The sequence below is a fragment of the Cupriavidus sp. DB3 genome, from assembly GCF_020418465.1.
GTDB lineage: Bacteria > Pseudomonadota > Gammaproteobacteria > Burkholderiales > Burkholderiaceae > Cupriavidus > Cupriavidus cauae.
On record NZ_JAIZPL010000009.1, the window covers coordinates 55755 to 110124 of the forward strand.

The window sequence follows — 54370 nt, forward strand, 5'->3', positions numbered from 1 at the left end:
CCCGGATCACCTTGCCCCAATGCTCGCGGTCGGCGGCGACGTAGCGGTCGATCTCCGCCTGGCTCATCGGCTGCAGCACCTGCAGGCCCAAGCCGTTGAAGGTCGAGCGGAACTGCGGGTCGCGCAGCGTCTGGTCCGCCGCGGCGCGCAGCTTCTCGACGGCCTCGGGCGGCGTCTGCGCCGGCACCGCCAGCCCGAACCAGGTCGCCGCCTGGAAGTTCGGATGGCTCTCGGCGACCGTCGGCACATTGGGCAGCACGTCGAGCCGGTTGCGGCTGGTCACCGCCAGCGCCTTCAGCTTGCCGGCCTTGATATGCGGCAGCGAGGTGCTGACTACATCCACCATCAGCTGCACGTCGTTGGCGAGCAGCGCCGCCAGCGCCGGCGCACTGCCGTTGTACGGCACATGGGTCAGCTCGATACCCAGCTCGGTCTTGAGCATCTCGGTGGCCAGCTGCAGCGCATTGCCCAGGCCTACCGAGCTGTAGTTCAGCTTGCCGCCCTGGCTCTTCGCATAGGCGGCGAACTCGCGGATGTTGTTCGCCGGCACCTGCGTATTGGTGACCACCACCAGCGGCACCTCGGCGCCGATGCTGAAGATTTTGAAGTCCTTCGGCGGGTCGTAGGTGATCTTCTTGTACAGCATCGGGTTCAGCACCATGCTGCCGTTGGTCGCGAAGCCGACCGTATAGCCGTCGGCCGGCGCGCGGGCGACCAGGTTGGTGCCGATCATGGTGGCCGCGCCGGGCTTGTTGTCGACTACCACCGGCTGCTTCAGTACCTTGCTCATGCCCTCGGCCAGCGCGCGGCCGAACTGGTCGGTCGATCCGCCCGGCGTGTATGGCACGATCAGCTTGATCGGGCGGTCCGGATAGGCCGCGCCTGCGGTTGTCACCGCACCGAATGTCGCCGCCAGCATCGCCGCCAGACCCAGCGCAGACCTCAGCGCAAACCTCAGCGCCGACCTCAGCGTCGATTGCCGCGCAGACCTCGGCGCCAACGTCAGCGCCAACCTCGGCGCCAATCTCGCCCCCACCGCGGCGATGCCCCGCCGGGCCCGCCTTCCCGCTTTCCAGCCTTGCATGGTGTCTCCTTCCTTATGTGCTGCTTCGTGGTGTGCTGCGTTCCGGTGGGCGATGCCCGCCGCGTTCAGACGCGCCGCGTCCGCCCCTGCCAGTATTGGTCTCGCAGACGCCGTTTGGCGAGCTTGCCGGTCTCGTCGCGCGGCAGTTGCTCGGCGATCACGATGGTGCGCGGCACCTTGAAGCCCGAGAGCCGCTCGCGCAGCCAGGCGATGATCTCGGCCTCGTCCAGGCGCTCGCCCGGCATCGGCTGCACCATCGCCAGCAGCCGCTCGCCGTATTCGTCATCAGGCACGCCGAACACCACGCAGTCGGCCACGCCCGGATAGCGCACCAGCTGGTGCTCGATCTCGGCCGGATAGATGTTGACGCCGCCCGAGATCACCATGTCGGACGCGCGGTCGCACAGGAACAGATAGCCGTCGGCGTCGAGGTATCCCATGTCGCCCAGCGTCACCAGGCCGCCGACATCGATCGCGCGCCGCGCCGCGTCGTTGTTGCGATAGGTGAAGTCGGGGTAGGCGGGCTGGCGTACGTAGATCAGGCCCACTTCGCCGGTCTCGCACGGCGTGCCGTCCTCGCGCAGGATGCGCACGCTGGCCTGGTCGACCGGCCGGCCCGCGGTGCCGGGCCTGGCCAGCGCATCGGCGGGCGTGGCGACGGTGATCATGCCCGCCTCGCTGGACGCATAGGTTTCGTGGATCACCGGGCCGAGCCAGTCCAGCATCGCGCGCTTGACCTCGGGCGCGCACGGCGAGCCGGTCGAGGCGACGAAGCGCAGCGACGACAGGTCGTAGCGCCGGCGTACCTCATCCGGCAGCTTCAGCAGCCGCACATACATGATCGGCACCAGGTAGACGACATCGATGCGATGCCGCTCGATCAGTGCCAGCACCTCCTCGGCATCGAAGCGCGGCGTCAGCACCAGGCGCTCGGCGATCTGCAGTGCGTTCTGGATGAACACGCCGGGCGCGCTGTGATACAGCGGCGCCGACATCAGCGCGCGGCAGCCCGGCACGATGCCGATCGACTGCGCCACGACCGAGCGCATTGCGGCCTGCTGCGCATCGAGCCGGTCGAGCGGCACGGCCTCGCGCAGCACGCCCTTGGGCCGTCCGGTGGTGCCGGAGGTGTAGGCCATGTGACCGCGCGGCGCGACCCGTGGGCCGTCATAGGCCGGCTGGGCCGCGAGCCAGGGCTCGTATGCCAGAACTTCGAGCGCCGGCGGCGCGGCGTCTTCGCCGACGGCCAGCACCGGCATGCCCGCCGGCACCGCGGCCTGCACCGCCGGCAGCAGGTCGGCATGGGCGATCAGCACCTTGGCGCCGCTGTCCTCGAGCAGGTAGCGCACCTCGTCCGCGGTGAAGTGCCAGTTGATCGGGCAGTAGTAGCAGCCGGCGGTACGGCAGGCGTGGACGATGTCGGCGAACGGCGCGTCGTTGCGCAGCAGCACCGCGATCACGTCGCCCTCCGCCACGCCGAGCGCGCGCAGCCCGCCGGCCAGCCGGCTGCCGCGCGACAGCAGTTCGTCGCCGCTGCGATGTAGATCCTGGAACCAGAGGTCCGCCGCCATTCGAGTGCTCCTGTGCGCAAGGCGCGCGTGCGGGCACGGGCGCCGTCATATTGAGCGGTCACTGTAACGGCGGGCACCGCCATCGACAATTGCCTGGCCGCGCAGCACAATGTTGAGCCCAGCGCGACAATCCCCCAGGCAATCCCCGATGGACGCACCATGGACCTGAACCTGATCCAGGCCTTCGTCGATATCGTCGACGCGGGCAATCTGGCCGAAGCCGGCCGCCGGCGCGGCGTCACGCGCTCGCAGGTCAGCCGGCAGCTGCGCGAGCTGGAGGTCCAGGCGGGCGCGCAATTGATGCGCCGGACCACGCGCCGGCTGGAGCTGACCGAGCCCGGCCACGCGCTGTACCGCCACGGGCTGGCGATCCTGCGCGAGGTCGCGTCGGCGCAGGCTGAAATCGACAGCCTTGGAAAGACGCTGCGCGGCCATGTACGGCTCAGCGTGCCGACCGGCCTGGGCGATACCTTCGTCGCGCCGCTGCTGCTGGCCTTCGCCGAGCGGCATCCGGGCATCACGCTGCGCGTCTTCTTCAACAATCGCGTCAACGACCTGATCGCCGCCGAGATCGACGTGGCGCTGAAGGTCACCTCGCAGCCGCCGCTGGACCATGTGGCGCGCGACGTCTGCGCGATCGAATGGGGCCTCTATGCGGCGCCGTCCTATCTGGAACGGATCGGACCGATCCGGGTGCCGGCGGACCTCGCCGCGACCGACTTCCTGTGCCCGCCCTACTTCGCCCGCCCCTTCGAGCTGCATCTGATGCGCGGCGACGAACGCGATGCGGTGCAACTGCTGCCGCGCCTGCAGTCCGAGCACTTCCCCTTCCTGATCCGCGCGGTGCAGGCCGGACACGGCGTCTGCCTGCTGCCGGTCTATGCCGGCTGGCAGGACGCGCACGCGGGCCGGCTGGTGCAGGTGCTGCCCGACTGGCGGCCGGAAGGGCTCGGCGACCGGCTCTATCTGATCACCACGCCGAACCCGCATCCGCCGATGGCGACGCGGGCGCTGATCGACTTCCTGCGCGAGCAGATTCCCGCGCTGCCGGTGTTCCGGGACGCGCCCGACGGTTCAGTCTGAACCGCGTCCGGCCCGGCGCCGGACGGCGGCGAGCCAGTCCGCCCATCCGATCCTCACGCACTTTCAATTTGCAAGCTAGAATGCTTGCAAATTGAAAGTAGAAGTCATTGGCAAGACCAATCGGAAACAGACGGAGGAGACGTGGGCCACACCGACTTTGCCAGCATGCCCTGCCCGATCGCCCGCTCGATGGCGGTGCTGGGCGAGCGCTGGGCGATCCTGCTGATGCGCGAGGCCTTTTATGGCAGCACGCGCTTCGACGAATTCCAGCGCAACCTCGGCATCGCGCCCAATATCCTCAGCGCGCGGCTGAAGACGCTGGTCGAGCACGGCATGTTCAAGCGCGTGCCGGCCGAGGGCGGCGCGCGCCACCATTACCTGTTGACCGACAAGGGCCGCGATTTCTTCCCGGCCTTCGTCGCGCTGAAGGCCTGGGCCGATCGCTGGATGACCGACCGCGGCCCGATGACGGTGCTGCTGGACCGCCGCACCGGCGACGAGATCGCCGCACCGGCGCTGACCCGCGCCGACGGCAGCCCCGTGACGCTGGACGACCTGCGCGTCACCGCCGGCCCGGCCGCCGGCAACCACCTGCGCCGCCGCTTCGCGCCCGAAACCGATACCGTCGAAGCCACGGAGGCAGGCGATGACCGAACTGTATGACGCCGTCCGCGTTGCGGGCCCTGCCGGGGCGTTTCCGGCCCGCGCCCCGACGCTGACCCCGACTTCCGCTGCTGCTTCCGCTCCTGCTTCCGCTCGCGCTTCCTGCGAGCCCACTTCCGCTCCTGCCTCCGCTTCCGAGCCCACTTCCGCTCGCGCTTCCCGCGAGCCCACTTCCGCTCCCACCGCCGGACCCGCGGCGCGGGGCGCCGCAATGGCGGCTGCGCCTGGCGCGGCCGCGCCGCGCGCGGTGCTGCGGGCCATCGTCAAGCTGGCCGCGCCGACCAGCCTGATCGCGCTGCTGCAGGCCGTCGCGCAATTGATCGAGACGTGGCTGGCCGCGCGCCAGGGCACCGCGGCGCTGGCGGGCTGGGCCGTGGTGCTGCCATTCGCGCTGCTGCTGCAGCAGATGTCGACCGGCGCGATGGGCGGCGGCGTGGTGTCGGCGATCGCCCGCGCGCTCGGCGCCGGCAAGCGCGAGGACGCCTCCGCGCTGGTGCTGCACGCGCTGATCATCGCGGCCTCGGCCGGGCTGGCGTTCGCTATCGCGCTGGCGGGCTTTCCGCATGCGGTGCTCGGCGCGGTGGCCGGGGAAACGGCCGCCGAAGCCGCCGCCGGCTATGCGATCTGGCTGTTCGGCGCCGGCGCGGTACCGGCCTGGCTGTCCAACACGATGGCGTCGGTGCTGCGCGGCGGCGGCCGCCATGCACTGGCGGCGCGCGTGCTGTCCCTGATGTGGATCGCCTTCCCGCTGCTGGCGTGGGCGCTGGCCGAGCCGGCCGGCATGGGCCTGGCCGGCATCGGCGCCGCCTTCGCGCTGGTGTCGTGGGCCGCGGCGCTCGGCATGGCGGTGGTGGTGATGCGCGGCGGCGCGGGCTTCGTACCGGTGCTGCGCGTGCGGCCGAACGCGGCGCTGTTCCAGCGCATCCTGTCGGTCGGGCTGGTCGCCTGCGGGCTGGCCGCGCTGGCCAATCTGGCGACGATCCTGGTGACCGCGCAGCTGCGCCCCTACGGCACCGCGGCGGTGGCGGCCTATGGCATCTCTGCGCGGCTTGAATTCCTGATGATCCCGCTGGCCTTCGGCGTGGGCTCGGCGCTGACCGCGCTGGTCGGCCGTGCGGTCGGCGCCGGCGACTGGGACGGGGCGCGGCGCACCGCCTGGATCGGCGCGCTGCTGGCGCTGGCGCTGGCCGGCACCATCGGCATCGCGGTGGGGCTCGCGCCGGCTCGCTTTGCCAGCTGGTTCACCAGCGACGCGGAAGTGGCGGCGATCGCCGCGCGCGCGCTGTCGTGGATCGCGCCGGCCTTCGGCGGCTTCGGCCTCGGCATGGCGCTGTATTTCGCGTCGATGGGCGCAGGCCGGATGCGCTGGCCCATTGCCGCCGGCATCGCCCGGATTGGCCTCGCCGCCGGCGGCGGCTGGCTGCTGGCGCATGTCGGCGGCATGGGGCTGGACGGTCATTTCCTCGGCGTGGCGCTCGGCATCACGGCCTACGGCGCGGTGACGGCGATGGGCGTGCGGCGCGAGGTGTGGTCGGGACGGTAGCCAGGCGATGGGCCGGGATGGGGTTGAGACGAGGCGGCGCTGAGGTAGAGCCAGGGCGGTAGTGCGGCGGCGGTGAGGCGGCGCTAATGCGGGGGCAAGGCGGCGCTTGGCACCGCCAATGCGGCGAGGCTGGAACGCGGCCGCCATCGCGGCTCGGCGCCCCGCGCATGCGCGCACGCCGTATCCCCGGTATCGTGCGGCTTATCGTGCCGACGCGGCACGCCTGTCCGGAGCACCATGACCCCTCGCCGATCGATCCTGACGGCCGCGCTGATCGTCGCCCTGCTGCATGTCTATATCGGCGTGCGCCTGCTGCCCGCGCTGCCGTGGCCGCTGGCGGCAAAAGCGCTGGCCGCGCTGTGGCTGGCCATCTCCGCCGTGTCGATGCCGACCGCGCTGCTGGCGCGCCGCTTCGAGCCGCCGTGGGGCGATCGCCTTTCCTGGCTCGGCATGCTGGCGATGGGGCTGTTCTCGACGCTGCTGATCCTGACGGTGCTGCGCGAACTGGTGCTGCTGGCCTGCGCGCTGGCCGGCTGGTACCCGCCCGCGCTGGCGGTCTGGAGCGCCGTCGGCACCGTCGCGCTGGCGCTGCTGGTCTCGCTGCTCGGCTACTGGAACGCGCGGCGGGTCGCGCGCGTGGTCGACGTCGAGGTGCCGATCGCCGGACTGCCCGCCGCGCTCGACGGCTTCACCATCGCGCAGCTCAGCGACATCCACGTCGGTCCGACCATCAAGCGGCCGTACCTGCAGCGCATCGTCGAACGCGTCAATACGCTGGGCGCCGATGCGATCGCGATCACCGGCGACCTGGTCGACGGCAAGGTGCCGGAGTTGAGGGACCACACGGCGCCGCTGGGCTCGCTGCGCGCCCCGCATGGGGTCTATGTCGTCACCGGCAACCACGAGTACTACGCCGGCGCGCACGCGTGGATCGACGAGCTGCGGCGGCTGGGGCTGCGCGTCCTGCTGAACGAACACGTGGCGATCGAACGCGACGGCGCCAGGCTGGTGCTGGCCGGCGTCACCGACTTCAGCGCCGGGCATTTCGATCCCGCGCATCGCAGCGATCCCAAGGCGGCGCTGGCGGGCGCGCCAGCCGATGCGGCGGTGCGCGTGCTGCTGGCCCATCAGCCGCGCAGCGCGATCGCGGCGGCCGAGGCCGGCTTCGACCTGCAGTTGTCGGGGCATACGCACGGCGGGCAGTTCCTGCCGTGGAACCTGTTCGTGCCGATGCAGCAGCCCTATGTCGCCGGGCTGCACCGCCACCGGAACATGTGGGTCTATGTCAGCCGCGGCACCGGCTACTGGGGACCGCCCAAGCGCTTCGGCGCGCCGTCGGAGATCACGCGGATACGGCTGCGGCGGCCAACGGCGTAGCGGGGAAACGAGCGCGGCCTAGGCACGGCTTGAGCACGGCGTGAAGCGGCATGACCAATGTCTGGGCAAGGCCAGGGCGAGCGCTGAGCTCGCGGTCGCAGCGCGGCCAGAGCATGGCCAGAGCAAGCCCCGAGCGCCGGCCGACCCCATCCGACGCCGGTCTATAATCGCCGCACCCCGCCGCGCCTGCGGTCCTGCGTGCCGCGCGGCGGCAGAGCCTTGCCGCGGCATGCGGCCGCCGCGGCCCTCCTTCGAACGCAGTCCCCGTGCGAGCCAGCAGCATCCATGGTCTCCGGTCCGGTCCCATGAACACTGCCAGTTTCACCCACCACACGATCGCCATCCAGCAGGTCCAGCAGACGCTGCTGGGCGCGCGCCATCGCGGCGCCGACATCGCCGCGCTGCTGCGCAGGGCCGGCATCGCGCCGGCGCTGCTCGATTCGCCGGTGGCGCGCGTCACGCAGAGCCAGTACGCGGCGCTGGCGTTCGCGATGCGGCGCGCGATGCGCGACGAGATGTGGGGCCTGTGCAGCCGGCCGCTTCCGCTGGGCAGCTTTGCGCAGTGCTGCCAGATGCTGGTCCGCACGCGCACGCTGGGCGAGGCGATGCAGGCGGGGCTGCGCTACTACCGGCTGCTGATCGACGACTTCGTGCCGCGGCTGCGCCGCCATGGCGAGATCGCGATGCTGTCGCTGTCGCCGCGCGTCCCCTACGATGCGCGCCTGGCCTACGCGGCCCGTGCCTTCGCGTTTCTCGGCTACGGCCTGGCCTGCTGGCTGGCGGCGCGCCGCGTGCCGCTGATCGGCGTCGACTACCCCGATTCGGAGCTGGGCCCCAGCCCCGACGCCGCGCTGCTGTTCCAGGCGCCGGCGTCCTACGGCCACGACTACACCGGCTGGCGCTTCGAGTCGCGCTGGCTCGATCTGCCGGTGGTGCAGAACGAGGCCAGCCTGCGCGAATTCCTGCGGCACGCGCCGGCCAGCCTGCTGATCAAGTACCGCGACCAGACCAGCATCACCGAACGCATCCGCCGCATCCTGCGCCGCAACCTGACCGGCGAGCTGCCCACGCTCGAGGACGTCGGCGAGCAGTTGGCGATGACGCCGCAGACGTTGCGCCGCCGGCTGCGCGAGGAAGGCCAGGGCTTTCGCGGCATCAAGGACGACCTGCGCCGCGACGCCGCGATCGAATACCTCGCGCGCCCCGAGCTGACGCTGCCCGAGATCGCCAGCCTGCTGGGCTTCTCCGAGGCCAGCACCTTCCACCGCGCCTTCAAGCACTGGACCGGGGTCGCGCCCGGCCAATATCGCCAGGCGCATCTGCGCGAGCACTGAGCCGCCTTCGCGCATCGGCGCTTCCTCTGCGGGTTTCCCCGTAGCCGCAAGGACCTGCGCGCCGCGCTGCGTTCGCACGCGCTCCGGCTTGATCGTTCATGCCAATGCGATTCAGCGCTTCGGCCATGTATCGGTGCGCGCTGCCTTCCTAGACTGTGGTCACCGTGGCGGCAGGACCGTCGACCAGCGGACACAGAACAGGAGACAGACATGGCAGACACATCGAAGTCGCGCCGGCGCGCACTGTGGGCCCTGGCCGGCGGCGCGCTGGGCGCCTGGTCACCGTGGCCGGCCGTGGCGCTGGCCAAGTCCGACAGCTATCCCTCCCGCACGCTGACGATGATCATGCCGTTCCCGCCGGGCGGCGCCACCGACGTGCAGATGCGTGCGCTGGCGCACGCGCTGTCCAGGGAAATGGGGCAGCAGGTGGTGGTGGTCAACCAGCCCGGCGTCGCCGGCACCATGGGCCCGGCCGCGATGGCGCGCAGTGCGGCGCCCGACGGCTATACGTTCTCGGTGGCCCCGGCCACGCTGTTCCGCCTGCCGCATCTGCAGAAGGTCAATTTCGATCCACTCAGCGACTTCACCTATGTGATCTGCCTGACCGGCTACACCAACGGCCTGGTGGTACGCGCGGACGCGCCGTGGAAGACGCTGCAGGACCTGTTCGCCGACGCCAAGGCGCGGCCCGGCCAGATCAGCTACGGCTCCACCGGCATCGGCAGCGGCGGCCACGTGGCGATGGAACGGCTCGCGCTTGCGGCCGGGGTCAAGTTCAACTTCATTCCCTTCAAGGGCATGGCCGAGGAAACCACCGCGCTGCTCGGCGGCCATCTCGACGTGATCTCGGACCCCGGTTGGGGCGCGCTGGTCGATGGCGGCAAGGCCCGGCTGCTCGCGACGCTGGGCAACACGCGGCTGCCGCGCCGCCCCAATGTACCGACGCTGAAGGAGTTGGGCTACGACATCACGGTCAATTCGCCGGTGGGCATCGTCGCGCCCAAGGGCATGGAACCGGCCGTGCTCAAGACCCTGCACGACGCGCTGCGCAAGGCGATGCGCGACCCCGACTACCAGCGCATGCTGGCGGACTACGACCAGGTCGACATGTACATGAGCAGCGCCGAGTATCGGCAGTACGCGATCGACCAGTTCGCGCGCGAGAAGGTGTTCCTGAGCCAGATCGGCGTCAAGCTGCAATAACAGGCAATGCGCTGCAGCCAGGCACGCGGCAAACGCAGGCGGCGCTGATCGTTTCGGCCAGGCGCTTTGGTTGCGCGGGCCATTGGCGCATCGCGGCGGGAGCGGCACAGTGGGACCACGCAGCAGGCAAACAACGAGGACCAGACCATGACACGCAAAGTCCATGTCGCCGGTGTCGGCATGATTCCCTTCAGCAAGCCGGGCAAGAGCGAGCCCTATATGGTCATGGGCGAGCAGGCTGCGCGCCTGGCGCTCGACGATGCCGGCGTGCCGTACGACGCGGTGCAGCAGGCCTACGTCAGCTACGTCTACGGCGATTCGACCGCGGGTCAGGCGGCGATCTACCGCGTCGGCCTGACCGGCATCCCGGTCTTCAACCTGAACAACAACTGCTCGAGCGGATCGAGCGCGCTGTTCCTGGCGCGCCAGGCGGTGCAGAGCGGCGCGGTCGAATGTGCGATTGCGCTCGGCTTCGAGCAGATGGTGCCCGGCGCGCTCAAGGGCGCCTATGACGACCGCCCCTCGCCGATGGCGCGCTTCGCCGAGACCATGGGCGAGCTGCAGGGCATTGATGCGAACGCCCCGCGGGCCGCGCAGTTCTTCGGCGGCGCGGGACGCGACTACATCAGGCAGCACGGCATCCGCCCCGACACCTTCGCCCGCATCTCGGTCAAGGCGCGCCAGCACGCCGCGCGCAATCCGCTGGCGGTCTTCCGCGACACCGTGACGCTCGACGAGGTGATGGCCGCGCCGATGGTGTTCGAGCCGCTGACGCGGTTGCAATGCTGCCCGCCAACGTGCGGCGCCGCGGCGGCGATCCTGTGTTCCGAAGACTTTGCCCGCCGCCACGGGCTCGACATGCGCGTCACCATCGCCGCGCAGGCGATGACCACCGATACGCCGAGCACCTTCGCCCAGCGCGACATGCGCCAGCTGGTCGGCTACGACATGAGCCGTGCCGCCGCCGCGCAGGTCTACGAGATGGCCGGCATCGGCCCTGAAGACATCGACGTGGTCGAACTGCATGACTGCTTCACCGCGAACGAGCTGATCACCTACGAGGCGCTCGGCCTGACCCCCGAGGGCACCGCGGAGAAATTCATTCTCGAGGGCAACAACACCTACGGCGGCCGCGTGGTGACCAACCCGTCCGGCGGCCTGCTGTCGAAGGGCCATCCGCTCGGTGCCACCGGCCTCGCGCAGTGCGCGGAACTGACCTGGCAGCTGCGCGGCCAGGCCGACCAGCGCCAGGTCGACGGCGCGCGGCTCGCGCTGCAGCACAACCTCGGACTTGGCGGCGCCTGCGTGGTGACGCTCTATCAGGCGGCCTGAACCATGATCGATCGCCAATACATCGGGCACCGGATGGCACCCTTCACCGTGCCGGTGGAGGCGGGCCGGCTGCGCCTGTTCGCCAAGGCCACCGGCCAGCACGATCCCGTCTACACCGACGAGGCCGCCGCCCACGATGCCGGCCACCCGGGGCTGCCGGTGCCGCCCACCTTCCTGTTCTGCCTGGAGATGGACGCGCCCAACCCGGCCGCGATCCGCGAACTGCTGGGCCTGGACTATCGCCGGCTGCTGCACGGCGAACAGCGCTTTACCTATCACGCGATGACCTATGCGGGCGACCGGCTGACCTTCGAGCAATGCATCGAGGACATCTACGACAAGAAGGGCGGCGCGCTCGAATTCGTCGTCCGCCGCACGCGCGTCAGCAACCAGCACGGGACGCATGTCGCCGACCTGCGCACGGTCACGGTGATGCGCCATGGATAAGGGAGCCCGACCGATGCCAACGCTGCGCTACGACGCCCTGCAGGTGGGCGATGCCCTGCCCGCCTTCGAGACCGAACCGGTGTCGCGGCTGACGCTGGCGCTCTATTGCGGCGCCTCGGGCGACCACAACCCGATCCACGTCGACACCGATTTTGCGCACGCCGCGGGCCAGCCCGACGTGTTCGCGCACGGCATGCTGTCGATGGCCTATCTCGGCAGGCTGCTGACCAACTGGGTTCCACAGCAGGCGCTGCGCGACTTCGGCGTGCGCTTCGTCGCCATCACGCAGGTGGGCGACCGGCTGACCTGCCGCGGCACCGTGGTCGAGAAGATGGAGGCGCACGGCGAGAAGCGCGTGCGGATCGAACTGAGCACCGTGGACCAGAACGGCGAGGTCAAGGTGGCCGGCGACGCGGTGGTGGCGCTGCCCTGACGACAGTCGGCCGGGGCGGAATAGCACGGATAACACAGATACAGCCAGGAGCAGACGCATGAACAAGCTGCAGGACAAGGTGGCACTGGTATCGGGCTCGGGACGGGGCATCGGCCGCGAGATCGCGCTGAAGCTCGCGTCGGAAGGCGCTCGCGTGGTGGTCAACGACCTGGACGAGGCTCCCGCGCTGGACGTGGTGGAGACGATCCGCGCGAGCGGCGGCAAGGCGGCGGCCTGCGTCGGCAGCGTGACCGAGGCGGGCTTTGCGGACCGCTTCGTCAATACCGCGCTCGAGCAGTTCGGCGGCCTCGACATCATCGTCAACAACGCCGGCTATACCTGGGACAACGTGATCCAGAAGATGAGCGACGAGCAGTGGGAGGACATCCTGGCGGTGCACCTGACCGCGCCCTTCCGCATCCTGCGCGCCGCGTCGGGCTTCATTCGCGAGGCCGCCAGGCAGGAGACCGAGCGCGGCACGCCGGTGTTCCGCAAGGTCGTCAATATCTCGTCGACGTCCGGTGTCTACGGCAACGCGGGGCAGGCCAACTACGCCGCCGCCAAGGCCGGCATCAACGGCCTGACGCGCGCGATGGCCAAGGAATGGGGCCGCTACAAGGTCAACGTCAACAGCATCGCGTTCGGCCTGATCAAGACGCGGCTGACCGAGGCCGATGCGCAGGCCGACGCCAGCATCGACATCGCGGGGCGCAAGATCAAGGTCGGCGTCAATCCGCAGATCCTGAAGAACGCCGAGGCGCTGATTCCGCTGGGACGCGGCGGCACGCCCGAGGAAGCGGCCGGCGCGGTCTACCTGTTCTGCATCCCCGAGTCCAACTACGTCAGCGGCCAGGTGCTGGTCTGCGGCGGCGGGCGCCCGTAATTCGCACCGGAACCGCGCCATGACGATCCAGCATGCATCCCGTCCGTGGATGAACAGCGAACTGGAGCTGCTGCGCGATACCGCGCGGCGCTTCTTCGAGAGCGAATGCGTGCCGCGCCAGCCCGCGTGGGTCGAGCAGAAGCATTGCGACCGCGAGATCTGGCGCCGCGCGGGCGAGCTCGGCCTGCTGTGTTCGGGCATTCCCGAGGCCTACGGCGGAGGCGGCGGCAGCTTCCTGCACGAAGCGGTGATCTGCGAGGAGCAGCAGCGCGCGCTGGTCACCAGCTTCAGCATCAACGTGCACAGCGGCATCGTCGCGCACTATCTGCTCGCCTACGGCAGCGAGGCGCAGAAGCAGCGCTGGCTGCCGGCAATGGCGCGCGGCGAGATGGTTGCGGCGATCGGCATGACCGAGCCGGGTGCGGGCACCGACCTGCAGCGGATCAAGACCACCGCAATCCTCGGCAGCGATGGCCGGCACTATCTGGTCAACGGCGCCAAGACCTTCATCACCAACGGCTGGCACGCGGACCTGATCTGCCTGGCGGTCAAGACCGATCCCGAGGCGCGCGCCAGCGGCGTGTCGCTGCTGATGATCGAAACGCGCGACCTGCCGGGCTTCCAGCGCGGGCGCCTGCTCGACAAGATCGGGCAGCGCGGGCAGGACACCGTCGAGTTGTTCTTCGACGGCGTGATGGTGCCGGCCGAGAACCTGCTCGGCAACGAGGAAGGCCGCGGCTTCCGGCAGCTGATGCAGCAGCTGCCGCGCGAGCGGCTGCTGATCGCGATCGGCGCCGCGGCCACGATGCAGCGGGCCGTCGACGACACCCTCGCCTATGTGACGCAGCGCCACGTGTTCGGCGAGCCGCTGATGGCGATGCAGAACACGCGCTTCAAGCTCGCCGAGTGCCAGACCCATGCCACCATCGCGCGCAGCTTCGTCGACGACTGCATCGGCCGGCTGCAGCGCGGCGAGCTCGACGTGCCGACCGCCGCGATGGCCAAGTGGTGGAGCACGCAGACGCTGTGCCAGGTCATCGACGAATGCCTGCAGCTGCATGGCGGCTACGGCTATATGAACGAATACCCGATCGCGCGGATGTACACCGATGCGCGCGTGGGCCGCATCTATGGCGGCGCCAACGAAGTGATGAAGGAAATCGTGGCGCGGGCGATGGACGACTGAGGCATCGGCGTATCGGCGCATCTGCGCATCGGCGTATCGGCGCATCGGCGCATCGGCGTATCGGCGTATCGGCGTACGGGGGTATCGGGGCGAACGGCGCGTCGCCGCGGAGCGGCCGCCTGACCAACCACAGGAGACCAGCAGGCAATGACATCCGAAGCAGTGCCATCCAGCCCATCGGAGCAGGCCGCGTGGTTCGGCAGTTGGCCGCGCGGGCTGCCGCATCGCATCCGCGTGCCGCGCGTCACGCTGTGCCACAACCTGTCGGTGCAGGCCGACCGCTATCCCGACAAGCCCGCGATCGTCTTCTACGGCCGTGACCTGAGCTATGCCGAACTGCGCCGCCAGACCGAGGCGCTGGCCGGCCATCTGCATCGCCAAGCCGGTGTGCGGCCGGGCGAGCGCGTGCTGCTGATGAGCCAGAACTGCCCGCAGTTCGTCGTCGCCTTCCACGCGATCGTGCGCTGCGGCGCGGTGGTGGTGCCGGTCAATGCGATGTGCACCGCCAACGAGCTGGATCACTATCTGCGCGACAGCGGCGCGCAGGTCGCGCTGGTCGCGCAGGAACTGCTGCCGGCGCTGCGGCCCGCGCTGGCGGGCGATCGGCTGCGGCATGTGGTGGTGCACAACTATGCCGACGCGATCGACGCCGATACCGATCTCGACGTGCCCGACTGGGTGCGCGCCCCGCGCGCGGCGCTGGACGATGCGCGCCTGACGTACTGGGCCGATGCGCTGGCGGCCGCGCTGCCCGCGCCGGATGTGCAGGCCAGCCCGGACGACCTCTGCGTGCTGCCCTACACCTCCGGCACCACCGGCCAACCAAAGGGCTGCATGCATACGCACCGCACGCTGCTGGCGTCGACCTTCTCCGCGGTGCTCTGGCGCGGCCTGCATGCGGAAGCGGTGGTGATGGGCGTGGCGCCGCTGTTCCATCTGCTCGGCATGCAGAACGCGATGCTGATGCCGATCGCGATCGGCGCGACGGTGGTGATGCTGCCGCGCTGGGACGCCGCCACCGCGGCCCGCCTGATCGAACGCCATCGCGTGACGACCTGGGGCGCGCCGCCGGCGATGCTGATCGACTTCTTCGCGCACCCGGAAGCGAGCGCGCGCGACCTGTCCAGCCTGACGCTGCTGAACGGCGGCGGCGCCGCGATGCCGGAGGCGGTGGCCGCGATGCTGAAGTCGCGCTTCGACCTTGGCTATATCGAGGGCTATGGCATGACGGAGACCGCCTCGTTCCTGCATTGCAATCCGCTGCACCGGCCCAAGCGGCAGTGCCTCGGCATTCCGGCCTTCGGCGTCGACTCGCGCATCGTCGACCCGGCCACGCTGGCGCCGCTGCCACCCGGCGAGGTCGGCGAACTGGTGACCAGCGGCGACCAGCTGATGCTCGGCTACTGGAACGACGAGGCCGCGAACCGCGAGTCGTTCTTCGAGCGCGACGGCAAGCGCTTCTTCCGCACCGGCGACCTGGCAAGCGTCGACGAGGAAGGCTACTTCTTCATGCGCGACCGGCTCAAACGGATGATCAACGTCAGCGGCTACAAGGTCTGGCCCGCCGAGGTCGAGACCATGCTGTACCAGCATCCCGCGATCCACGAAGCCTGCATCGTCGCGGTGCCCGACAGGCGGCAGGGCGAATCGGTGAAGGCGGTCGTCGTCCTCAAGCCCGGCACGACGCTGGAGCCGGCCGAGCTGATCGCGTGGTGCCGGGAGCGGATGGCGGCGTACAAGGCGCCGCGGGCCGTGGAGTTCCGCAGTGCGCTGCCGAAGTCCGGTACGGGCAAGGTGCTCTGGCGGGAGATTCAGGCGGAGCAGTGCCGTGCGGTGGAGACAGGAGCCGAGGCCGTGGATGCGCCGGCTCTGGGCGAAGCCAACGCCGGCCGCCTCGACAAGCCGCTTCAGCAAGCCTGATCCGTTTTCCGCTTCGGAGACCCACGCGATGTACCTGCCCCAGGGACTGCACCGCGCGATACAGCGCCATCCCGCCAAGATTGCGCTTTGCCACGTGGCCGACGGCCACACGCGTACCACCGATTTCGCTGAACTGGGTGCGCGGGTGGCGCGTGCCGCCGCGGCGCTGAAGCGTCACGGCGTGGGACCCGGCGACCGCGTCGCGCTGCTCGCGCAGAACGGCGACGGCCTGATCGCGATGCTGCTGGCCTGCTGGTGGCGCGGCGCGGTGGCGTGTCCGCTCAATACGCGCTGGAGCGTGCCCGAGCTGCGCCATGCGATCGGCGACTGCGGCGCGCGGCTGCTGCTGCCCGATCGCCAGCTGACCGCGATGGCGGAGGAACTCGACGACCTCGCCACGGTGGTGCCGATCGACACCTTCCTGGCCGATGCCGACGCCGCGGCGGCGGCCGGCGCGGAATCGCTCGACGATACGCGCACCGGCGGCGATGCGCTGGCCGCGATCCTCTACACCGGCGGCACCACCGGTCGCGCCAAGGGGGTGATGCTGTCGCACGCCAACTTCTGGGCCGCGTCGATCTCGCGCGCCGCGGAACTGAACAATGCGCCGGACAGCGTATCGCTGCTGGTTGCCCCGCTGTTCCATGTCGCCGGTTTGGGCCGGCTGATCGGGCAGCTGATCGCCGGGGGCAGCTGCGTGACGCTGCCGCAGTTTCGCGCCGACATCGTGCTGTCCGCCATCGAGACACATCGGATCTCCGACATCATCGTGGTGCCGACCATGCTGCAGTCGCTGCTCGATCATCCCGGCTTCGACGCGGCGCGGCTGCAGAGCTTGAACCGCATTGCCTTCGGCGCCGCGCCGATGCCGCCGGACCTGCTGGCGCGCGCACTGCAGGCGTGGCCCGACGCGGAGTTCTTCCAGGCCTATGGCATGACGGAGACCGCCGCCGCGGTCTGCATCAATCCGCCAGCCAATCATCGTCCGGGCATGGGCGCCGAACGCCACCGGCATTCAGTGGGACGCGCCGGGCTCGGCGCCGAGATCCGCGTGGTCGATCCGCAAGGCGAGGAAGTGCCGCGCGGCACCGTCGGCGAGATCGTCGTGCGCGGGCCGATGGTGATGCGCGGCTACTGGAACCAGCCGGATGCGACCGCGCAGGCGCTGCGCGATGGCTGGCTGCATACGGGCGACGGCGGCTGGATGGACGAGGATGGCCATCTGTTCATCGCCGACCGGCTCAAGGACATGATCATTTCCGGCGGCGAGAACGTGTACTCGGGCGAAGTCGAGACCGCGCTGCGCAGCCATCCGCGCGTGGCGCAGGCCGCGGTCATCGGCGTGCCGGACGCGCGCTGGGGCGAGCGCGTGCATGCGGTGGTGGTCGTGGAGGGAGGCGAGCCACAGGACGACGCCGCGCTGTCGGCCGAGCTGACGCAGTGGTGCCGCGAACGGCTGGCGGGCTACAAGTGCCCGCGCAGTTTCGCCTATGTCGATGGGCTGCCGCTGTCGGCGGCCGGCAAGGTGCTGAAGAACGAATTGCGGCAGCGATACCGCGGCGCGGTGGCGGTTGGCGGGCGCTGATCGTCGGCGCCGCGAACTCATCAGCGAGAGGAATTCCGATGGAACGAATCGACTTCGAGATGCGGGACGGCGTCGCCACGCTGACGCTGAAGGATCCGAAGACGCGCAATGCGCTCGGGCCCGCGATGCGCGAGGAAATCGCCGAAGCAGTGCGCGTGGTCGCGACCGACCGCGGCATCCGCGCGCTGGTGCTGACCGGCGCCGACGGGCACTTCTGCTCGGGCGGCGACCTGCGCAATATCGCGAGCGCCGGTCTGGACAACCAGGGCTGGCGCGAGCGGCTCGGCGACCTGCATCGATGGCTGCGCGACCTGATCGGCCTAGACAAGCCCGTCATTGCGGCGGTCGATGGCGCGGCCTTCGGCGCGGGCTTCGGCCTGGCGCTGACGGCGGACTTTTTGATCGCCACGCCGCGGGCGCGCTTCTGCGTGTCCTTCCTGAAGGTCGGCCTGGTGCCCGATTGCGGGATCTTCCACACGCTGCCGCGCGTGGTCGGCGTGCAGCGCGCCAGGGAACTGACGCTGTCGGCGCGCGAGGTCGGGGCCGAGGAAGCGCTGCGGCTGGGAATCGCGATGGAGATTCATCCGCCGGAAGCGCTGGCGCAGCGCGCCCATGCGATCGCGCGCAGCTTTGTCGGGGCCTCGCCGATGGCGGTCAGCCTGGTCAAGCGGGCGGTGGCCGCGGATGGAGATCTTGCGACCGCACTGGAGCTGGAGGCCAATGCACAGGCGCTGGCGATGGGCACCGGGCACCATCGCGATGCGGTCGAGGCGTTTCTGGAGAAGCGGCCGGCGCCGTTTCAGTGGCCGGCCTAATGGGGAAGTTCTGGGGAAGTTTCGGGGTAGTTTCGCCGGTTTTCTCCCCTCTCCCGCGAGGCGGGAGAGGGGCCGGGGGAGAGGGAAAGCGCTTCGCCTTCAGCGGGCGATCGGCTTGTAGCGGATGCGCTTGGGCTTGGCGGCTTCCTCGCCCAGGCGGCGCTTCTTGTCGGCCTCGTACTCCTGATAGTTGCCGGCGAAGAACTCGACGTGCGAGTCGCCTTCGAAGGCCAGGATATGCGTCGCGATCCGGTCCAGGAACCAGCGATCGTGCGAGATGACCATCACGCAGCCGGCAAACTCCAGCAGCGCGTCTTCCAGCGCGCGCAGCGTTTCGACGTCGAGGTCGTTGGACGGTTCGTCGAGCAGCAGCACATTGCCGCCGGCGATCAGCGTCTTGGCCAAATGCAGGCGCCCGCGTTCGCCACCCGACAGCGTGCCGACGTGCTTCTGCTGGTCCGAGCCCTTGAAGTTGAAGCGGCCGATATAGGCGCGCGAGGGCGTCTCGTAGCGGCCCACGGTCAGCACATCCGCGCCGCCGGAGATTTCCTCGAACACCGTCTTGCTGCCGTCGAGCGCGTCGCGGCTCTGGTCGACATAGGCGAGCTTGACGGTCGGCCCGATCTTGATCGTGCCGCTGTCCGGCTGCTCCTTGCCGGTCAGCATGCGGAACAGCGTCGATTTACCGGCACCGTTCGGACCGATCACGCCGACGATTGCGCCCGGCGGCACCTTGAAGCTCAGGTTGTCGATCAGCAGCCGATCGCCGTAGGCCTTCGACACGTTCTCGAACTCGATCACCTCATTGCCGAGACGCTCGCCGACCGGAATGAAGATCTCCTGGGTTTCGTTGCGCTTCTGGTATTCCTGGCTGTTCAGTTCGTCGAAACGCGCCAGACGCGCCTTCGACTTGGCCTGCCGGCCCTTCGGATTCTGGCGAACCCATTCCAGCTCCTTCTTCAGCGCCTTCTGCCGCGCCGACTCGCTGGACTCTTCCTGCTTCAGCCGGTTTTCCTTCTGGTCCAGCCACGAGCTGTAGTTGCCCTTCCACGGAATGCCGTGGCCGCGGTCCAGTTCCAGGATCCACTCGGCCGCGTTGTCCAGGAAGTAGCGATCGTGGGTCACCGCGACCACCGTGCCCGGGAAGCGGGTCAGGAACTGCTCCAGCCATTCGACCGATTCGGCATCCAGGTGGTTGGTCGGCTCGTCCAGCAGCAGCATGTCGGGACGCGACAGCAGCAGCCGGCACAGCGCGACGCGGCGCTTCTCGCCGCCGGACAGATGGCCGACCTTGGCGTCCCACGGCGGCAGCCGCAGCGCGTCGGCCGCAACTTCCAGCTGCTGCTCGGCATTGTTGCCGTCGCTGGCGGCCAGGATTGCCTCGTACTTGGCCTGATCGGCGGCCAGCTGGTCGAAGTCGGCATCCGGCTCGGCGTAGGCCGCGTAGATTTCCTCGAGCTTCTTGCGCGCCTCGAACACCTCGCCCAGACCGCCCTCGACTGCTTCACGCACGGTCTGCTCGGGATCGAGCTGCGGCTCCTGCGGCAGATAGCCGATGTTCAGATTCGGCATCGGGATCGCTTCGCCCTCGATGTCCTTGTCGACGCCGGCCATGATCCTGAGCAGCGTCGATTTGCCCGAACCGTTCAGGCCGAGCACGCCGATCTTGGCGCCGGGGAAAAAGGACAGCGAAATATCCTTCAGGATCTGACGCTTGGGCGGAACGATCTTGCCCACGCGATTCATCGTATAGACGTACTGTGCCATGCGGCTTACCCAGTGAAATGACTGTGTTGGAGGGGGATGGCGCAGTGTAGCAAACCGGGGGCGGCGGGCGGATGGGGTGGCCGATGCGCTGGCCCATGCACGGGTCCATGCACTGCTCCTGGACCGGCCCATGCACTGCCCGCTGGCCGACACGGCGACCGCTGCACGGGCCCACGCGCCGGCCGGCGTACCGGCCGATGTACCGACCGAAGCGCGGGCCGAGGCGCCGCCCGCCGGCGCGGTATCATCGTGCCCTTCGCCTTCGGGCAAATTCCTGCCGACCGAGTACCACCATGAGCCCCAAACCCGCCCGCACGCTGACCTTCAAGTGCAAGAAGTGCAACAAGCCCGTGACCCTGTACCTGCAGAAGGTATCGGCCTGCTCGCATATCACGCCATACCAGGGCTTCTGCAAGTGCGGCGAGATGATGCGCCACGCCACCGGGGACAAGGACGCGGTGGCGTCGTTCGTGGAGTCGAACGATATTCACTGGGCGCATCACCATCATCACCATCATTGAGCGATGGCGGGTTCAGGCCACGATGCGGGCGGAGACCTTGCGCGTCGTGGACTGAATGAACCGGCCGAGGCGGTCCGCGAGATCTCGCGCGCCATGCGGCAACGACGGCAAGGTGTGCTCCACCGCGCGCGCCACTGCGCCCGGGATCCGTTGCGCCAGTTCCGCCGCCTGGCCCAATACGAAGCGCGGCTGCATGCCAAGGGTTTCGGCCATCGCCACCACGTGCCGGCGCGCAATCTCGCCCGGCCGGTTTTCTCCACCGATCGAAAACGCGAACTCCCCTGACAGCCCGGCATACAAGCGGGTGCACATCAGATCGTAGAAGGGGGTCAGCCTCACGCCTTGCCCAGGCAGCACGTACAACGACAGGTTCTTCGCGTGGCTGTCGTTGTTGTCGACGTAGAGGTTGAAGAAGATCCAGTTCAGGAAGTGGCGCAGGTCTACCGCGGGCTGGACGCTGCATTGCCGGATCAGAGCGGCGCAGGCCGCGATGCCGGGACCGCCCTCCTTTTCGTACTTGCGGTCGGACACCGTGCCGGCCAACTGGCACAGGTCGTACTGGACGAGCCGTCCCAACGTTCCATCCGGCCGCTGGTACCTGTCGAAGCGCCGCACGACGCATGCTCGCGTCATCGGTTCATAGAAAACCTCGGCGGCAGGCAAACCACACTCCGCGGCAACGCGCATCACGATGGTTTCGTTCGCGGCCGACTGCCATACCTTGGCGAGGCGCTTGATGTCCGGCTTCAGGATATGCGTGGACGGCGCGACGCCGCGAGGAAGACGCGGGACGCCATCGTCGAAGATCGCCAGGCTGGTCTTGTCCTGTGCGCCGGCGAGCGAGATCCGCGCGCGGGCGCCTTTCAGATCGACGGCCGCCGCAGACGGCTTGCTCAGCGCCGCGCCCAGCGCCTGCCATGAGGTCGCCTGGTACGTGGGAGGCTTCGGCGTTTCGCCTTCCGGTACGATGACGAAGGCCCCAGCCGTGTCCCCCGCCACCTCCAGGAGCATCGAAAACAAGGTGGACGCCTTCTTCTGCTGCGCGAGATAGTCGCGCAATTCCCCCTCGGGCAGCAGGTTCTCGAAGAAGGCCTGCACGACCTCGGCGTCCTGCAATCCCGGCATCAGCGGAATGGCCGCGACCGGGAAGCGGTCCTCCCTGGCGAGCCATGCGGGCGAATAGGCGAAGGCCAATGGCGCGGTATCGTGGATGGTGCCGACCACTTCATCGCCCCACAGGACGCTGAGCCGTTCGGGCCGGGCCATCACAAGCCTCCGCTGGTCTTCGGCTTCACGACCACTTCCAGCCCGAGCAAGTCCATGATGTCGAGAACCTTCTGCAGCTGGACCGTCGGCTTGCCCCGCTCGAGTTCGACGACAAAGCGGTTGCCGGTACCGCCGAGACCGGCGAGATCGGTTTGCTTCAGTTCGAGTTGCTCGCGCCGCCGGCGGATGGCGGCGCCGAGTTCGGCCGAGCTGTGAACCACGATGCCGCTGGCGGCTGAGTTACCGCTCGGGAAGTTTTGTTTCTCCGCTGCCATCTTGCGCCCCTGATATTACCGCTCGGTAATTTTATATTGGAACCACGCATCGTCAAGGGAAAAAATTACCGCTCGGTAATACCACCGGTCGCAGGGTTGGTGCGGTGCTGTACTTCACGGGAACGAATGGGTCGACGGCGTGGGAGGGCATCAGCCCCGCCGTTCTACCGATTCAATCGAACGCCTGCACCGCCAGCAGCAAAATCACCGCCAGATAGCCCAGATGCATGCGCGTGCGCTGCCGCTTGTAGCGACGCACGACGTCCGGCAGGAACAGTTGGCGTGCCGTCTTGAAGCTTGAAATCGGATCGGCCACGACGTCGGAATACGCGTCGGTGTTGTTGCGATAGATCGTCGCCAACGACTCGCGCTCATGTCCGCCCGTCAGCTGCTGCGTCGTGCGTGAACGCTTGCTGATGCGGTAGTAGAACAGCGGCGCATCGATCCGATGCACCTTGGCCTCGGGCTCCAGCAAACGGATATAGAACTCCCAGTCCTCGAAGCCGTGCTTCATCGCTTCGGAATAGCCCGAGGTCCGCTCGTACAACGCGCGCGGATAGACCGCGCAGTTGTGAATCATGTTCTCGAACAGCAGCCGCTGATAGCTGTATTCGGGCAGCCGCCATTTCCCCTTCTTCGCGCCGAATCGTTTGACCTGGCAGTAGACCAGCGCGGTGTCCGGATGCCTGCGGAAATGCGCTAGCGCGCGGCGCAGGTAGTCGGGATGGATCTTGTCGTCTCCGTCCAGCGGCACGATGTATTCGCCGCCGGTCAGCCGGATACCGAGATTGCGCGCCGACGCCACGCCGCCGTTCTGCTTGCGGATATAGGTGAAGCGGCGGTCCTTCTGCACGAAGGACTGCACGCGCTGCGCTGTATCGTCGGTCGACCCGTCGTCGACCACGATGCAGCGCCAGTGCCGGTAGGTCTGGCGCCGCACCGATTTCAGCGTGTCGGCGATCACGCCCGCCTGGTTGTAGCAGGGGACGATGATGGCGACTTCTGGCGCTGGATCGGTTTGCGAACGGCGGAATCTGGAAAGAGACTTCAACAGCATTAATGGGGAAAGCGGGTCTGCGGTTGCGGCCAATGATCGCATACCGACCATGACGGCCCTGGAAAACCTGGCCATCGCCGCTCGGCGCGCCCGGTTTCGGTCGTGCCGCTGGGTTCCGCCCTGCCCCGTCAGTTCAGCTTGATATCGAGCTGCTGCACGGTCCGACTTTCGACCTCGAACTGCTCGGCGGCGGACTTCGCATATTCGCTGCTCAGGTAGACGGTTGGAGGTCGCTGGCCTCCAGCGACCTCAGGTATGTCGGATCCTGCGTCGCGTTTCTGAAGGCGTCGTGCAGGGTCTTGACGATATTCGGTCCATGCCGCTCGGGCCGACGATGCCGACCAGCGAGCTGGCGGTCAAGCGGCGGCGACCCGCCTGGCTCGTCAATGCCTTCGGCGCTGCCAGATGGATTACATTTCCGGGAGCAAGACTGAGGATGGGACCACTCCAATTTCAACGATCCGGGAATCTCATGCACAACGACAAATTCGACCTGATCCAATTTTCCTCCGCGGTCCGCGATCTATTGGACAGCGAGCTCCAGGTATCGGTCGGCAATATGGAAGTGGTGCCCTTTGCCGAAAAGCTGTACAAGCTGGTGCGGTCGCATGCCTACAACGAGGGCGTGCTCGACGCGAAGCGCGTAATGGAACGCAAGCTGGCGGATGTTTCGGAGCAGCTGGATATCTTGCTGCAGTATGAGTAGCAAGTATTCGCTGACGCAGGTCAGGGAGGTCTGGGTCAACGCCCGCTTGAACGGCGAGGTGGACTGGCTCGACTATCTGGAGGCGCCGACGTTCTTCTTGAAGGCGAATGGCGAACTGGTTTCCAAGGCCAATCAGATTGCCTACATCGAACGCAGCCGGAAGAAGTTTCCGAACAAGCGGGCCGGCGAGGCAGGGTTCAAGGAAACCGGCATCGGGATCCAGCAGCACAAGAGTTGGGCCACGGTAACGGGATCGGCATGCTTGAAGCGGGATGGCAAGATTGTCCACCAGTTCGAATTTCTCGAGCTATGGGTGATCGTGGGCGGCCGGTGGCAGATTGCGTCCCTGTGTATCGAGGATATCGAGCACGCGGGAGCGGCATAACGTCCGGTTTGCGCTCGCATGACAACGAGGTATCTCGGGGATCTTGAAGGCGGACGCTGGCCGCTTCCGATGCTTCCACGCCGGGCGCCCCAGGCGGACATCGCTGACGGCGGCCGGCAACTCAAAACAACGTGGCCTCCGGCGACGCCCTTTCCAGCGCGGTCCGCGGCAAGTCCAGCCGCAGCGTGGCGCCGCCGGGTAGTTCGAGTTCGTCGCAGTTGTTCCCGGGCCCGCCGCGGTCCACGACGATGAACCGCGCCACGCCTTCCGTGACGATCAGCGAGTGGTGCCACACGCCCTTGCGATAGTTGACGCCTTGCCGGCCGTTGGTGACGAAGGCCCGCACCGCATGCGGCTCGACCGTGTCGCCAGGCGGCGCCACCACGACGAGGAACCGCGCATCCCCCAGCGGAATGAACGCCTGGCTGCCGAGCGGGTGCCGCTCGAACGAGGTCAGTACCAGCGGCAGCGCATAGGGCTGCGATTCGAACAGATTGATCAGCGGGCGTCCGTCGTCCGAGGACACGTCGACCTCGGCAAGGTCGTGAAAGCGATGACACATGCCGCGATTGATGGCGATGGACGCGCGGCCATCGCTCTCGATGACGTCGCCGAACGGGGCGAAGGCATCGGCGCTCAGCGGTTGTGCGATCAAGGACAGGGGTTCGGTCGGAATAGGCATGGCTAGGCAGAATCAGGTTCGCATACTGGTCTTACCAGTATTACGATATGGCGTATCCGTGTCAATGCCGGAAATCGGCGGGTAAACGCTGATTTGTGGGGGCGCATGCAGGGCGTTATTGTTGCGCCCTGATGTAAATATCATACTGGTCATACCAGTTTCAATCCCACCCGGCGACACAACAGACACGAGGAGACCTGCCATGACACCCTACCAAGCCGGCCCGGCAATTACGCCGGCGTCCGCGGCCGACATCCCGGCCATCGCGCAAGAGAACGCGCTCTACCGCAAGGTGGCCTGGCGACTGCTGCCCTTCCTGATGCTGTGCTACGTCGTCGCCTACCTCGATCGCGTGAACGTCGGCTTCGCCAAATTGCACATGCTCGCCGACCTGCAATTCAGCGAGGCGATGTACGGCCTGGGTGCGGGTCTCTTCTTCATCGGCTACTTCTTCTTCGAGGTGCCCAGCAACATGCTGATGCACAGGATCGGCGCCAAGGCGACCATCTCGCGCATCATGATTACGTGGGCGCTGATCTCCGCAGCGATGATGTTCGTCACCACGCCGACGCAGTTCTACGTGCTGCGCCTGCTGCTCGGCGCCGCGGAGGCCGGCTTCTATCCCGGCATGATCTTGTATTTGACTTACTGGTTTCCGTCGCACCGCCGCGCGAAGATGGTGGCGCTGTTCATGTGTGCGATCCCGGTGTCGGGCATTTTCGGCGGACCGCTGTCGGGCTGGATCATGGAATCGATGCAGGGCGTATCGGGGCTGCGCGGCTGGCAATGGATGTTCCTGCTCGAGGCCATCCCCTCGCTGCTGGTCGGCGTGGCGGTGATGTTCTACCTCGACAACAATATCCGTGCCGCCAAGTGGCTGACCGAATCGGAGAAGGCCCTGCTCGAGCGCAACATCGCCAACGAACGCCAGGCCAAGGACGCGCACCCGACGCTGCGCGCACTGTTCGCCGATACGCGCATCGTCAAGATGGCCTTCATCTGCTTCTGCACGGTGATGGGCCAGTACGGGCTGACGTTCTGGTTGCCGACGCTGGTCAAGCAGTCCGGCGTATCGAGCGCGCTGCATATCGGCCTGCTGACCGCCGTGCCGTTCTCGGTTGCGGTCTGCTCGATGATTCTCGTCAGCCGCAGCTCCGACCGCATGCGCGAACGCCGCTGGCACTTGATCGTGCCGTTCTGCTGCGGCGCCACCGGCCTGGTGCTCAGCGCCGTGTTCAGCGACAACGTGGCGTGGTCTCTCGCCGCCCTGGCGCTCGCGGCCGGCGGCAGCCTCGCGACTTCGCCGCTGTTCTGGAGCCTGCCGACCGCGATCCTGTCCGGCGCCGGCGCGGCCGCGGGCATCGCCATGATCAACTCCTTCGCCAACCTCGCCGGCTTCCTGAGCCCCTACATGATCGGGCTCATCAAGGATGCGACGCAAAGCACCAACCTGGCGATGTTCGTGCTGGCCGGCGTGCTGCTGATGGGCGCCCTGCTGACCTACACGGTGCCCGCCAAGCTGGTCAACAAGTAGGCGCCGCCGCGCGGGGCCGCGCCGACGCTGGGGTACAATCGTCTGCCTGAGCGGCGCCCCTCCGCTGCGATGCGCGACCGGCGCGTCCTAGCCCGATCCTGCCTCGGCGCTCTTCCTCGTTCAGACATCAGGCATGTTCAACTCGACCGCAGTCGCCGCCAATGCCGCCCGGCTGATCCAGCAATGGATCAACGACGGCACCTACCCCGCAGGCTCGCTGCTGCCGTCCCAGCGCGAGCTCTCCGAGCGCCTCGGCATCAGCCGGACCTCGCTGCGGGAGGCGTTCTCGACCTTGCAGGGACTGGGTCTGATCGTGGCGCGCCCGGGCAAGGGCGTGTACGTCGCGGAAGGCCCTGCGCCCTCTGCCCATCCCTGGCGCTTCGCCGACTCGCATTCGCTGACCGACATCTACCAACTGCGCTTCGCGCTGGAGAATTTCACCGCGCGGCTCGCTGCGCTGGTGGCGGAGCCGGCCGACATCGACGCGCTGCGTGCCAACGCGGAAGCGATGCAGACCTGCATCGAAGCGTCGGACTTCACCCAGGCGGCGCAGCTCGATTTCGATTTCCACATGCAGATCATCGCGATCTCCGGCAATCGCGCGATTGCGGAGATTCTGCGCAACAGTGCGGAAATCATTCAGGAGAGCCAGCGCCTGCCCTTCTACAAGCGCGGCGCGCGGCGGGCCACGTTCAACGAGCACACGGCGATCATCGATGCGCTGGCGGCCGGGGATCCTTCACTGGCGCAGCGGGCGATGGCGGACCACATCGTGCAGGCGGCGCAGCGGGCGGGGGTGCATTTTCCGACGAGTTTGGATGTTAGGTGATCGTGACGGCGGAATCGGGCGTGTGGTTATGAGGGCCGGTAAATGAAAAAGGGTCACGTGAATATTCGCGTGACCCTTTTAATATTTGGTGCCGGCTGCAGGACTCGAACCCGCCACCTGATGATTACAAATCAACTGCTCTACCTGATGAGCTAAGCCGGCATAAATGCAGACCGCGATTCTACTGCAAGCGGCCTGCATTGGCGATGGTTGACCGGCCAGAACTGGCCGGTCGAAGGGGCTTACTTGACGACCTTCAGCGAAGGCTTGCGCGTGCCGATGCGCGGTACCGGCGGGGGATTCGGATCGTCGTCGTCCGCAGCGTCGGCGCCGTCGGCTTGGGACGCGCCCTCGCTTTCCACCGGCGCCAGTTTCGGCGGCGGATTCAGTTCGCGTTCGGTCGCGGCCTGGGTTTCCGGCACGCTGCGCTCGACCGGGAAGGCCATGCCTTGGCCATTTTCCCGCGCGTAGATCGCCAGCACGTTATCGACCGGCACGTCCAGCTTGCGCGAGACGCCGCCGAAGCGGGCGCTGAAGCTGATCCACTCGTTGCCCATTTCCAGACCGCTGGTCGCGTCGAAGCTGACGTTCAGCACGATCTCGTTGTTCTTGACGAACTCGCGCGGCACGTTGGTGTTCGCGTCGACGAACACGGCGATATACGGAGTGAAGCCGTTGTCCGTGCACCATTCGTAAATGGCGCGGATCAGGTAGGGCTTGGTCGAGGTTTCAGGCATATGACTTCCAGAGGCGTCGCGCGGCGGCCCGAGCGAACTCGGGCCGGGCCGGCTTAGCGGCGCATCACCTTTTCGGACGGGGTCAGCGCTTCGATATAGGCCGGGCGGCTGAAGATCCGTTCCGCGTACTTCAGCAGCGGCGCGGCGTTCTTCGACAGTTCGATGCCGTAGTGGTCCAGGCGCCACAGCAGCGGCGCGATGGCGACGTCCAGCATCGAGAACTCTTCGCCGAGCATGTACTTGTTTTTGACGAAGATCGGCGCCAGTTGCGTCAGGCGGTCGCGGATCGCGCCGCGTGCACGCTCGTGGCTCTTTTCCGCCGTCTTGCCCTTTTCGTTCTCCAGCACGTAGACGTGGGTGAACAGTTCCTTCTCGAAGTTGAACAGGAACAGGCGGGCGCGGGCGCGCTGGACCGGGTCGGCCGGCATCAGCTGCGGGTGCGGGAAGCGCTCGTCGATGTACTCGTTAATGATGTTGGATTCGTACAGGATCAGGTCGCGCTCGACCAGGATGGGCACCTGGCCGTAGGGATTCATCACCGAGATGTCTTCCGGCTTGTTGAACAGGTCGACGTCGCGGATTTCGAAGTCCATGCCCTTTTCGAACAGGACCAAGCGGCAACGCTGAGAGAACGGGCAGGTGGTGCCCGAATACAACACCATCATGGTTGGGATTCCTTGGAGGCGGCGCTAGGCCGAAGTTGGGTCAAACATTCTGTCAGAACCCACCATCGGAAAGCAAATTCGTTACAAATAGCGTAACGGAATGCCGGATCAGTGGCTTGGCGGGCGACGCATGCGGCCCGTCCGTGCCGTATCCATTTTCATTCCGTCACAAAGGAAAAAGGGCCAGGCGGTGTCGCATACGCAACTCCGCGCTAGCCCTCGGGCGGTCTACCGGGATTACTTGATGTCTTTCCAGTAGGCGGCGTTCAGGCGCCAGGCGAACACGGTGAAGATGCCCAGGAACAGCAGGACCCACACGCCCAGACGGCGGCGATGGTTCTGCGCCGGCTCGGCCATCCAGTCGAGATAGGCGACCAGGTCGGCGACGGCGGTATCGTACTGCAGCGGCGTCATGCTGCCGGGCGTCAGCTGTTCGAAACCGACGAACTTGTGCACTTTTTCGCCATGCTCTTCCACGTCGGCGAACTTGGCGGCGCGCTGGCCCTGCAGCTCCCACAGCACGTGCGGCATGCCGACGCTCGGGAAGACCAGGTTGTTCCAGCCGGTCGCGCGGGTGTCGTCGCGGTAGAAGGTACGCAGATACGTATACAGCCAGGCGTCGCCGCGGGCGCGGGCGATCACCGACAGGTCCGGCGGCGCCGCGCCGAACCAGGCCTTGGCGTCCTTCGGTTGCATCGCGATGGTCATCGTTTCACCGACCTTGTCCGCGGTGAACATCAGGTTTTCGCGGATCTGGTCTTCGGTCAGGCCGATATCGCGCAGGCGGTTGTAGCGCATCATCGACGCGCCGTGGCAGTTCAGGCAGTAGTTGACGAACAGCTTGGCGCCACGCTGCAGCGAGAACAGGTCGCTGGTGTTGACCGGCGCCGGCTCGAGCGGATAGCCCCCTTCGGCCGCAATGGCGGGCGCACCGGCGAAGCACGCGCCGGCCAGCGCGAGAATGGAAAGCAGCTTTTTCATCGTTGTTCCTTGTCCTTGGGCCTGGCTTAGTGGTGCTTGAACGTCACGCGGTCGGGCACCGGCTGGAAGGTGCCGACGCGGCTCCACAGCGGCATGGCGAGGAAGAAAGCGAAGTACAGCAGCGTACCGAGCTGCGACACCTTTTCGCCGACCGGCGACGGCGGCTGCACGCCGAGGTAGCCCAGGATCAGGAAGAACGCGACGAAAACCATCAGGATCGTCTTGTGGAAAGCCGGACGGTAGCGGATCGACTTGACCGGCGAATGGTCGAGCCAGGGCAGGAAGAACAGGATGATCACCGAACCGCCCATGATCACCACGCCCCAGAACTTGGCGTCGATGAAGTAGAAACCCAGCGCCAGCAGCACCGCTATCGCGACCGCGATGCCCTTGACCTTCAGGCTCTTGCTGCGCAGGAACAGGATGCCCAGCAGCACGGCGAAGAAGATCCACAGGATCGGCAGGAAGTTGGCCGTGGTGGCACGCAGCATCGAATAGAACGGCGTGAAGTACCAGACCGGGGCGATGTGCGGCGGCGTCTTCAGCGGATCAGCCGGGAAGAAGTTGTTGTGTTCCAGGAAGTAGCCGCCCATCTCCGGGAAGAAGAAGATCACGGCCGAGAAGATGATCAGGAACACGCCCACGCCCATCAGGTCGTGCACCGAGTAGTACGGGTGGAACGGGATGCCGTCGAGCGGCACGCCGTTTTCGTCCTTGTTGGCCTTGATCTCGACGCCATCCGGGTTGTTCGAGCCCACCTCGTGCAGCGCGATGATGTGGGCGACGACCAGGCCCAGCAGCACCAGCGGCACCGCGATCACGTGGAACGAGAAGAAGCGGTTCAGCGTCGCGTCGCTGACCACATAGTCACCGCGGATGAACAGCGACAGGTCCTGGCCGATCACCGGGATCGCCGAGAACAGGTTGACGATCACCTGGGCGCCCCAGTACGACATCTGGCCCCACGGCAGCAGATAGCCCATGAAGGCCTCGGCCATCAGCGTCAGGAAGATCAGGCAGCCGAAGATCCAGACCAGCTCGCGCGGCTTGCGGTACGAACCGTACAGCAGCCCGCGGAACATATGCAGGTAGACGACCACGAAGAACGCCGAGGCGCCGGTCGAGTGCATGTAGCGGATCAACCAGCCCCAGGGCACCTCGCGCATGATGAATTCGACGCTGGCATAGGCCACCGGGATGCCGGCGGCGTTCAGCGTGCCGTCCGGCTTGTAGTTCATCACCAGGAAGATGCCGGTGACGATCTGGATCACCAGCACCAGCAGCGCCAGCGAGCCGAAGAAGTACCAGAAGTTGAAGTTCTTCGGCGCGTAGTACTTGGACAGATGGTCTTCCCACAGCTGCGTCGCCGGGAAGCGCGCGTCGATCCAGCCCAGCAGGCCGGTCGTCTTGACTTGCTTTTCCGCCGCCATGATCAAGCCTCTCCTTTTTCGTCTTTGCCGATCACGATCGTGGTGTCGGTGAGGAACTGGTATGGGGGAACGTCAAGGTTCTGCGGTGCCGGCTTGTTCTTGAAGACGCGGCCTGCCAGGTCGAAGGTCGAGCCGTGGCACGGGCAAAGGAAACCGGGGTCGGAACCGAGGGTGGGATTGGCGCCAGCCGCGAACGGGCCGGACGGGGAGCAACCGAGATGGGAACAGATACCGACGACGACGAGGATGTCCTTGTGCTCGGGCCGGGAACGGGTTTCGTTCTTGCAATACTCGGGGGTTTCCATCGTGAACGGAATTTCCGAGTTCGGGTCGGCCACTTCGGCGTCGGTCTTTTTCAGCGACGCCAGCATCTCCTCCGTGCGACGCAGAATCCAGACGGGCTTGCCGCGCCATTCGACCGTCATCATTTCGCCGGGCTTGAGCCCGCTGATGTCGGCCTCGACCGGCGCACCTGCCGCCTTGGCCTTTTCCGACGGTGCAAAGGTACTGACAAACGGCACCGCAACCGCCACTCCTCCGATGCCGCCAGCCACAGACGTCGCGATCAACCAGTTGCGACGCCCCTTATCCACGCTCTTCACGCTTTGCTGGTCATTCATTCCAAACCCCAGGGGAAGTCAATTTAGATTTTGCGTCAACCGTAAATTGTACCTTAGGCACATTGGGCAGTGAAAGCGCGGTAACCCGGGGGTGTTCGGTCATCGCGCGAGCGTGCAAGGCAGCCCCGCCGATCGGCCCGAATGCCGCGACAGGCTTGCGTTTGCGGCATCCTTGCGGCAGTCTTGCGCTGCGGTCCGTGGTGAAAAATGAACAACAGCAAGGAGTTAAGCCATGAGCATGATGTCGGAATTCAAGACCTTCGCGATGCGCGGGAACGTGGTCGACCTCGCGGTCGGCGTGATTATCGGCGCAGCTTTCGGAAAAATCGTGGATTCCGTGGTCAATGACCTGATCATGCCGTTGGTCGGCCGCATCATCGGCAAACTGGACTTTTCGAATCTGTTTCTGGTGTTGTCCGACCCGCCAGCCGGAACGCCAATGACGCTCGATGCCTTGAAAAAGGCCGGCGTGCCGGTATTTGCCTACGGCAATTTCCTGACCATCCTGGTCAACTTCCTGATCCTGGCCTTCATCATTTTCATGATGGTGCGCGCGATCAATCGCCTGCGCGCTGCCGAGCCGCCGGCACCGGCGCCCGAAGATCCGGAAGACATCAAGCTGCTGCGCGAGATCCGCGACAGCCTGAAGACGACGCGGGCCTGAGGCCCCGGGGGCCGCGGCGCCCCGGCGTTGCGGCGTCGCGGGCGGACCATTCGGTCAGACCGCGTTCGCACCTCGCTCAGACCGGATTCGGGATGTCGATGAAGGTATGGCGCAGGCCGAACTGCTGCGCCAGATGGGTGCCGAGCGCCTGAATGCCATAGCGCTCGGTGGCGTGATGGCCGGCGGCGATATAGCCGACGCCGCTCTCGCGCGCCAGGTGCGTGGTCTGCTCGGAGACCTCCCCGCTCAGATAGACATCGACTCCGGCGGCGATCGCCGCGCCGAAATAGCCCTGCGCGCCGCCGGTGCACCAGCCCACTGTCCGAACGGGCTGGTCCGGATCGCCGATCGCCAGGGGCTCACGCCCGAGCACGCCCGCGATGTGGTCGGCCAGCATGCGCAGCGTCATCGATTGCGGCAACGTGCCGGTCCAGCCGAGCTGGTCGTCCCCGAAGCGGCCGGTCGGATTCAGCCCAAGTTCGTGCCCCAGCTGCGCGTTGTTGCCTAGTTCGGGATGGCCGTCCAGCGGCAGGTGATAGGCCAGCAGATTGGTATCGGACACCAGCAGGCGGCGCAGCCTGCCATGCTTCTGGCCGATGACGCGAGCATCTTCGCCGCGCCAGAAATAGCCGTGATGGACCAGGATCGCATCGGCACCGGCTTCGATGGCGGCATCGAGCAGCGCGGCACTGGCCGTCACTCCCGTCACGATGTGAGTGACTTCCGGCCGACCTTGTACTTGCAGACCGTTCGGGCAATAGTCCTTGTAGCGGGGGACTTCCAACAGGTCGTTCAAGTACAATTCAAGCTCTTTTGTTTTCATTTTCAGCCCAAACTCCAATATGTTGCGCCGCTTCTGGCTGTTCTTTGCCCAGGCCGTCACGGTTGTGCTGGCCATCTGGTTTGTCGTGGCGACATTGAAACCGGAATGGTTGCAACGCGGGCGCGTCGCGGTCCAATCCGGTTCGCCGATCGTCGCGCTCAAGGAAGTGGTGCCGAACGTCACAGGCCCATCCGCGGAACGTTCTTATAGCGAGGCGGCGCAGCTGGCGATGCCGGCGGTGGTCAATATCTTCACCAGCAAGAACGGCGCGCGCCGCGGCAACCCGCAGGCCGACGATCCGTGGTTCCGCTTCTTCTTCGGTGACCGGCTGCCCGAGCGGCAGGAGCCGGTGTCGAGCCTGGGCTCGGGCGTGATCGTCAGCGCCGAGGGCTACATTCTAACCAACCATCATGTGGTGGACGGCGCCGACGAGATCGAGGTCGCGCTGACCGACGGCCGCAAGGCCAACGCCAAGGTGGTGGGCTCGGACCCGGAAACGGATCTCGCAGTGCTCAAGATCACGCTGAAGGATCTGCCGGCCATCACGCTGGGACGCCTCGAGAACGTCAAGGTCGGCGATGTGGTGCTGGCGATCGGCAACCCGTTCGGCGTCGGCCAGACCGTGACGATGGGTATCGTGTCCGCGCTGGGCCGCAGCCATCTCGGTATCAATACCTTCGAGAACTTCATCCAGACCGACGCGGCGATCAACCCGGGCAACTCGGGTGGCGCGCTCGTCGACGCGCAGGGCAATCTGCTGGGCATCAATACGGCCATCTACTCGCGTTCGGGCGGCTCGCTGGGCATCGGTTTCGCGATTCCGGTGTCCACTGCCAAGCAGGTGATGGAGTCGATCATCTCGACCGGCTCGGTGACGCGCGGGTGGATCGGCGTCGAGCCGCAAGACATGACGCCGGAGATCGCCGAATCGTTCGGGCTCGAGGCCAAGGAAGGCGCGCTGATCGCCGCGATCGTGCAAGGCGGCCCCGCAGACAAGGCCGGCGTGCGGCCGGGCGATGTGCTGGTTGCCGTGCAGGATCAACCGATCACGGATACCACGGCACTGCTCAATGCGATCGCGCAGCTCAAGCCGGGTACGGAAGTGAAGATGAAGGTGGTACGCCGTGGCAAGCCGACCGAGGTGACGGTGACGATCGGCAAGCGCCCTCCTCCACCGCGGCGCGTGTTGCCTTACGACGAGGAAGATTGAAGACGTTCTGAACGTGCGATGAACTGAAAAGCCCCTTGGTGATGCCAAGGGGCTTTTTATTGGCGTCTATGGATCGGGGAGCCGAGCGCGGGGAGGTACCGTTGTGCCCGCACCAATTGGCCACCGCAGGCTGTAGCGCGCGCGGCACCGTGGCGGTGGGACGTTTCGGAACCCGGCTCCTTCTGAAGCGCGCGTTGCATTGTCGCCGGCCACTGGGCAAGGCCATCTCCACGGGCGGGTGCGTTATCCCGCGGGCGGGACGGGCGCGGACAACGCTATTGACGGCGCGTCTTTTCGTGGACGCGGGCTTGGCCTGACTCCCGCCGCGGCCCTACCGTCCGATCGCGCGCTGGTCGCCGACGTGGCCAGCTCGGCTTCCTGGCCGGGCGCCTTCTCGAAGCCCATAACAACAACGATCAGGACACCACAAAACAAAACGCCGGCATCCCGAAGGATGCCGGCGTTTCGATCAAGCTAACTTGATGCGATCGCTCGCGTCAAATTAGAACTTGTGACGCACGCCAACGATGGCGCCGATCTGGTCCTTGTCGGCTTGAACATTCGCCGGACCGTAGCCAGCAACGCCCAGCTGCGAACCGTCCTTGTTCAGAGCGTACGACACCGATGCGTAGATGTCGGTGCGCTTCGACAGGGCGTAGTCGCCGGTCAGCGCGAACTGCCACGGATCCGCACCGGTGCGGCGGAAGTCTTGGTAGTACGCAGCGCCGGTAACCGAGAAGGCCGGGGTCAGCTGGTAAGCCAGGCCGGCCCAGTACAGGTTCGACGTGCTGTTGTCGACGCTCGGTGCACCCGGCAGAACGGCGCCGTCAGCAGCCTTCGCCCAACGGTAGCCCACGAATGCCTTGGCCGGGCCGAAAGCATACGAACCGGCGACAGTCGCGCGGCGGATACGACGGCCGCTGGCGTCAACCACGGTGCCAGCCGGAGCGCCCGGCACAGCAACGGTCGTGCCATGGGTTTCGTCGTACGCAGCACCGACCGCGAACGGGCCAGCAGCGTAGCTCAGCAGCGCGCCGTACTCTTGGCCGCGGCGGAAGGCACCAGCCTCTTCCTGCCCTTCGTTACGGAACGAGTACATGGCCGACGCGGTCAGGCCACCGAACTTGCCGACGTACTTGACGGTGTTGTCCGCACGCGATTGGAATTCCGGAGCGATCGACGTGATCGAGTAACGCGGAGCGATCGCCATCGGGTCGAATTGCAGACCGAAGTCATACATCACGGTCTGTTGACGGCCCAGGGTCAGGGTGCCGAACTGGTTCTGCAGACCGACGTAGGCAGCACGGCCGAACAGACGATTGTCTTGGCCCGAGCGACCGGTATCGATGTCGAAACCGCTTTCCAGCACGAACAGACCCTTCAGGCCACCGCCCAGGTCTTCCACGCCACGCAGGCCCCAACGCGAGCCCGACTGGCCGCCCGACTGCATGCGGAACAGGTTGTCGCCGTTCGGGCCAGCGTTGTTGTTGTACTCGATACCAGCGTCGACCACGCCGTACAGGGTCACGCTCGACTGGGCGTAGGCACCACCAGCGGCCAGGGCGGCGACTGCAGCTGCAAACAGTTTCATCTTCATATCGACACTTTCCTTGTCAACTGATTGGGAAATCTTGGGTTGCCCAAGTGCATGGGCGACGCATTCACCATCACGTCTGCTGCGTATTATGTGTCAGGCTCCCGCGCGCTCAGAAGGCTTTTTCGTCGTAAACCGTTCCTGAGGGCGGCTTTTGTTGCTGAACAGCAACAGGAGAAACGGTGATTTTCCCCATTTTGGTGCAAAAAGGACGCAAGGTTTGCGCCCTCTTGCCCTCATCAGTCGGCTTGCGACTCTTTTGCGGCGCCGTCATTGGGCAGCGGACGGCCGATGACCTTGGCCATCAGCAGGCCAAGCTCGTAGAGCAGGATCAGCGGGATCGCCAGCAACAGCTGCGACAGCACATCGGGCGGCGTGACGATGGCGGCGATGATGAAGGCGCCAACGATCACATACGGGCGGATCTGCTTGAGCTTCTCCAGCTCCACCACGCCGAAGCGCACCAGCACGATGACGACCACCGGCACCTCGAAGGTGATGCCGAACGCCAGGAACGTCGTCATGGCGAAGCCGAGATACTTGTCGATGTCGGTCGACATTTCGGCACCGAGCGGCGCGTTGTAGTGCGCCATGAAGTGGAACACCGTCGGAAACACCAGGAAGTAGGCAAAGGCGACGCCGAACAGGAACAGCAGATAGCTGCTCGTGACCAGCGGCATGATCAGCCGCTTCTCGTGCTGATAGAGCCCGGGCGCGACGAATTGCCAGACCTGGTACAGCACCCATGGCAACGCGATCAGGAAAGCGACCAGCAACGTGACCTTCATCGGCACGAAGAACGAGCCGGTCACGTCGGTCACGATCATCTTGCCGCCTTTGGGCAGCGACTCCATCAGCGGCCGCGCAAACAGGTTGAAGATATCCGGCGCCCAGTACACCAGGCTGACGAATACCACCAGCACGCCGGCGACGGCCTTGACGATGCGCTCGCGCAGCTCCACCAGGTGGGAGATAAAGGTTTCCTGCGGGGATTCGTCTTGGGGATCGGGAGAACGCGATTCGCTCATGGCGGCAGCCGCTCAGCAGCGGTGGGCGGACAACAGGGAAGAGAAAAGCGACATCGCGCGCGGCAAGGCGCGCGACGAACGTGCGGACCGGTCGGCCGCCGGCATCGGGGCGGACTGCCGCATGGTCACTCGAAGAAAGAACGGGCGGGACGCGTCGCCGGACGGTGCCGCTTGACGCGGGCAGCGCCGGATTGCGCCCAGCCGCGGACGTTGTTCTGGCGCTTGTACCACTTCGGCACGGCGGCCTGCTTGACGCGCCAGCTCTTGCGGCCGTTGTGCATCTTGTGCGCGCTGTCCCAGCTCGGCACATACGAGGCAGGCACATCGGTGCCGGCGGGGGTACCGATCTCGCTGGTGTCGCCGGACAACGCCTCGTTCAGCGACTGCGCCTGCTCGTTGACCTCTTTGTGGATGGTCCGCTCGACATCGCGCGCGGCTTCCTCGAATTCGGTGCGCATGCGGCGCAGTTCGTCCAGTTCGACCTCGCGGCTGACCTCCGCCTTCACATCGCTGATATAGCGTTGCGCGCGCCCGACCAGCGCACCGACGGTGCGGGCGACCTTGGGCAGCCGCTCGGGACCGATCACGATCAGCGCGACCGCGCCGATCAGCGCCAGCTTGGAAATGCCCAGATCGATCATGCGGGATTCAATGCCAGTGCCGGGCGCGGCCGGGCGCAATGCCCTGCGCCGCCGCCCGGAGGAAGGAGGGAATCAGTGTACCGGGGGCCGGCCCGGCCGATGCGGGGCCGCGCCGGCCGGACGCCGACTGACTGCATGATGCGGATTACTGCTGCTGGCGCGACTTTTCCTTGGCGTCCACGTCGATCGTGGTCGAGTCGCGCAGTTCCTTGGGCGTGCCGGCGGCGGTGTCCTCGCCCGCCGGGGCGTTGGGATCCTTCATGCCGTCCTTGAAGCCTTTGACCGCGCCGCCCAGATCCTGGCCGATATTGCGCAGCTTCTTCGTACCGAAGACCAGCATGACGATCACCAGCACGATCAGCCAATGCCAAATGCTAAACGAACCCATTTTCCTGCTCCTGATGAAGCCCCGCGCGGCACCTTGCCACGCGGACCCGTTGTTCCGTCCGAGCTCGCACGCCGGGCGACGGTAGCCGGCGCTGTTCCGTCCGCCGCGAGCGGCAGGACGTCATTCTTTACTCCAGGCTTGCCGCGGCGGCCTACGGCAGCGCGACCTTCCATTCGGTCCGCGGCCCGCCCATCACGTGCAGATGCAGGTGATAGACCTCCTGGCCGCCATCCGAACCGGTGTTGATCACGGTGCGGAAGCCATTGCCGCAGCCCGCCTCGCGGGCCAGCTGCGGCGCCTTGAGCAGCATTTTAGCAAGCACGTCGCCTTCGCCCGGGCCGCAGTCGGCGAGCGAGTCTACATGCACCTTCGGAATGATCAGGAAGTGCACCGGCGCCTTCGGATGGATATCGTGGAACGCCAGCATGTCGGCGTCCTCGTACACCTTGCGCGACGGTATCTGGCCGGCGACGATCTTGCAGAAGATGCAATTCTCGTGTGCGTTCATGAAAGTTTCATTGCGAAGTGAAGGACACCGGCAAGCCGGAATTCAGCCTGGCCCGGTTCGCGCCGTCCGGAAATCTAGAAACGCTGCTCCGGGTACATCGGCTTGCTGTCGTTCAAATACAACCAGCCTTTGACAATACGGTAAAGAATCCACAGCGACAACAGGCCCCAGACGATGAAGGCCAGTGCGATGCCGACCACGGTGGCAAACAGCACGCCCCCCAGCACGGTCCACGCGACCGACCACCAGAACGAGCGGATCTGCCACGCAAAGTGCGATGCATAGAGCGTGCCGCGCGCGTCGTCGCGCTTGACGTAGTTGATGATGATCGCGATCAGCGCGGTGATGCCGCCGGTCAGCCAGAAAATCGCATACAGCCCGTACAGGATATGGGTCAGCTTGCGCAGGCTGTCGAGCTGCGCGCCGCCGCTGCTGGGCACCACCTGGCCGGGATAGTCCTGGCCGGGATAGTCGTTGCTCATTGCACCTCCTTGCGTGTGCGCACGGTTCGGTCCAGACGATACTGTGCCACACGATACACCGCCGCCCGCCGAGGGGCGCCGGCGCTCACTTCGGCTCGGCCGTGCGCGCGGCCTTTTCGGCCAGTCCCGACAGCCCCTCGCGGCGCGCCAGTTCGGCCACCACGTCGGCCGGACTCAGGCCAAAGCGGGCCAGCAGCACCATGCTGTGGAACCACAGGTCCGCGACCTCGTAGACGACCTTGTCGAGCGCGGGGCCGGCCAGGCCGGCGGCGCGCGCGTCCTTGGCTGCCATTACCGTTTCGGTCGCTTCCTCGCCGATCTTCTTCAGGATCGCGTCGTCGCCTTTATGAAACAACCGCGCGACATAGGATTTGTCGGGATCGCCGCCGTGTTCGGGCTTGCGCGATTCGAGCACCGCGGCCACGCGCGCGAGCACGTCGGCCAGCGCGTCGGCCTGGTTCGCAGAAGAGTCGCTCATCAGTGATTGCTGCCGTAGATGGACGAGGGGTCCTTCAGCACCGGTTCGACGGTCTGCCAGTCGCCGTCCTCGACGTCGCCCTCGAATTTCTGGAAGAAGCAGGAATGGCGGCCGGTGTGGCAGGCGATGTCGCCGGCCTGCGTGACCTTCAGCAGCACCACGTCCTCGTCGCAATCGAGCCGGATCTCATGCACCTTCTGCACATGGCCTGACTCCTCGCCCTTGTGCCACAGCCGCTTGCGCGAACGCGACCAGAACACCGCCTCGCCGAGCTCGACGGTGCGCTGCAGCGCCTCGCGATTCATGAAGGCGAACATCAGCACGTCGTTGGAGCCGACTTCCTGCACGATCACCGGCACCAGGCCGTGGTCGTCCCATTTGACCTTGTTGAGCCACTTCTTTTGCATCGTCAAACCCGCATCGGAATGCCCTCGCGGGCCATGAATGCCTTCGCCTCGGCCACCGTGTGCTGGCCGTAGTGGAAGATGCTCGCCGCCAGCACCGCGTCGGCATGGCCGATGCGGATGCCGTCGGCCAGGTCCTGCAGCCCGCCGACGCCGCCCGAGGCGATCACCGGCACGCCGACCGCGTCGCTGACCGCGCGGGTCAGTTCGAGATCGAAGCCGCTCTTGGTGCCGTCGCGGTCCATGCTGGTCAGCAGCAGCTCACCGGCGCCGCGGCGCGCCATTTCGCGCGCCCACTCGACCGCGTCGAGCCCGGTCGCCTTGCGCCCGCCGTGGGTGAACACTTCCCAGCGCGGCGGCTCGCCCGGTGCGGAGCTGCGCTTGGCGTCGATCGCCACCACGATGCATTGCGAGCCGTAGCGCGCGGTGGCGTCCGACACCAGCTGCGGATTGCTGATCGCCGACGAATTGACGCTGATCTTGTCCGCGCCGGCATTGAGCAGGCGGCGCACGTCCTCGACGGTGCGCACGCCGCCGCCGACCGTCAGCGGAATGAACACCTGCGAGGCCACCGCCTCGATGATGTTCAGCATCAGGTCGCGGCCGTCGCTGGTCGCGGTGATGTCGAGGAATGTGATTTCGTCCGCGCCCTGCTCGTCATAGCGGCGCGCGATCTCGACCGGGTCGCCCGCGTCGCGCAATTCGACGAAGTTGACCCCTTTGACCACCCGCCCGTTGGTCACGTCCAGGCAGGGGATGATACGTTTGGCTAGCATCGGAATCCTTGCCACGCGGCGCGCGCAGGCGCGGCGCGACGCGGGCAGCAGCGCCCCCGGGGCGCAATGGCGACGGCTTACTGGCCGGCGCCGAGTTTGTCCGCGAGCGCCTGCGCGTCCGCGAAATTCAGGTCGCCGGAGTAGATCGCGCGGCCGCAGATCACCCCTTCGACGCCTTCGCTCTCGACCGAGCACAGCCGGTCGATATCGCTCATGTTCGACAGGCCGCCGCTGGCGATCACCGGGATCGACACCGACTGGGCCAGCTTGACGGTGGCATCGATGTTGATGCCCTGCAGCATGCCGTCGCGGCCGATGTCGGTGTAGATGATCGCCTCGACGCCGTAGTCCTCGTACTTGCGCGCCAGGTCGATCACCTCGTGGCCGGTCAGCTTGCTCCAGCCGTCGGTGGCGACCTTGCCGTCGCGGGCATCGAGTCCGACGATGATGTGGCCGCCGAACGCCGAGCATGCATCCTTCAGGAAGCCCGGATTCTTGACCGCGGCGGTCCCGATGATGATGTACGACAGGCCGTCGTCCAGCCACCGCTCGATCGTGTTCAGGTCGCGGATGCCTCCGCCGAGCTGGACCGGGATCTCTTCGCCGACCTCGGCAATGATGGCCTTGATCGCGGCCTCATTGCGGGGCTTGCCGACGAAGGCGCCGTTCAGGTCGACCAGGTGCAGACGCCGCGCGCCCTGTTCCACCCAATGTCGTGCCATGGCGGCGGGCTCTTCGGAGAAGACGGTGGCCTGGTCCATATCGCCTTGTTTGAGGCGTACACATTGACCGTCCTTCAGGTCGATGGCCGGAATGAGCAACATAAGCGTGACGAGCGTGTTGAAGTAAAAAGGTTGTCCTGGCGGGACCGGCGCTGCCGGCCCGGCCTTGCCTGCGTCGAACGGCTTGGTGAATCAGGGCTTCCAGTCCACGAAATTCCGGTAGAGCTGCAAGCCGAGTGCGGCGCTTTTCTCCGGGTGGAACTGCGTGGCAAAAATATTATCCCGGGCCACCGCGCTGGTAAACACGACGCCATATTCGGTTTCCCCGGCAGTATGGGCGGAATCGCGCGGCTGCACATAGTAGCTGTGGACGAAATAGAACCAGCTCTGATCGGGAATACCCTGCCACAGCGGATGCGGGCGGGTCTGGCGAACGCGGTTCCAGCCCATCTGCGGCACCTTGTAGCGCGAGCCGTCCGGCTGCGTCATGCCGTCGAGCTCGAAGCGGACCACCTCGCCCGGCATCAGGCCCAGGCATGGCGTGCTGTCCGCACCGGCCCTACTTTCCCTGCTCGCTTCGAACAGCATCTGTTCGCCAACGCACACGCCCAGCAGCGGCTTGCTGGCCGCGGCCTCGAGCACGGCCTCGCGCAGCCCCGAGGCATTGAGCGCCGCCATGCAGTCGGGCATCGCGCCCTGGCCGGGCAGCACCACGCGCTCGGCGGCGCGGATGCCCTCGGGCGCATCGACGACGCGCACATCGGCGTCGGGCGCCGCACGGCGCAGCGCCTGCGCCACCGAGCGCAGGTTGCCCATGCCGTAATCCACAATTGCAATCGTAGTCATGATGTTGGAAACGGCCGTGGCATCGCGTGGCCGTCCCCTCGGAAACGGTGGAGGGTGGTGGAGTCCGGTAGAGATCGGTAGAAACCGGTCGGCGTGGGCGGCGGCAGGAAAAACCCGCCGCCCTTCATCGGACCGGTATCGAAATCAGAGCGTGCCCTTGGTCGACGGAATCGTATTGGCCGCGCGCGGGTCCAGCTCTACCGCCATGCGCAGCGCCCGGCCGAAGGCCTTGAATACCGTTTCGCATTGATGGTGGGCATTGATGCCGCGCAGATTGTCGATATGCAGCGTGACGCCGGCATGATTGACGAAGCCGCGGAAGAACTCGATGGTCAGGTCGACATCGAAGCTGCCGACGCGCGCCCGGGTGAACGGCACGTGGAACTCCAGCCCCGGGCGGCCCGAGAAATCGATCACCACGCGCGACAGGCATTCATCGAGCGGCACGTAGCTGTGCCCATAGCGGGTGATGCCCTTCTTGTCGCCGATGGCCTTGGCCACCGCCTGTCCCAGCGTGATGCCCACATCCTCGACCGTATGGTGGTCGTCGATATGGGTGTCGCCCTTGGCCTCGACCTCGAGGTCGAACATGCCATGGCGGGCGATCTGGTCCAGCATGTGGTCCAGGAAGGGAACGCCGGAAGCCAGCAGCTGGCGTCCGGTGCCGTCCAGATTCAGCGCGACGCGGATCTGGGTCTCGGAGGTATTGCGGGTGACCTCGGCAACACGCATGGTGCTAATCCTGCAGCGAGGCGGCAAACGCCTCGAGAAACTGCGCATTTTCTTCGGGGGTGCTGACCGTCACGCGCAGACAGTTGGCCAGCAATGGGTGCATTTTACTCACGTTCTTGATCAGCACCTTGCGCGCGAGCAGCCGATCGAAGATTCGCGCGGCATCGGGCACGCGCACCAGCAGGAAATTGCCGGCGCTGGGGAACACGGTAACGCCCGGATGCGCGGCCATCGCCGCGGCCACGCTGGCGCGTTCGGCACGCAATTGCGCGGCCTGTTCGTCGAGCACGTCGACATGCTCGAGCACGAACAGCGCCGTCGCCTCGGTCAGCACGTTGACGTTGTACGGCGGGCGCACCTTGTCGATCTGCGCGAGCCAGGCCGGATCGCCGGCCAGGTAGCCGAGCCGGATGCCTGCCAGGCCCAGCTTCGACACGGTGCGCATCACCAGCAGATTGCCGAACTCCGGCAGCCGCGGCATCCAGCTGTGCTGCGCGAACGGCTGGTAGGCCTCGTCGACCACCACCAGGCTGTGGCAGACCTCGCCCTGCGCGGCGCGCACGATCGCCTCCATGTCCTGCTCGTCGAACAGCGTGCCGGTCGGATTGTTCGGATAGGCGAGGTAGATCACCGCCGGCTTGTGCTCGGCCATCGCGGCCAGCATCGCGGCGCGGTCCAGCGTGAAGTCCGCGCGCAGCGGCACGCCGACGAACTCGAGGCCGGTGAACTGGGCCGACATCGCGTACATCACGAAGCCGGGCACGGGCGCCATCACCTTGGCACCCGGCCGTGCGACCGCCAGCGCCAGCATGCTGATGATCTCGTCCGAGCCGTTGCCGAGCAGGATCTCCATGCCGGCGGGCACGTCCATCACGTGCTTCAGGCGCGCGCGCAGCGCCTCGCTGGTCGGCACCGGATAGCGGTTCAGCGCGACCTCGGCCAACCGCTTGCCGAGCTGCTCGCGCAGCGGCGCAGGCAGCTGGTACGGGTTCTCCATCGCGTCGAGCTTGATCAGACCGTGCGAATCGGCCACGTGATAGGCGCCCATGGCGCGGACGTCGTCACGGATGATTCGCTCGATCAGGGAAGGCTCGACTGCTGACATGGATTCCTCTTCGGTTGGGGAGTAAAGGGACGGCACGCGGGCCGCCCCGGCAAATCAACTGCGCTTGAGGCGGTATTCGGCGCTGCGGGCATGCGCCTGCAGGCCCTCGCCATAGGCAAGTTCCGCGGCGATCTGGCCCAGCATCTGCGCGCCCGCCTCGCTGACCTCGATCAGGCTCGAGCGCTTCTGGAAGTCATAGACGCCCAGCGGCGACGAGAAGCGCGCGGTGCGCGAGGTCGGCAACACGTGGTTCGGGCCCGCGCAGTAGTCGCCCAGCGATTCGCTGGTGAACTGGCCCAGGAAGATCGCGCCGGCGTGGCGGATCTTCTCGGCCCACTGGCGCGGATTGAGCGCGGAGATCTCCAGGTGCTCGGGCGCGATCGCGTTGGCGATGTCGCAGGCCTCGTCCATGTCGCGTACCTTGATCAGCGCGCCGCGGCCGCCGATCGAGGCCGCGATCACGTCGCGGCGCGGCATGTCGTCGAGCAGGCGGCGGATGCTGTCCTCGACCTTGAGCAGATAGCCGGAATCCGGGCACAGCAGGATCGACTGCGCCATCTCGTCGTGCTCGGCCTGCGAGAACAGGTCCATCGCGACCCAGTCCGGGTCGGTGCTGCCGTCGCAGATCACCAGGATCTCGGACGGGCCGGCGATCATGTCGATGCCGACCGTGCCGAACACGCGGCGCTTGGCCGCGGCGACATAGGCGTTGCCCGGGCCGACGATCTTGTCGACCTGCGGCAGCGTCTCGGTACCGTATGCGAGCGCGCCGACCGCCTGGGCACCGCCGATGGTGAACACGCGGTCGACGCCGGCGATCGCCGCGGCCGCCAGCACCAGCGGGTTGCGCACGCCGCCCGGGGTCGGCACCACCATGATCACTTCCTTGACGCCGGCGACGCGGGCCGGAATCGCGTTCATCAGCACCGATGACGGATAGGCCGCCTTGCCGCCCGGCACATAGAGGCCGACGCGATCGAGCGGCGTCACCTTCTGGCCGAGCACGGTGCCGTCGGCCTCCGCGTATTCCCAGCTATGGCTGCCGCATTCGATCTTCTGCTTCTCGTGGTAGGCGCGCACGCGCGCCGCGGCCGCCTCGAGCGCGGCGCGGCGTTTGGGCTCGAGCTCCTCGAGCGCGGCGTCCATCTCGGCCGGCGACAGTTCCAGCGCGGCCAGCGATTCGGCTTCGACACGGTCGAAGCGCATCGTGTATTCGAGCACCGCGGCATCGCCGCGCACCTTGACGTCGGCCAGGATCTGCGCAACGGCGCGCTCGATGGCCTCGTCCTCGCCGGCCTCGAAGGCCAGCAGCTGGCGCAGCCGCACGGGGAAGTCCGTGCTGGCCGAGTCCAGTCGGCGGATGTTCAGGCTTTGTTCGTTCATGACTCCATTCCCCGGGCCGTCGGCCATGGCATCACGCCACGGCCGCGGAGGCCCGTTCAAACGCTTCGAGGATCGGCGCCAGCCGCTCGCGCTTGAGCTTGAGCGCGGCCTGGTTGATCACCAGGCGCGACGAGATCTGCACGATCTCCTCGACTTCCACCAGATTGTTGGCGCGCAGCGTGCCGCCGGTGCTGACCAGGTCGACGATCGCATCGGCCAGCCCGACCAGCGGACCGAGCTCCATCGAGCCGTACAGCTTGATCAGATCGACGTGGACGCCCTTCTTGGCGAAATGCTCGCGCGCGGTCTGTACATACTTGGTCGCCACCGCCAGCCGCGCCCCCTGCCGTACCGCGCGGACATAGTCGAAGCCCGCCGGCACCGCCACCGACATGCGGCAGCGGGCGATATTCAGGTCGATCGGCGCATACAGGCCGGCCATCCCATGCTCCATCAGCACGTCCTTGCCCGCCACGCCAAAGTCGGCGGCGCCGTACTGCACATAGGTGGGCACGTCGGAGGCGCGCACGATGATCACGCGCACGTCCGGGTCGGTGGTCGGCAGGATCAGCTTGCGCGAGGTTTCCGGGTCTTCGGTGACCTCGATGCCCGCGGCCGCCAGCAGCGGCATGGTTTCGGTAAAGATCCGGCCCTTGGATAGGGCCAGGGTCAGCTGGTTCGGAGAAGGGCTCATTGTCTTGTTCGTGGGTCAGCCGGCGATGCGGCGGATGCGCGCACCGACTGCGGACAGCTTGTCTTCCATGCGGTCGTAGCCGCGGTCCAGGTGGTAGATGCGGTCGATCACCGTTTCGCCGTCGGCGATCAGGCCGGCAATCACCAGGCTGGCCGAGGCGCGCAGATCGGTCGCCATCACGCGCGCGCCCGACAGGCGCGGCACGCCGGTCACCACCGCGGTATTGCCTTCGACCGCGATATTGGCGCCGAGCCGGTTCAACTCCTGCACATGCATGAAGCGGTTCTCGAAGATCGTCTCGGTGACCCGCGCCGTGCCGTCGGCCACGCAATCGAGCGCCATGAACTGCGCCTGCATGTCGGTCGGAAAGGCCGGGTATTCGGAGGTGCGAAAGCTGACCGCCCGTGGGCGCTGGCGCATCGACAGCCGCACCCAGTCGGCGCCGCGCTCGATCGATGCACCGGCTTCAACCAGCTTGTCGAGCACCGCGTCCAGAATGACCGGCGGGACATCGCGCACCACCACCTCGCCCAGCGTCGCCGCGGCGGCGCACAGGAACGTGCCGGCCTCGATGCGATCGGCAATCACGCGATGCTCGGCCCCGTGCAGGCGCTCGACGCCGTGAATCACCAGCCGGTCGGTGCCGATGCCCTCGATGCGGGCGCCCATGCTCACCAGCAGGTTGGCCAGGTCGGTGACCTCGGGCTCGCGCGCCGCGTTCTCCAGCACGGTCTCGCCCTCGGCCAGCGTGGCCGCCATCAGCAGGTTCTCGGTGCCCGTCACCGTGATCATGTCCGTGACGATGCGCGCGCCCTTGAGCCGGCGCGCACGCGCGTGGATGAAGCCGTGCTCGATCGCGATGTCGGCGCCCATGGCCTGCAGGCCCTTGATGTGCTGGTCGACCGGCCGCGCACCGATGGCGCAGCCGCCGGGCAGCGATACCCGCGCCTCGCCCAGGCGCGCGACCAGCGGCCCGAGCACCAGGATCGACGCGCGCATGGTCTTGACCATTTCATAGGGCGCCTCGGGCGAGAGGATCGCGCCCGCGTTCAGCGTCAGGTGCGTGCCGTCCTGCTCGACCTGCACGCCCATCTGGCGCAGCAGCGCCAGCATGGTGCGCACGTCCTGCAGATCAGGCACGTTGTCCAGGGTCAGCGTGTCGGCCGTCAGCAGGCTCGCGCACAGGATCGGCAGGGCGGCGTTCTTCGCCCCCGAGACGCGGATTTCGCCGCGCAGCGGTCCGTTGCCGTGGATTTCGAGTTGATCCATGAGGATGCGCGGCCGCTCAGCGCTGGCCGGGCTGGCCGGCATGTTCGCCCTGCCCGCCTTGCCATTCGGCCGGCGTCAGCGTCTTCATCGACAGCGCGTGGATCTCGGCCCGCATGCGGTCGCCGAGCGCGGCATAGACGCGCTGATGGCGCTGGATCAGCCGCTTGCCCTCGAACTCGGCGCTGACGATGGTGGCGAAGAAGTGCTGGCCGTCGCCCTCCACTTCGAGGTGTTCGCAGGGCAGCCCCTGGGCGATGTAGTCCCTGACTTGTTCCGGTGTAGGCAGCATGGTGAATCTCGTTTCGTCTGTGTGCGTCCCGCTCTCGCGCCTGTCGGCCCGGCCTGGTCTCGCAAGATCAGTGCCGCAGCTTGTAGCCGGTCTGCAGCAGCCGCAGCGCGATGGCCGCGACGACCGCGAAGGCGCTCGCCACCACGGCCAGGCTGAACCACGGCGACACGTCGGAGACGCCGAAGAAGCCATGGCGGAACCCGTCGATCATGTAGAAGAACGGGTTGGCGTGCGACACCGTCTGCCAGAACGCGGGCAGCGAGTGGATCGAATAAAACACGCCGGACAGGAAGGTCGCCGGCATGATCAGGAAATTCTGGAAGGCGGCCAGCTGGTCGAACTTCTCGGCCCAGATGCCGGCGATCAGGCCCAGCGTGCCCAGCATGCCGGCGCCGAGCAGCGCGAAGACGACGATCCAGGCGACATTGGCCACATGCAGGTCGGCGAACCACACCGTCACCAGCAGCACGCCCAGGCCGACCGCCAGCCCGCGCACGATGGCGGCGGTCACGTAGGCGCCAAACATCTCCCAGTGCGACAGCGGCGGCAGCAGAACGAACACCAGGTTGCCGGTGATCTTGGACTGGATCAGCGACGACGAGCTGTTGGCGAACGCGTTCTGCAGGATGCTCATCATCACCAGCCCGGGCACCAGGAAGGCGGTGTAGCTGATCTGGTCGTAGACGCGGACGCGGTCCTCCAGCACATGGCCGAAGATCAGCAGATAGAGGATCGCGGTCAGCACCGGCGCGGCCACGGTCTGGAAGCTGACCTTCCAGAAGCGCAGCACTTCCTTGTAGAGCAGCGTGCGAAAGCCCACCAGGCCGCCCACCGCCATCGGCGCCAGGTGCCGGCTGTCGTCGCCCCCGCCGTGACGGGCGTCCTGTTGCGCCTGATCGAGTCCGGCAGGATGTTTCATACCGGGCTCTCCAGCGAGGAAGGGGTGGCATTGACCGGTTCGGTCGGGGCCGCGGAGCGCTTGCCGCCGTCGCCGCTCGCGCCGCCGTCAGCGTCCCTGTCCGCGTCGCGGTCCGCTCCGGCGTCACGCGAAGCCGGCTTGCGCCCTTCTCTCCCCATGATCTGCACGAATACGTCCTCGAGGTCGGCCTTGTTGATTTCCATGTCTTCGATTTCGCAGCCCGCCTCGCGGCAGGCCGCGAGGATCGGTTCGACTACCTGGTAGCCGGACAACCGCAGCCGGATCGCGCGCTCGCCCGGATTGGACGGCATCCGCAGCGGCTCCAGCGAGGCCGGCAGACGGCCGGCCGACAGCGTCAGCACCAGTTGCAGGCCGGCGAACTGGCTCAGCAGGCTGCTGGTGCGGTCCAGCGCTACCACCTCGCCGAACTTGAGCATCGCGATGCGGTCGCACAGGGCCTCGGCCTCTTCCAGATAGTGGGTGGTCAGGATGATGGTATGACCTTCGCGGTTCAGCCGGGAGATGAATTTCCACAGCGTCTGGCGCAGCTCCACGTCGACGCCCGCGGTCGGTTCGTCCAGCACGATCACCGGCGGACGATGCACCAGCGCCTGCGCGACCAGCACGCGGCGCTTCATGCCGCCCGACAGCTGCCGCATGTTGGCGTCGGCCTTGTCGGTCAGGTCCAGGTTGGCCATGATCTCGTCGATCCAGTCGTCGTTGCGGGTCAGGCCGAAATAGCCCGACTGCAGCCGCAGCGTCTCGCGCACGGTGAAGAACGGATCGAACACCAGCTCCTGCGGCACCACGCCCAGCATGCGGCGCGCCACCCGGTAATCGCCGACCACGTCGTGGCCGTGCACGCGCACCTGGCCCGAGTCGGCCCGGTTCAGTCCGGCGAGGATCGAGATCAGCGTGGTCTTGCCCGCGCCGTTGGGGCCGAGCAGGCCGAAGAATTCGCCGCGCTCGACGCTGAAGCTGACGCCCTTGAGCGCCTGCAGATTGCGGTAGCGCTTGCGGACATCCTGGATTTCGATGGCTTTCATGGCCGATATCGTCTGGCGGGCGTGCGAGCGTCGCGCTGCCGCGCCGGGCTCCTGGAAATGGCGGGGACCGCCTGAGGGTGATACAGCTGCCGGACTGGTCGCCCGCCTGGCTTGCCGGCTGCCGGCGTGGCAGGCGCATCGCGCGTTGGCGCGCGGGCGGTGCTGACGAACGAATAACCCGGAATTATAGGGGATGCGAGGAGGTCCTCGCTTGGGACGCGGCGTCGGCTGGCGGCCGGCGCCGAGGCATCGCGACGGTGCCGGCGCGGGCCATCGCCCCGCGCTCACCGCGGATGCCGGTTCAATGTCGATGCAAGCCGGCTTGCTCGAGGGGGGCGGCGGCCGAAGCAGGCGCGGATTCGGTCCTGGATTCGGCGACAGGTTCGGCCGCAATGTCGGCCGCAGTGTCGGCAACCGCTTGCGCCGGCACCGATGCCGGGTCCTGCGGCGACAGCGCCAGCAGCGTATCGACCCCGTACAGGCTGGCGAGCGCGGCCAGTTGCTGCGGCACGCCGACGAACGCCAGGGTCCGGCCGCGCGCGCTGGCATCGCGATGCAGCGCCAGCATCACGGCCACCGCCGACGAATCGACCTGTCCGAGCGCGCTGCAATCGACCTGCGCTTCCCCTTGCGCGACGCGCGCGGCCGCATCGCGCAGCACGGCGGCGGCGTTGCGGTTGGTCAGCGAGGTTCCGAGTGAAAGCATCGAGGCGGTCGGTCGGTAAGGGGCTTGGTCGGGGCAAAACGGCCGGTGCGGGTGAAGCTTGCGCACCGAGCCGGCATTGTAACGCGGCGCAGCATCCACGTGCTGCGCCGCGTCGTCACGGCATGGCAGCCGCGCCAGGGCTCGACTTGCTCTGCTGGCTTAGCCGGCTTAGCCCTTCGCGCTGGCCAGCTGGCGGTTGCGGTCCTGCAGGGTCTTGATCACGCCTTCGATACCCTGCTGGCTGGCGATCGTGTTGAAGCTGCCCTTGTAGGCTTCGGTCAGCCAGGCGCCCAGCACGTTGATGTCGTAGACCTTCCAGCCCTGCGGCGTCTTCTCCAGGCGGTAGTCCATCTGGATCGGCTCGCCCTTGTTGATGACCTGGGTGCGCACGGTGACCTCGGTGTCTTCCGGCGCCGCGCGGAACGGGCGGAACTGCACGGTCTGGTCGCGGATCTGGGAGACGGCGCCCGCATAGGTGCGGATCAGCAGCATCTTGAATTCCTCGACGATCTGCTTCTGCTGCTCCGGCGTCGCCTTCGCCCAGTTGCGGCCCATCGCGATCTGCGTGGTCTTCTGGAAGTTGGCGTTCGGCAGGATCTTCTGCTCGACCAGCGCGGTGATCTTGGGGATGCTGCCGGCCTGCATTTCCTTGTCGGCCTTGACGGTGGCCATCACGTCGTCCACCAGCGCCTTGATCAGGCCGTCCGGGGTCGAGGTGTCCGGGCTCTGGGCCATGGCCGCGCCGGCCATGGCGAAGGCGGCGATGAAGGGAAGCAACAGTCGCTTGAACATGGTTTTTCCTTGTCTATCTTGTTCCGCCGGGGGCGGCGGGGGGTGCGTTGAGTTGGAGAGCGCGCACCCCGGGCAAGTTCATGGTGCCGGGGGCGCGGGGCGCTGGCACCGGTTATCACAGTTTGTTGCAGCGGTGACCGGGCGCTCACAAAGCCGGCGGGCCGCCCGTCGACCGCAGTGACGCCGGCGCCTCCCAGCGTCAGGGTCAGCGTCGGTGTTCAGCAATCCCTCACAGGCCAAGCCGCCCGGGCGACAGCGACGGCGCCACCGGCGGCACCGGCATGGTCTGGCCGGGCAGGCTTTCGCCCGAACCGGAGCTCGGGGGCGTCGGCTTGGCGTCGCCGTCGACGCCATCGTCCTCGCGGTCCGGCGGATTGCCGTCGTAGACCAGGTACTCGCGGCGCTGCAGATAGGCGTCGCGCATGAACGAGTAGCGGTCCAGCGCGGCCATCTCGACCAGGCTGCTGGCGCCCAGCAGCTCGGCGCGGGCGCTGACCACGCGCACGCCGATCAGCGTATTGCGCATCCAGACCGGATGCAGGTAGGCCGACGGGTCGGCCTGCCGGTCGACCAGCATGCCGCCGGTGTCGCGCACCGTGCTCGGACCGAACAGCGGCAGCACCAGGTACGGGCCGGGCGGCACGCCCCACACGCCCAGCGTCTGGCCGAAGTCTTCCTTGTACTTGGGCAGGCCGGCCGGCGTGGCGATGTCGATCAGGCCGCCGATGCCCAGCACGGTGTTGATCGCCACCCGCATGGTGTCCTCGGCGAAGCGCGTCGGCTTGCCCTGCAGCAGGTTGTTCAGCGCCGAGTAGACGTCGCTGACGTTGGAGAACACGTTGCTGACCGCGGTGCGCACCGGCGACGGCACGTAGTCGGCATAGACCTCGGCGATCGGGCGCATCACGCCCTTGTCGAAGTCCTCGTTGATCTTGTTGACTTCGCGGTTGAACGGCTCGAGCGGGTCGCGCGGATTGGCGTCCGGCCCCGTCGCGCAGCCCGCCAGGGCGACCGCCATCGCGCCGGCCAGCAGCCAGCGCCCGTGAACTCCCGAACCCCTCATTTCTCCGCTCCCGTGCCGCCCGCGTCGGCCGCCTTGTTGTATAGGAACTGCCCGATCAAATTCTCCAGCACCACGGCCGACTGGGTCATCGTGATCCGCGCGCCGTCGGCCAGCATGGCGGTATCGCCGCCCGCTTCGAGGCCGATGTATTGCTCACCCAGCAGCCCCGACGTCAGGATCTTGGCCGACGTGTCCTTGGGAAACTGGTAGCGCTGCTCCAGGTGCATCGTCACCGTGGCCTGGTAGTTCTTGTCGTCGAAGCTGATCTGCGCGACGCGGCCCACCACCACGCCGGCGCTCTTTACCGGAGCACGTGCCTTCAGCCCGCCGATATTGTCGAAGCGGGCCTGCACGGTGTAGGTGTCCTCGAAGGTGAAGGCGCTCATGTTCCCGGCCTTCAGCGCGAGGAACAGCAGGGCCACGAAGCCGGCCACCACGAACAGCCCCACCCAGAAATCGAGTGCGTTCTTTCTCATCGGAATTCTCTAGTTCAACCAGCGGGATGCGACGGCGCCCATGCGGGGCTCAGGTACTGAACATCAGCGCCGTCAGCAGGAAATCGAGCCCCAGCACGGCGAGCGACGCGATCACCACGGTGCGGGTGGTGGCGCGCGACACGCCCTCGGGCGTCGGCTTGGCCTCGTAGCCCTGGTACAAGGCGATAAACGTCACGGCAATGCCGAAGATAAAGCTCTTGATGACGCCGTTCAGCACGTCGTCGCGCACATCGACGCCGCCCTGCATCTGCGACCAGAAGGCGCCGGCGTCGACGCCGATCAGCTGCACGCCGACGATGTAGCCGCCCAGGATGCCGACCGCGCTGAAGATCGCCGCCAGCACCGGCATCGCGATCACGCCCGCCCAGAAGCGCGGCGCGACCACGCGCTGCAGCGGGTTCACCGCCATCATTTCCATCGCGGTCAGCTGCTCGCCCGCCTTCATCAGGCCGATCTCGGCGGTCAGCGAAGTGCCGGCGCGCCCCGCGAACAGCAGCGCGGTCACCACCGGCCCCAGCTCGCGCACCAGCGACAGCGCCACCAGCAGCCCTAGCGCCTGCTCGGAGCCGTAGCGGTTCAGCGTGTAGTAGCCCTGCAGGCCGAGCACGAAGCCGACGAACAACCCGGACACGGCGATGATCACCAGCGACAGGTTGCCGACGAAGAAGATCTGGTCCGACACCAGCCGGAAGCGGCGCAGCATCGACGGCGACATCGCCAGCATCGCGAAGAACATGCGCGTGGCCATGCCCAGGCCCTCGACGCTCTGGCGCACCGCCGAGCCGATCATCGCGATGGCGTTGTAGAGCGCGCCCATCACCGCCCCGCCCCGCCGACGAAGTCCTCGGCGAGCGACGGCCCGCCGTAGTGGAACGGCACCGGGCCGTCGGCCTCGGCATGCACGAACTGGTGGACGAAGGGATCGGTCGAGGCGCGCAGCGCCTCGGGCTCCCCTTCCGCCGCGATGCGGCCTTCGGCGATGAAATACACGTAGTCGGCGATCTGGAAGGTCTCGTGCACGTCGTGCGACACGATGATCGTGGTGGCGCCGAGCGCGTCGTTCAGCGTGCGGATCAGCCGCGCGGTCAGGCCCAGCGAAATCGGATCGAGCCCGGCAAAGGGCTCGTCGTACATCAGCAGCGAGGGGTCCAGCGCGATGGCCCGGGCCAGCGCCACGCGGCGCGCCATGCCCCCCGAGATCTGCGCGGGCATCAGGTCGCGCGCCCCGCGCAGGCCCACCGCGTTGAGCTTCATCAGCACCAGGTCGCGGATCATCGACTCGGGCAGGTCGGTGTGTTCGCGCAGCGGGAAGGCGACGTTGTCGAACACCGACAGGTCGGTAAACAGCGCGCCGAACTGGAACAGCATCCCCATCTGCCGCCGCGCCGCATACAGGC

The 54370-nt window shown here is 66.9% G+C and carries 59 protein-coding genes and 1 tRNA gene (2 of these 60 only partly in view); 21 read left to right on the forward strand and 39 right to left on the reverse strand.

Annotated features, from left to right (window positions below; translation table 11 throughout):
- Together K7G19_RS23630 and K7G19_RS23635 are read right to left on the reverse strand one after the other, a co-directional pair.
- Positions 1 to 919, reverse strand: partial view of a tripartite tricarboxylate transporter substrate binding protein gene (locus tag K7G19_RS23630; RefSeq protein ID WP_149319761.1) — the 5' portion only. 23 nt of this gene lie to the left of the window's left edge; the window shows 919 of its 942 coding nt (coding positions 1-919); its start codon is at positions 917 to 919; its stop codon lies beyond the left edge, outside the window.
- Between the two features lie 230 nt (positions 920 to 1149).
- Positions 1150 to 2655: an acyl-CoA synthetase gene (locus K7G19_RS23635; RefSeq protein WP_226109465.1), complete on the reverse strand. Its 1506-nt coding sequence runs from the start codon at positions 2653 to 2655 to the stop codon at positions 1150 to 1152.
- Between the two features lie 159 nt (positions 2656 to 2814).
- Here K7G19_RS23635 and K7G19_RS23640 point away from each other — a divergent pair, with 159 nt between their 5' ends.
- The 14 genes from K7G19_RS23640 to K7G19_RS23705 all read left to right on the forward strand — a co-directional run bounded on the left by K7G19_RS23640 (position 2815) and on the right by K7G19_RS23705 (position 18459).
- Entirely contained in the window at positions 2815 to 3738 is a 924-nt protein-coding gene (locus K7G19_RS23640; protein WP_149319674.1) for a LysR family transcriptional regulator, read from the forward strand.
- Between the two features lie 141 nt (positions 3739 to 3879).
- A complete protein-coding gene (locus K7G19_RS23645) occupies positions 3880 to 4401 on the forward strand; it encodes a helix-turn-helix domain-containing protein (protein ID WP_226109467.1) in 522 nt (173 codons plus the stop codon).
- A 211-nt stretch (positions 4402 to 4612) separates the two neighbouring features.
- Complete coding sequence (locus K7G19_RS23650) at positions 4613 to 5944, forward strand: MATE family efflux transporter (protein ID WP_226109469.1); 1332 nt, start codon at positions 4613 to 4615, stop codon at positions 5942 to 5944.
- Between the two features lie 237 nt (positions 5945 to 6181).
- Complete coding sequence (locus tag K7G19_RS23655) at positions 6182 to 7321, forward strand: metallophosphoesterase (RefSeq protein WP_226109470.1); 1140 nt, start codon at positions 6182 to 6184, stop codon at positions 7319 to 7321.
- A gap of 305 nt (positions 7322 to 7626) precedes the next feature.
- Positions 7627 to 8655, forward strand: a complete 1029-nt coding sequence (locus tag K7G19_RS23660) for an AraC family transcriptional regulator (RefSeq protein ID WP_226109471.1) — start codon at positions 7627 to 7629, stop codon at positions 8653 to 8655.
- Positions 8656 to 8865: 210 nt separating this feature from the next.
- Positions 8866 to 9858: a tripartite tricarboxylate transporter substrate binding protein gene (locus K7G19_RS23665; RefSeq protein WP_149319679.1), complete on the forward strand. Its 993-nt coding sequence runs from the start codon at positions 8866 to 8868 to the stop codon at positions 9856 to 9858.
- Between the two features lie 147 nt (positions 9859 to 10005).
- Positions 10006 to 11190, forward strand: a complete 1185-nt coding sequence (locus K7G19_RS23670) for a lipid-transfer protein (protein ID WP_149319680.1) — start codon at positions 10006 to 10008, stop codon at positions 11188 to 11190.
- Between the two features lie 3 nt (positions 11191 to 11193).
- Positions 11194 to 11637 (forward strand): MaoC family dehydratase N-terminal domain-containing protein, encoded by a 444-nt coding sequence (locus K7G19_RS23675; RefSeq protein WP_150082589.1) that lies wholly within the window; start codon positions 11194 to 11196, stop codon positions 11635 to 11637.
- 13 nt (positions 11638 to 11650) lie between these two features.
- Positions 11651 to 12070: a MaoC family dehydratase gene (locus K7G19_RS23680; protein ID WP_150082590.1), complete on the forward strand. Its 420-nt coding sequence runs from the start codon at positions 11651 to 11653 to the stop codon at positions 12068 to 12070.
- Positions 12071 to 12128: 58 nt separating this feature from the next.
- Complete coding sequence (locus tag K7G19_RS23685; RefSeq protein WP_226109472.1) at positions 12129 to 12953, forward strand: SDR family NAD(P)-dependent oxidoreductase; 825 nt, start codon at positions 12129 to 12131, stop codon at positions 12951 to 12953.
- Positions 12954 to 12972: 19 nt separating this feature from the next.
- On the forward strand, positions 12973 to 14139 hold the full coding sequence (locus K7G19_RS23690; RefSeq protein ID WP_226109473.1) for an acyl-CoA dehydrogenase family protein: 1167 nt from the start codon (positions 12973 to 12975) through the stop codon (positions 14137 to 14139).
- 147 nt (positions 14140 to 14286) lie between these two features.
- Positions 14287 to 16059, forward strand: a complete 1773-nt coding sequence (locus K7G19_RS23695) for a long-chain-fatty-acid--CoA ligase (RefSeq protein WP_149319684.1) — start codon at positions 14287 to 14289, stop codon at positions 16057 to 16059.
- A 28-nt stretch (positions 16060 to 16087) separates the two neighbouring features.
- A complete protein-coding gene (locus K7G19_RS23700) occupies positions 16088 to 17644 on the forward strand; it encodes a class I adenylate-forming enzyme family protein (protein WP_226109474.1) in 1557 nt (518 codons plus the stop codon).
- Between the two features lie 38 nt (positions 17645 to 17682).
- Complete coding sequence (locus tag K7G19_RS23705) at positions 17683 to 18459, forward strand: enoyl-CoA hydratase/isomerase family protein (protein ID WP_226109475.1); 777 nt, start codon at positions 17683 to 17685, stop codon at positions 18457 to 18459.
- Between the two features lie 99 nt (positions 18460 to 18558).
- Here the strand turns inward: K7G19_RS23705 and ettA are convergent, their stop codons facing one another.
- Entirely contained in the window at positions 18559 to 20226 is a 1668-nt protein-coding gene (ettA, locus tag K7G19_RS23710) for an energy-dependent translational throttle protein EttA (RefSeq protein WP_150082596.1), read from the reverse strand.
- Between the two features lie 293 nt (positions 20227 to 20519).
- On the opposite strand from ettA, the gene K7G19_RS23715 reads away from it, so the two are divergent.
- Positions 20520 to 20747: a hypothetical protein gene (locus K7G19_RS23715; protein ID WP_006575803.1), complete on the forward strand. Its 228-nt coding sequence runs from the start codon at positions 20520 to 20522 to the stop codon at positions 20745 to 20747.
- Between the two features lie 12 nt (positions 20748 to 20759).
- Here the strand turns inward: K7G19_RS23715 and K7G19_RS23720 are convergent, their stop codons facing one another.
- The 3 genes from K7G19_RS23720 to K7G19_RS23730 all read right to left on the reverse strand — a co-directional run bounded on the left by K7G19_RS23720 (position 20760) and on the right by K7G19_RS23730 (position 23420).
- Positions 20760 to 22013, reverse strand: a complete 1254-nt coding sequence (locus tag K7G19_RS23720) for a type II toxin-antitoxin system HipA family toxin (RefSeq protein WP_226109477.1) — start codon at positions 22011 to 22013, stop codon at positions 20760 to 20762.
- Positions 22013 to 22288: a type II toxin-antitoxin system Y4mF family antitoxin gene (locus tag K7G19_RS23725; RefSeq protein ID WP_226109479.1), complete on the reverse strand. Its 276-nt coding sequence runs from the start codon at positions 22286 to 22288 to the stop codon at positions 22013 to 22015. The genes K7G19_RS23720 and K7G19_RS23725 overlap by 1 nt, the downstream gene beginning before the upstream one ends.
- 172 nt (positions 22289 to 22460) lie before the next feature.
- Positions 22461 to 23420, reverse strand: a complete 960-nt coding sequence (locus K7G19_RS23730) for a glycosyltransferase (RefSeq protein ID WP_226109481.1) — start codon at positions 23418 to 23420, stop codon at positions 22461 to 22463.
- 241 nt (positions 23421 to 23661) lie between these two features.
- Between K7G19_RS23730 and K7G19_RS23735 the strand changes: the two genes are divergently transcribed.
- Positions 23662 to 24051: a DUF2164 family protein gene (locus K7G19_RS23735; protein WP_226109483.1), complete on the forward strand. Its 390-nt coding sequence runs from the start codon at positions 23662 to 23664 to the stop codon at positions 24049 to 24051.
- On the forward strand, positions 24044 to 24436 hold the full coding sequence (locus K7G19_RS23740) for a hypothetical protein (RefSeq protein ID WP_226109485.1): 393 nt from the start codon (positions 24044 to 24046) through the stop codon (positions 24434 to 24436). The genes K7G19_RS23735 and K7G19_RS23740 overlap by 8 nt, the downstream gene beginning before the upstream one ends.
- 121 nt (positions 24437 to 24557) lie before the next feature.
- Here K7G19_RS23740 and K7G19_RS23745 read toward each other — a convergent pair whose 3' ends face one another.
- Entirely contained in the window at positions 24558 to 25118 is a 561-nt protein-coding gene (locus tag K7G19_RS23745) for an ureidoglycolate lyase (RefSeq protein ID WP_226109487.1), read from the reverse strand.
- A 202-nt stretch (positions 25119 to 25320) separates the two neighbouring features.
- Between K7G19_RS23745 and K7G19_RS23750 the strand changes: the two genes are divergently transcribed.
- Together K7G19_RS23750 and K7G19_RS23755 are read left to right on the forward strand one after the other, a co-directional pair.
- Positions 25321 to 26652: an MFS transporter gene (locus tag K7G19_RS23750; RefSeq protein WP_226109488.1), complete on the forward strand. Its 1332-nt coding sequence runs from the start codon at positions 25321 to 25323 to the stop codon at positions 26650 to 26652.
- 133 nt (positions 26653 to 26785) lie between these two features.
- A complete protein-coding gene (locus tag K7G19_RS23755) occupies positions 26786 to 27481 on the forward strand; it encodes a FadR/GntR family transcriptional regulator (RefSeq protein ID WP_226109490.1) in 696 nt (231 codons plus the stop codon).
- Positions 27482 to 27567: 86 nt separating this feature from the next.
- Here K7G19_RS23755 and K7G19_RS23760 read toward each other — a convergent pair.
- The 6 genes from K7G19_RS23760 to petA all read right to left on the reverse strand — a co-directional run bounded on the left by K7G19_RS23760 (position 27568) and on the right by petA (position 31914).
- Positions 27568 to 27643, reverse strand: a tRNA-Thr gene (locus K7G19_RS23760).
- An 80-nt stretch (positions 27644 to 27723) separates the two neighbouring features.
- Positions 27724 to 28218: a ClpXP protease specificity-enhancing factor gene (locus tag K7G19_RS23765; RefSeq protein WP_226109492.1), complete on the reverse strand. Its 495-nt coding sequence runs from the start codon at positions 28216 to 28218 to the stop codon at positions 27724 to 27726.
- A 53-nt stretch (positions 28219 to 28271) separates the two neighbouring features.
- Positions 28272 to 28883: a glutathione S-transferase N-terminal domain-containing protein gene (locus tag K7G19_RS23770; protein WP_006575790.1), complete on the reverse strand. Its 612-nt coding sequence runs from the start codon at positions 28881 to 28883 to the stop codon at positions 28272 to 28274.
- Between the two features lie 237 nt (positions 28884 to 29120).
- Positions 29121 to 29864 (reverse strand): cytochrome c1, encoded by a 744-nt coding sequence (locus K7G19_RS23775; RefSeq protein WP_149319695.1) that lies wholly within the window; start codon positions 29862 to 29864, stop codon positions 29121 to 29123.
- Positions 29865 to 29890: 26 nt separating this feature from the next.
- Positions 29891 to 31294 carry a cytochrome b gene (locus K7G19_RS23780; protein WP_149319696.1) on the reverse strand — a complete coding sequence of 468 codons (1404 nt, stop codon included), beginning with the start codon at positions 31292 to 31294 and terminating at the stop codon, positions 29891 to 29893.
- 2 nt (positions 31295 to 31296) lie between these two features.
- Positions 31297 to 31914: a ubiquinol-cytochrome c reductase iron-sulfur subunit gene (gene petA, locus K7G19_RS23785; RefSeq protein WP_149319697.1), complete on the reverse strand. Its 618-nt coding sequence runs from the start codon at positions 31912 to 31914 to the stop codon at positions 31297 to 31299.
- 232 nt (positions 31915 to 32146) lie between these two features.
- On the opposite strand from petA, the gene mscL reads away from it, so the two are divergent.
- Positions 32147 to 32578, forward strand: coding sequence for a large conductance mechanosensitive channel protein MscL (gene mscL, locus K7G19_RS23790; RefSeq protein WP_149319698.1), 432 nt, complete (start codon positions 32147 to 32149; stop codon positions 32576 to 32578).
- A 76-nt stretch (positions 32579 to 32654) separates the two neighbouring features.
- Here mscL and K7G19_RS23795 read toward each other — a convergent pair whose 3' ends face one another.
- Entirely contained in the window at positions 32655 to 33401 is a 747-nt protein-coding gene (locus K7G19_RS23795) for a Nif3-like dinuclear metal center hexameric protein (protein WP_226109528.1), read from the reverse strand.
- Positions 33402 to 33420: 19 nt separating this feature from the next.
- On the opposite strand from K7G19_RS23795, the gene K7G19_RS23800 reads away from it, so the two are divergent.
- Positions 33421 to 34611, forward strand: a complete 1191-nt coding sequence (locus K7G19_RS23800; RefSeq protein ID WP_150082608.1) for a Do family serine endopeptidase — start codon at positions 33421 to 33423, stop codon at positions 34609 to 34611.
- Positions 34612 to 35113: 502 nt separating this feature from the next.
- Here the strand turns inward: K7G19_RS23800 and K7G19_RS23805 are convergent.
- From K7G19_RS23805 to K7G19_RS23925, 25 genes are all read right to left on the reverse strand, one after another.
- Positions 35114 to 36208 carry a porin gene (locus K7G19_RS23805; protein ID WP_149319701.1) on the reverse strand — a complete coding sequence of 365 codons (1095 nt, stop codon included), beginning with the start codon at positions 36206 to 36208 and terminating at the stop codon, positions 35114 to 35116.
- Between the two features lie 236 nt (positions 36209 to 36444).
- Entirely contained in the window at positions 36445 to 37233 is a 789-nt protein-coding gene (gene tatC, locus K7G19_RS23810) for a twin-arginine translocase subunit TatC (protein WP_149319702.1), read from the reverse strand.
- A gap of 125 nt (positions 37234 to 37358) precedes the next feature.
- Positions 37359 to 37874, reverse strand: coding sequence for a Sec-independent protein translocase protein TatB (gene tatB / locus K7G19_RS23815; protein ID WP_149319703.1), 516 nt, complete (start codon positions 37872 to 37874; stop codon positions 37359 to 37361).
- 145 nt (positions 37875 to 38019) lie between these two features.
- The gene (gene tatA / locus K7G19_RS23820; protein ID WP_149319704.1) at positions 38020 to 38262 is read right to left on the reverse strand and encodes a Sec-independent protein translocase subunit TatA; all 243 of its coding nucleotides are present in this window, start codon (positions 38260 to 38262) and stop codon (positions 38020 to 38022) included.
- A gap of 151 nt (positions 38263 to 38413) precedes the next feature.
- A complete protein-coding gene (locus tag K7G19_RS23825) occupies positions 38414 to 38770 on the reverse strand; it encodes a histidine triad nucleotide-binding protein (protein WP_149319705.1) in 357 nt (118 codons plus the stop codon).
- Positions 38771 to 38844: 74 nt separating this feature from the next.
- Positions 38845 to 39252, reverse strand: a complete 408-nt coding sequence (locus K7G19_RS23830; RefSeq protein ID WP_223819515.1) for a hypothetical protein — start codon at positions 39250 to 39252, stop codon at positions 38845 to 38847.
- An 85-nt stretch (positions 39253 to 39337) separates the two neighbouring features.
- Entirely contained in the window at positions 39338 to 39730 is a 393-nt protein-coding gene (locus K7G19_RS23835; RefSeq protein ID WP_150082610.1) for a phosphoribosyl-ATP diphosphatase, read from the reverse strand.
- Positions 39730 to 40137: a phosphoribosyl-AMP cyclohydrolase gene (hisI, locus tag K7G19_RS23840; RefSeq protein WP_149319707.1), complete on the reverse strand. Its 408-nt coding sequence runs from the start codon at positions 40135 to 40137 to the stop codon at positions 39730 to 39732. Before hisI ends, K7G19_RS23835 begins: the two co-directional genes overlap by 1 nt.
- Before the next feature lie 2 nt (positions 40138 to 40139).
- Positions 40140 to 40910 carry an imidazole glycerol phosphate synthase subunit HisF gene (gene hisF / locus K7G19_RS23845; protein ID WP_149319708.1) on the reverse strand — a complete coding sequence of 257 codons (771 nt, stop codon included), beginning with the start codon at positions 40908 to 40910 and terminating at the stop codon, positions 40140 to 40142.
- Between the two features lie 77 nt (positions 40911 to 40987).
- Positions 40988 to 41734 (reverse strand): 1-(5-phosphoribosyl)-5-[(5-phosphoribosylamino)methylideneamino]imidazole-4-carboxamide isomerase, encoded by a 747-nt coding sequence (gene hisA, locus K7G19_RS23850; protein WP_149319709.1) that lies wholly within the window; start codon positions 41732 to 41734, stop codon positions 40988 to 40990.
- A 90-nt stretch (positions 41735 to 41824) separates the two neighbouring features.
- Positions 41825 to 42478 (reverse strand): imidazole glycerol phosphate synthase subunit HisH, encoded by a 654-nt coding sequence (hisH, locus tag K7G19_RS23855; RefSeq protein ID WP_149319710.1) that lies wholly within the window; start codon positions 42476 to 42478, stop codon positions 41825 to 41827.
- Between the two features lie 144 nt (positions 42479 to 42622).
- Positions 42623 to 43210, reverse strand: coding sequence for an imidazoleglycerol-phosphate dehydratase HisB (gene hisB / locus K7G19_RS23860; protein ID WP_006575772.1), 588 nt, complete (start codon positions 43208 to 43210; stop codon positions 42623 to 42625).
- Positions 43211 to 43214: 4 nt separating this feature from the next.
- Complete coding sequence (gene hisC / locus K7G19_RS23865) at positions 43215 to 44315, reverse strand: histidinol-phosphate transaminase (RefSeq protein WP_226109494.1); 1101 nt, start codon at positions 44313 to 44315, stop codon at positions 43215 to 43217.
- A gap of 54 nt (positions 44316 to 44369) precedes the next feature.
- Complete coding sequence (gene hisD, locus K7G19_RS23870) at positions 44370 to 45698, reverse strand: histidinol dehydrogenase (protein ID WP_149319712.1); 1329 nt, start codon at positions 45696 to 45698, stop codon at positions 44370 to 44372.
- A 31-nt stretch (positions 45699 to 45729) separates the two neighbouring features.
- Positions 45730 to 46392, reverse strand: coding sequence for an ATP phosphoribosyltransferase (gene hisG / locus K7G19_RS23875; RefSeq protein ID WP_149319713.1), 663 nt, complete (start codon positions 46390 to 46392; stop codon positions 45730 to 45732).
- Positions 46393 to 46407: 15 nt separating this feature from the next.
- Positions 46408 to 47661, reverse strand: coding sequence for a UDP-N-acetylglucosamine 1-carboxyvinyltransferase (gene murA / locus K7G19_RS23880; protein ID WP_149319714.1), 1254 nt, complete (start codon positions 47659 to 47661; stop codon positions 46408 to 46410).
- Between the two features lie 16 nt (positions 47662 to 47677).
- Positions 47678 to 47950: a BolA family protein gene (locus tag K7G19_RS23885; protein WP_149319715.1), complete on the reverse strand. Its 273-nt coding sequence runs from the start codon at positions 47948 to 47950 to the stop codon at positions 47678 to 47680.
- 67 nt (positions 47951 to 48017) lie between these two features.
- Positions 48018 to 48788 carry an ABC transporter permease gene (locus K7G19_RS23890; protein WP_149319765.1) on the reverse strand — a complete coding sequence of 257 codons (771 nt, stop codon included), beginning with the start codon at positions 48786 to 48788 and terminating at the stop codon, positions 48018 to 48020.
- A gap of 77 nt (positions 48789 to 48865) precedes the next feature.
- Entirely contained in the window at positions 48866 to 49915 is a 1050-nt protein-coding gene (locus K7G19_RS23895) for an ABC transporter ATP-binding protein (protein ID WP_226109496.1), read from the reverse strand.
- 301 nt (positions 49916 to 50216) lie between these two features.
- Positions 50217 to 50720 (reverse strand): lipid asymmetry maintenance protein MlaB, encoded by a 504-nt coding sequence (locus K7G19_RS25140; RefSeq protein ID WP_370639595.1) that lies wholly within the window; start codon positions 50718 to 50720, stop codon positions 50217 to 50219.
- Positions 50721 to 50789: 69 nt separating this feature from the next.
- A complete protein-coding gene (locus K7G19_RS23905) occupies positions 50790 to 51413 on the reverse strand; it encodes a phospholipid-binding protein MlaC (RefSeq protein ID WP_149319718.1) in 624 nt (207 codons plus the stop codon).
- 229 nt (positions 51414 to 51642) lie between these two features.
- Positions 51643 to 52476 carry a VacJ family lipoprotein gene (locus K7G19_RS23910; protein ID WP_149319719.1) on the reverse strand — a complete coding sequence of 278 codons (834 nt, stop codon included), beginning with the start codon at positions 52474 to 52476 and terminating at the stop codon, positions 51643 to 51645.
- Entirely contained in the window at positions 52473 to 52952 is a 480-nt protein-coding gene (mlaD, locus tag K7G19_RS23915; protein WP_006575761.1) for an outer membrane lipid asymmetry maintenance protein MlaD, read from the reverse strand. The genes K7G19_RS23910 and mlaD overlap by 4 nt, the downstream gene beginning before the upstream one ends.
- 49 nt (positions 52953 to 53001) lie before the next feature.
- A complete protein-coding gene (gene mlaE / locus K7G19_RS23920; protein ID WP_226109498.1) occupies positions 53002 to 53790 on the reverse strand; it encodes a lipid asymmetry maintenance ABC transporter permease subunit MlaE in 789 nt (262 codons plus the stop codon).
- Positions 53790 to 54370, reverse strand: the 3' portion of a protein-coding gene (locus K7G19_RS23925; RefSeq protein WP_255650892.1) for an ABC transporter ATP-binding protein. It continues 268 nt past the right edge of the window; only the last 581 of its 849 coding nucleotides appear in the window; its start codon lies off the right edge, out of view; the stop codon is at positions 53790 to 53792. The genes mlaE and K7G19_RS23925 overlap by 1 nt, the downstream gene beginning before the upstream one ends.

What these genes read in the sequence shown, in the direction of transcription:
- K7G19_RS23635 (WP_226109465.1), bottom strand. Translation starts at nt 2,655, where the DNA reads ATGGCGGCGGACCTCTGGTTCCAGGATCTACATCGCAGCGGCGACGAA.
- K7G19_RS23640 (WP_149319674.1), top strand. Translation starts at nt 2,815, where the DNA reads ATGGACCTGAACCTGATCCAGGCCTTCGTCGATATCGTCGACGCGGGC.
- K7G19_RS23650 (WP_226109469.1), top strand. Translation starts at nt 4,613, where the DNA reads ATGGCGGCTGCGCCTGGCGCGGCCGCGCCGCGCGCGGTGCTGCGGGCC.
- K7G19_RS23655 (WP_226109470.1), top strand. Translation starts at nt 6,182, where the DNA reads ATGACCCCTCGCCGATCGATCCTGACGGCCGCGCTGATCGTCGCCCTG.
- K7G19_RS23660 (WP_226109471.1), top strand. Translation starts at nt 7,627, where the DNA reads ATGAACACTGCCAGTTTCACCCACCACACGATCGCCATCCAGCAGGTC.
- K7G19_RS23665 (WP_149319679.1), top strand. Translation starts at nt 8,866, where the DNA reads ATGGCAGACACATCGAAGTCGCGCCGGCGCGCACTGTGGGCCCTGGCC.
- K7G19_RS23670 (WP_149319680.1), top strand. Translation starts at nt 10,006, where the DNA reads ATGACACGCAAAGTCCATGTCGCCGGTGTCGGCATGATTCCCTTCAGC.
- K7G19_RS23675 (WP_150082589.1), top strand. Translation starts at nt 11,194, where the DNA reads ATGATCGATCGCCAATACATCGGGCACCGGATGGCACCCTTCACCGTG.
- K7G19_RS23680 (WP_150082590.1), top strand. Translation starts at nt 11,651, where the DNA reads ATGCCAACGCTGCGCTACGACGCCCTGCAGGTGGGCGATGCCCTGCCC.
- K7G19_RS23685 (WP_226109472.1), top strand. Translation starts at nt 12,129, where the DNA reads ATGAACAAGCTGCAGGACAAGGTGGCACTGGTATCGGGCTCGGGACGG.
- K7G19_RS23690 (WP_226109473.1), top strand. Translation starts at nt 12,973, where the DNA reads ATGACGATCCAGCATGCATCCCGTCCGTGGATGAACAGCGAACTGGAG.
- K7G19_RS23695 (WP_149319684.1), top strand. Translation starts at nt 14,287, where the DNA reads ATGACATCCGAAGCAGTGCCATCCAGCCCATCGGAGCAGGCCGCGTGG.
- K7G19_RS23700 (WP_226109474.1), top strand. Translation starts at nt 16,088, where the DNA reads ATGTACCTGCCCCAGGGACTGCACCGCGCGATACAGCGCCATCCCGCC.
- K7G19_RS23705 (WP_226109475.1), top strand. Translation starts at nt 17,683, where the DNA reads ATGGAACGAATCGACTTCGAGATGCGGGACGGCGTCGCCACGCTGACG.
- ettA (WP_150082596.1), bottom strand. Translation starts at nt 20,226, where the DNA reads ATGGCACAGTACGTCTATACGATGAATCGCGTGGGCAAGATCGTTCCG.
- K7G19_RS23715 (WP_006575803.1), top strand. Translation starts at nt 20,520, where the DNA reads ATGAGCCCCAAACCCGCCCGCACGCTGACCTTCAAGTGCAAGAAGTGC.
- K7G19_RS23720 (WP_226109477.1), bottom strand. Translation starts at nt 22,013, where the DNA reads ATGGCCCGGCCCGAACGGCTCAGCGTCCTGTGGGGCGATGAAGTGGTC.
- K7G19_RS23725 (WP_226109479.1), bottom strand. Translation starts at nt 22,288, where the DNA reads ATGGCAGCGGAGAAACAAAACTTCCCGAGCGGTAACTCAGCCGCCAGC.
- K7G19_RS23730 (WP_226109481.1), bottom strand. Translation starts at nt 23,420, where the DNA reads ATGGCCAGGTTTTCCAGGGCCGTCATGGTCGGTATGCGATCATTGGCC.
- K7G19_RS23735 (WP_226109483.1), top strand. Translation starts at nt 23,662, where the DNA reads ATGCCGCTCGGGCCGACGATGCCGACCAGCGAGCTGGCGGTCAAGCGG.
- K7G19_RS23740 (WP_226109485.1), top strand. Translation starts at nt 24,044, where the DNA reads ATGAGTAGCAAGTATTCGCTGACGCAGGTCAGGGAGGTCTGGGTCAAC.
- K7G19_RS23745 (WP_226109487.1), bottom strand. Translation starts at nt 25,118, where the DNA reads ATGCCTATTCCGACCGAACCCCTGTCCTTGATCGCACAACCGCTGAGC.
- K7G19_RS23750 (WP_226109488.1), top strand. Translation starts at nt 25,321, where the DNA reads ATGACACCCTACCAAGCCGGCCCGGCAATTACGCCGGCGTCCGCGGCC.
- K7G19_RS23755 (WP_226109490.1), top strand. Translation starts at nt 26,786, where the DNA reads ATGTTCAACTCGACCGCAGTCGCCGCCAATGCCGCCCGGCTGATCCAG.
- K7G19_RS23765 (WP_226109492.1), bottom strand. Translation starts at nt 28,218, where the DNA reads ATGCCTGAAACCTCGACCAAGCCCTACCTGATCCGCGCCATTTACGAA.
- K7G19_RS23770 (WP_006575790.1), bottom strand. Translation starts at nt 28,883, where the DNA reads ATGATGGTGTTGTATTCGGGCACCACCTGCCCGTTCTCTCAGCGTTGC.
- K7G19_RS23775 (WP_149319695.1), bottom strand. Translation starts at nt 29,864, where the DNA reads ATGAAAAAGCTGCTTTCCATTCTCGCGCTGGCCGGCGCGTGCTTCGCC.
- K7G19_RS23780 (WP_149319696.1), bottom strand. Translation starts at nt 31,294, where the DNA reads ATGGCGGCGGAAAAGCAAGTCAAGACGACCGGCCTGCTGGGCTGGATC.
- petA (WP_149319697.1), bottom strand. Translation starts at nt 31,914, where the DNA reads ATGAATGACCAGCAAAGCGTGAAGAGCGTGGATAAGGGGCGTCGCAAC.
- mscL (WP_149319698.1), top strand. Translation starts at nt 32,147, where the DNA reads ATGAGCATGATGTCGGAATTCAAGACCTTCGCGATGCGCGGGAACGTG.
- K7G19_RS23795 (WP_226109528.1), bottom strand. Translation starts at nt 33,401, where the DNA reads ATGAAAACAAAAGAGCTTGAATTGTACTTGAACGACCTGTTGGAAGTC.
- K7G19_RS23800 (WP_150082608.1), top strand. Translation starts at nt 33,421, where the DNA reads ATGTTGCGCCGCTTCTGGCTGTTCTTTGCCCAGGCCGTCACGGTTGTG.
- K7G19_RS23805 (WP_149319701.1), bottom strand. Translation starts at nt 36,208, where the DNA reads ATGAAGATGAAACTGTTTGCAGCTGCAGTCGCCGCCCTGGCCGCTGGT.
- tatC (WP_149319702.1), bottom strand. Translation starts at nt 37,233, where the DNA reads ATGAGCGAATCGCGTTCTCCCGATCCCCAAGACGAATCCCCGCAGGAA.
- tatB (WP_149319703.1), bottom strand. Translation starts at nt 37,874, where the DNA reads ATGATCGATCTGGGCATTTCCAAGCTGGCGCTGATCGGCGCGGTCGCG.
- tatA (WP_149319704.1), bottom strand. Translation starts at nt 38,262, where the DNA reads ATGGGTTCGTTTAGCATTTGGCATTGGCTGATCGTGCTGGTGATCGTC.
- K7G19_RS23825 (WP_149319705.1), bottom strand. Translation starts at nt 38,770, where the DNA reads ATGAACGCACACGAGAATTGCATCTTCTGCAAGATCGTCGCCGGCCAG.
- K7G19_RS23830 (WP_223819515.1), bottom strand. Translation starts at nt 39,252, where the DNA reads ATGAGCAACGACTATCCCGGCCAGGACTATCCCGGCCAGGTGGTGCCC.
- K7G19_RS23835 (WP_150082610.1), bottom strand. Translation starts at nt 39,730, where the DNA reads ATGAGCGACTCTTCTGCGAACCAGGCCGACGCGCTGGCCGACGTGCTC.
- hisI (WP_149319707.1), bottom strand. Translation starts at nt 40,137, where the DNA reads ATGCAAAAGAAGTGGCTCAACAAGGTCAAATGGGACGACCACGGCCTG.
- hisF (WP_149319708.1), bottom strand. Translation starts at nt 40,910, where the DNA reads ATGCTAGCCAAACGTATCATCCCCTGCCTGGACGTGACCAACGGGCGG.
- hisA (WP_149319709.1), bottom strand. Translation starts at nt 41,734, where the DNA reads ATGTTGCTCATTCCGGCCATCGACCTGAAGGACGGTCAATGTGTACGC.
- hisH (WP_149319710.1), bottom strand. Translation starts at nt 42,478, where the DNA reads ATGACTACGATTGCAATTGTGGATTACGGCATGGGCAACCTGCGCTCG.
- hisB (WP_006575772.1), bottom strand. Translation starts at nt 43,210, where the DNA reads ATGCGTGTTGCCGAGGTCACCCGCAATACCTCCGAGACCCAGATCCGC.
- hisC (WP_226109494.1), bottom strand. Translation starts at nt 44,315, where the DNA reads ATGTCAGCAGTCGAGCCTTCCCTGATCGAGCGAATCATCCGTGACGAC.
- hisD (WP_149319712.1), bottom strand. Translation starts at nt 45,698, where the DNA reads ATGAACGAACAAAGCCTGAACATCCGCCGACTGGACTCGGCCAGCACG.
- hisG (WP_149319713.1), bottom strand. Translation starts at nt 46,392, where the DNA reads ATGAGCCCTTCTCCGAACCAGCTGACCCTGGCCCTATCCAAGGGCCGG.
- murA (WP_149319714.1), bottom strand. Translation starts at nt 47,661, where the DNA reads ATGGATCAACTCGAAATCCACGGCAACGGACCGCTGCGCGGCGAAATC.
- K7G19_RS23885 (WP_149319715.1), bottom strand. Translation starts at nt 47,950, where the DNA reads ATGCTGCCTACACCGGAACAAGTCAGGGACTACATCGCCCAGGGGCTG.
- K7G19_RS23890 (WP_149319765.1), bottom strand. Translation starts at nt 48,788, where the DNA reads ATGGCGGTGGGCGGCCTGGTGGGCTTTCGCACGCTGCTCTACAAGGAA.
- K7G19_RS23895 (WP_226109496.1), bottom strand. Translation starts at nt 49,915, where the DNA reads ATGAAAGCCATCGAAATCCAGGATGTCCGCAAGCGCTACCGCAATCTG.
- K7G19_RS23905 (WP_149319718.1), bottom strand. Translation starts at nt 51,413, where the DNA reads ATGTTCAAGCGACTGTTGCTTCCCTTCATCGCCGCCTTCGCCATGGCC.
- K7G19_RS23910 (WP_149319719.1), bottom strand. Translation starts at nt 52,476, where the DNA reads ATGAGGGGTTCGGGAGTTCACGGGCGCTGGCTGCTGGCCGGCGCGATG.
- mlaD (WP_006575761.1), bottom strand. Translation starts at nt 52,952, where the DNA reads ATGAGAAAGAACGCACTCGATTTCTGGGTGGGGCTGTTCGTGGTGGCC.
- mlaE (WP_226109498.1), bottom strand. Translation starts at nt 53,790, where the DNA reads ATGGGCGCGCTCTACAACGCCATCGCGATGATCGGCTCGGCGGTGCGC.